Raw genomic sequence first — 56475 nt, forward strand, 5'->3', positions numbered from 1 at the left:
CCTTGGGCGGCGCGGCCGAAGCGCTGGGCTTGGCGGCACCAGCGGCCTTCACGTCCTCGCCCTCGCCGGCGAGCACAGCGATCACGTCGTTGACCGGGACATCCTGCGTGCCCTCGGGCACGAGGATCTTGGCAATCGTGCCTTCGTCGATGGCCTCGACCTCCATCGTCGCCTTGTCGGTCTCGATCTCGGCGATGACATCGCCGGATTTGACCTTGTCGCCTTCCTTCTTCAGCCACTTGGCGAGGTTGCCCTTCTCCATCGTCGGCGAGAGAGCGGGCATCAGGATGTTGATGGGCATGCTGACCTCACGAAGAACTTCTCAAAACGTCGTCCCCGACAGTGAAGACGAACAGACCAGGTTTAGTTGCCGATGTCGCCCTGCCACAGGCGCTCATTGGCGGGATTGGAACGCCACGTCTTCATCATGGTGATGGAGCGGTCGTCGGCAAGATCGATCCAGGGGATGCCGAACTTGTCGAGGATGTCCTTGGAGCCCGGGAAAGTGACGGACTCCCCGATCACCACCAGCTGGACCTTGAACAAAGCGAGCGCGCCGGCGCACATCGAGCATGGCGACAGCGTGGTGTACATGACGGTGTCGTGGAAGGAGATCACGCCGGCTTCGCGCAGGCAGCTCATCTCGCCGTGCAGGATGACGTTCTTTTCCTGCACGCGGTTGTTGTGGCCGCGGGCGAGGATCTTGTTGTCGCGCGTCAGCACGGCGCCAATCGGCAGGCCGCCCTGCGCAATCGAAGCCTCCGCCTCGCGGATCGCCTCCAGCATGAAGTCGAAATGGTGGGATTCGATCGCCACGATCAGTGTCCCTTCCCGCGTGGCGTCGTGGTGCCGGTGTCGGTAGGACGCTCGATTTCCGCCTGGAACATCTCGAGGATCCGGCTCAGCGCATCCTCCTCGGTATATTCGCTCTCGCGCGCATAGGCGCGCGCGGCGTGGCGGGCGAGATCGACCAGCAGCAGACCCCACATGTCGGGTTCATCGAAGGCGCGCTGGAACGCCATCGACAGTCCGCCATCCAGCACGAACACGCGCAGGATCTCGACCGCATCGTCGCGGGTGATGACGTCGGGCGGCAGTGGCTGCTCCTTCGGGCCCGCCATGGTCTACCTGTAGCAGATGGCTTTGGCGGCCTCGACCACCTCAGCTGCCGAGGGCAGCGCGAGCTTCTCCAGGTTCGCGGCATACGGCATAGGCACGTCCTTGCCGGAGACGCGTGCGACCGGCGCATCGAGATAGTCGAAAGCGTTTTCCATGATGCGCGCGGCGATTTCGGCGCCGACGCCGCTCTGCGCCCAGCCCTCTTCAACCGTCACGGCACGGCCGGTCTTCTTGACCGAGTTGACGATGGTCTCGGTGTCCATCGGACGCAGCGTGCGCAGGTCGATCACCTCGGCCTCGATGCCGTCCTTGGCCAGCTCGTCGGCAGCCTTCAGCGCATAGGTCATGCCGTTCGACCACGAGATGATGGTGACATGGCTGCCGGAGCGGACGATGCGGGCCTTCCCGATCGGAATCACGTAGTCGTCGAGCTTCGGCACTTCGCCGGTGTGGCCGTAGAGCACCTCGTTTTCGAGGAAGATCACCGGATTGGGATCGCGGATCGCGGCCTTGAGCAGGCCCTTGGCATCGGCGGCCGAATACGGCGCGACGACCTTGAGGCCCGGAATGTGCGAGTACCAGGACGAGTAATCCTGGCTGTGCTGGGCGGCAACGCGCGCAGCCGCACCGTTCGGCCCGCGGAACACGATCGAGCACCCCATCTGGCCGCCAGACATGTAGAGCGTCTTGGCCGCGGAGTTGATGATCTGGTCGATCGCCTGCATGGCGAAGTTGAAGGTCATGAACTCGACGATCGGCTTCAGGCCGGTCATGGCGGCGCCGACGCCGACGCCGGCAAAGCCGTGCTCGGTGATCGGGGTATCGATCACGCGCTTGGCGCCGAATTCCTGCAGCAGGCCCTGGGTGACCTTGTAGGCGCCCTGATATTCGGCAACCTCTTCGCCCATCACGAAGACGTCCGCGTCGCGGCGCATCTCTTCGGCCATGGCATCACGCAGCGCTTCGCGGATGGTCTGCGTCACCATCTCGGTGCCCGCGGCACCTCGGGATCGGGTTCAGTGACGGCGTGCGGCGCGGGCGCAGCCTTGGGCGCGGGTGCAGCCTTGGGCGCGGGTGCCTCGGCCTTTGCGGCGGCAGGGGCTGCGGAGTCCACGGCCTTCTCCTGCGTGGCTGGCGCCGGCGCCTTGGCGAGATCGGCGGCGCTCTCGCCATCGGCGAGGATCGTCGCGATCGGCGTGTTCACCGCGACATCAGCGGTACCCTCGGGGATCAGGATCTGGCCGAGCGTACCCTCGTCGGTCGCCTCGACCTCCATGGTCGCCTTGTCGGTCTCGATCTCGGCGATCACGTCGCCCGACTTGATCTGCTCGCCCTCTTTCTTCAGCCACTTGGCGAGGTTGCCCTTCTCCATCGTGGGCGACAGCGCGGGCATCAGCACTTGAATTGGCATATCGACTCCAAAGGAAAGCTTGCGCGCGTTCAGCGGTAAACGTCGGTCCAGAGCTCGGCGGCATCCGGCTCGGGATCATGCTGGGCAAAGTCGGCAGATGCGTTGACGATGTCGCGCACCTCGGCGTCGATCGCCTTCAGATCCTGCTCGCTGACCTTGGCCGCCAGCAGGCGGTTGCGCACCTGCTCGATCGGGTCCTGGTCGTGACGGACCTTCTCGACTTCCTCGCGCGTGCGATATTTTGCAGGGTCCGACATCGAGTGGCCGCGATAGCGGTAGGTCTGCATCTCAAGGATGAAGGGGCCCTTGCCGGCGCGGCACCAAGCCGCAGCCTCCTCGGCCGCGGCCTTCACGGCGCGGACGTCCATGCCGTCGACCTGCTTGCCGGGGATGTTGAAGGACGCGCCGCGCTTGGAGAAGTCCTGCTGGGCCGAGGCGCGCGAGACCGCGGTGCCCATGGCGTAGCGGTTGTTCTCGATGACGTAGATCACCGGCAGCTTCCAGAGCTCCGCCATGTTGAAGCTCTCATAGACCTGGCCCTGATTGGCCGCGCCGTCGCCGAAATAGCTGACGCTGACATTGTCGTTACCACGATAGTGGTTGGCGAAGGCCAGACCGGTGCCGAGCGAGACCTGGGCGCCGACGATGCCGTGGCCACCATAGAAGTGCTTCTCCTTGCTGAACATGTGCATGGAGCCGCCCTTGCCCTTGGAATAGCCGCCGCGGCGGCCCGTGAGCTCGGCCATGACGCCGTTGGCATCCATGCCGGTGGCAAGCATATGGCCGTGATCGCGATAGCCGGTGATGACCTGATCGCCCTGCTTCAGGGCCATCTGCATGCCGACCACCACGGCCTCCTGGCCGATATAGAGATGGCAGAAGCCGCCGATCGCGCCCATGCCGTAGAGCTGGCCGGCCTTTTCCTCGAACCGCCGGATCAGAAGCATGTCGCGGAGCGCCTTGAGTTCCTGTTCCCTCGTGAATTCCGGGGGCGAACCGCCGTTGGTCTTGTCCTGTGCAGCGCCTGCGGCGGCTTTCTTGGGTGCGGCCATGGGAATTCCGGGTCAGAGAAAACTTCTGTCCTCTCTAACCCAACTCAAACGCCCTTGGAAAGCACCGCGGCGGCATGGCTCGACTTTCATTATGCCGCACTGCAACGTGGCCGAAACTTTGCAAAACCTTCGGCGCTGATCAGGCAACAAATCGATCGTGGCCGGCGCGCGCCGCAGATTCGTGACGACGTCAAGAAACGTTGCGACAACCATGTCCCGACATTCAGAGAGGGCGGCACCGAAACGGCCCCGCCCTCTCCGCTTGCTCGATCAGAAGAAGCCGAGCTTCTTCGGGCTGTAGCTGACCAGGAGATTCTTGGTCTGCTGGTAGTGATCGAGCATCATCTTGTGGGTCTCGCGCCCAACGCCCGACTGCTTGTAGCCGCCGAACGCGGCATGCGCGGGATAGGCATGGTAGCAGTTGGTCCAGACCCGACCGGCCTGGATGGCTCGGCCGAAGCGGTAGCAACGGTTGGCGTCGCGGCTCCAGACACCGGCCCCTAAGCCATAGAGCGTATCGTTGGCGATCGCGAGCGCCTCGTCGTCGGTCTTGAAGGTCGTGACCGAGACGACGGGGCCAAAGATCTCCTCCTGGAAGATTCGCATCTTGTTGTGGCCCTCGAACACCGTCGGCTGTACGTAGAAGCCGCCGGCGAGGTCGCCTGCGAGCTCGGCGCGTCCGCCGCCCGCGAGTACTTTCGCGCCTTCCTGCTTGCCGATGTCGATGTAGGAGAGGATCTTCTCCAGCTGCTCGCCAGAGGCCTGCGCGCCGATCATGGTGTCGGCCGCGCGCGGATCCCCCTGCTTGATCGCGGCGACGCGCTTGAGCGCCCGTTCCATGAAGCGGTCATAGATGTCGGCGTGGACCAGCGCCCGGCTCGGGCAGGTGCAGACCTCGCCCTGGTTGAGCGCGAACATGACGAATCCTTCGATCGCCTTGTCGAAGAAATCGTCGTCCTCGGCGGTGACGTCGTTGAAGAAGATGTTCGGCGATTTGCCGCCAAGTTCCAGCGTGACGGGAATGAGGTTCTGGCTTGCATATTGCATGATCAGCCGGCCCGTCGTGGTCTCGCCGGTGAAGGCGATCTTGGCGATGCGCGGGCTGGATGCGAGCGGCTTGCCGGCCTCAAGGCCAAAGCCGTTGACGATGTTGAAGACACCGGGCGGCAAGAGATCGGCGATGATCTCGGCCCAGACCATGATCGAGGCCGGCGTCTGCTCGGCCGGCTTGAGCACCACGCAATTGCCGGCGGCGAGAGCGGGCGCGAGCTTCCAGCAGGCCATCAGCAGCGGGAAGTTCCAGGGGATGATCTGGCCGACCACGCCGAGCGGCTCGTGGAAATGATAGGCGATGGTGTCGTGGTCGATCTCGCCGATCGATCCCTCCTGCGCGCGCACCACGCCGGCGAAATAGCGGAAGTGATCGATCGCGAGCGGCAGGTCGGCGGCGCGGGTCTCACGGATCGGCTTGCCATTGTCCCAGGTCTCGGCAATCGCAAGGCGCTCAAGATTCTCTTCCATGCGGTCGGCGATCCGGTTCAGGATCGCGGCACGCTCGGCGACGCTGGTGCGCCCCCACGCGGCCTTGGCTGCATGCGCTGCGTCGAGGGCGGTCTCGACGTCGTGATGATCGGAGCGCGCGATCTTGCAGACGATCTGGCCGTTCACCGGCGAGGCGTTGTCGAAATACTTGCCGGAGATCGGCGCAACAAACTTGCCGCCGATGAAATTGTCATAGCGTTCGGCGAAGGGAACCTGGGTGACGCCGAGGAATTCCACCTTGTTCATTTGATCACTCCCGATGTTGATGTTGCGCGATCCATCGTGTGTTCACGACTTGCGCTGACGATCTCGCGGGAAGTGTTTGCTGTCAGCCCGGGCGGGAGCGATGGCCGGGCCAACCTGTCGCAGTTCTGCGACAGGTGATGCGGCTGCCTCCACCTACTCAGCCCTCATCCTGAGGAGCGCGCCCTTGCGCGCGTCTCGAAGGATGGCCGCGGACACCAGCCGGGCCTGCATGGTTCGAGACGGCGCTTGCGCGCCTCCTCACCATGAGGGGACAGATCTAGTGAAATCGAAGCTCAGTGCTTCAGCTCGAACCGCTTGAGCTTTCTGTGCAGCGTGGCACGGCTGACGCCGAGGGCCTTGGCGGCCGCCGAAACATTTCCGCCTGCGCGGAGCAGCGCCCGCTGCAACACGGCGCGCTGACCGCCAGCCAGATGGTCTCGCGCGGTATCGCCGCCGAGCAAATCGGCCGCGGGCACCGGCTGCAACGCCCGGCCCGGCGCGAGTCCGAGGGCCACCCGGGCAGACCGGGTCGCGCCGATCACGAGATCGTCCGCATCGACCGCGACGAGACCGCAGGACTGGCCGTCCCCGCCTTGCGTCAGCACGATGCGGGCATGGGCGAAGGCGCGGCGGAACAGGTCGGCCTCGATGCGCCTGGCCGCCTCGCCTGCCGCAAGCGCGATCAGGCTGGAGAACGCGTCGGTGCGGTCGGCGCGGCAGGAGGAGACGTCGAGCACGCCCGCGAGCGCGGCCTCGTGGTCATAGATCGGAACGGCCGTGCAGCTTAGAAGCGTGTTGCGGGTGAAGAAGTGTTGGTCGCGGTCGATCGTCAGCGGCCGCTGCTCGACGAGGCAGGTACCGATGCCGTTGGTGCCCTCGTGCTCCTCGCTCCAGAGCGCGCCGGTCCACAGGCCCCATGATTGAAACGTGGCGTCGTCCGCCGGCGTGCCGCGCCGGTCGACCGGCACGCCCTCGCCATCGGCAAGCAGCACGCAGCAGCCGCTCGCGCCGACCGCATGATAGAGCCTGTCCATGGCGCCTTGCGCGGCGGCGAGCAGCGGGGCGATGCGCTCGCGCGCCTGGTGCAGCTCGGCTTCGGTCAGCCGCATCGGCGCGCTGCGGCCGGCGGGATCGAGATGATGCAATCGGGACGAACGGCGCCATGAAGCCACGAGCGCGGAGCGCGCGGCCTGGCCTGACGCAATGGCGGCCTCGACACGGGCCGCGTGATGCCGGGACATTGGCCCATTCATCACTGTTTCCTCCGGTTGACAGCCTAGGCTGTGCCGGCACGGCCCGGTTGATCTGCGTCAACCTGGGGCGACAGCGACAGAAGCCATGAGCCCGTTGTGGCGCCGCGGTCAAGGCGGCAGTCCGGTTCCAGGGCTACGACTTTCGGTAGGATTGAGATGCGCCCGTCGGTTTTAGGCAACAGCTTTCGCAGCCGGTTTCGAAAGCTGCGGAAAGCGCTAGTTCGCCGGGATCATCCGAACGAGATCATGCGGATTGACGTAGTCGAGCTGGAAGCGTGCCCGCTCGTCCAGCATGTCGGGGTCGATCTTGTTGGTGCGCAGCAGCGACACGCGCTGCTCGCTCCTGGCACGCTCGCGCTTGAGCTGCGCCAGCTCGCTCGTCAGCGCGATGATCTCCTGGTCGAGCTCCTGGCGGGCGTTGAGGCCATATTTGCCGGTGTACGCGTTGACGCCGAAATAGCCGACGATGGCCGCCGCCATCGCATAGAGGGCGAGACCGGTCAGGATCGATTTCAGACGTGCGCGGGAGACCATTTTGGGAAGATGGGACAGGTTGGTTAAGGGAATGCTAAAGGCCGTCCTGTCCTGCGATCCGTAGTCCGCTCAACCCTCATGGTGAGGAGGCGCGCAAGCGCCGTCTCGAACCATGCAGGCCCGCTGTACCCGCGGCCATCCTTCGAGACGACCGCTGCGCGGTCTCCTCAGGATGAGGACTTTCTGTGCGGCCGCAGGCAAAGGACGTGGATGGCCGGGACATCCAGCGCGAAGACGCGCTTCGCGCTTTTGCCCGGCCATGACGGAGAGTTGGGTAGCCTTGGGCGGAGAGCCTCAGCCGTGGTGCTTCGCCACGTGGGCTGCAAAGGCGTCGATATAGGCCTGGAGCACGGGCTTCAGCGATTCCTTGACCAGCTTACCCTCTGCATCGAAGGCGTCGCCGACGGCGGTCAGGTAGATTTCCGGCTGCTGCATGATCGGGCCGGCAATGCCCGGCAGGATGTTCTGCAGGTTCTTGGCGGCGTTGACGCCGCCGAGCGGGCCCGGCGAGTTCGAGACGATGCCGACCGGCTTGCCGTTAAAGGAGCTCTTGCCATAGGGCCGCGAGGCGACGTCGATGGCGTTCTTCAGCACGCCCGGGATGCCGCGATTGTATTCGGGGGTGACGAAGATAATGCCGTCCGATTTCTGGAGCTTTTCGCGGAAGGCCAGCCAGTCCGCAGGCGGCGCGCCCTCGAGGTCCTGGTTGAAGAACGAGATGCCCGCCGGCGTGATGACCTCGAGCTTGAGCGAGGCCGGCGCGAGTTTTGCGAGCGCGTTGGCAATCTTCAGCGAGAAGCCGTCCTTGCGCAGGCTGCCGGCGATCGTGACGATGTTGTAGGCCATGGGTTGTCCTTGAAGGCATGAGCGAGAGTGGCAGGGCGACACTTAAGCGATCCGGATCGATGGATGCAAGTGCATGAACCGGCTCGATTTGGAAACGCTGAGTTTCTCGAATTCGAACTGTCAGGCCCGTACCCCTGATGGAGCGCAGCGCAATCCGGGGTTCTTGCCACAGGCTAGAACCGCCCCGAATTACGCTTCGCTCCATCCGAGCTACGCCGCTGAGTTTCCCGGAATCGTCTTCCAAAACAATCGGGCCGCCAAGCGGCGGCCCGATTTTCCGTGCAAATCTGCAAATCGGCTCAGATCGTCGGATTCCAGGCCGTCGGGATCAGGCGATTTTGGCGCCGTCCTTCTCGACATGGCCGACCGAGGGGAAGGTGAAGTGGAAGCCAACCACGGTCGCCTTCTCTGCCGCCGCCATGTCGTAGAACTTGTGGCGCGTCTCCTGCGCCATCGCGGCATCGTTGTCATAAGCCACATGCCAATCCGGATTGCGCAGGAAGAATTCCGGAATGTTGGTGACGTCCGACTGGATCAGGACCTTTGCATCGCCCGACGCTACCGCGAACGAAGTGTGACCCGGCGTGTGGCCAGGCGTCGCGATCGAGGTGATGCCCGGCGCGACCTACTTGCCCCAATCGTACCTCGTCACCTTGGACTCGAGGCCGGCAAAGGTCTTCTTCACGTTGGCGAAGTAGTTCTTCATCATCGCGCTGGACTCGGCCTTCGCCGCGTTGTCCTCGCTGGTCCAGAACTCCCAGTCCTTGCTCGGCACCATGATCTCGGCGTTGGGAAATGCCATCGAACCGTCGGCCAAGCGGATGCCGTTGGTGTGGTCGGGATGCAGATGCGAGAGCAGCACGATGTCGATGCTCTTCGGATCGACGCCGGCGGCCTGGAGGTTTTGCAACGTGCGGCCGACGGCGCCCTTGCTCGCTTTCAATGGCGGCGGAATAATCTCCCGCTTAGCTCAGAAGGCAAGACGTCTTTTGGCTGACCTGCCGTCGCGCATCACGACAATTTATTTGGGTTGGTGAGGAATTTTTCGCCGGTGGCACGTTTGGCGTACATTCCGATGTTAGCGGGATCGGTCTTGGTGCAGAGGCCGACAAAGGATGAGTTCGTCGCCTGACGGCCCCAGACCGACACCGTCCGACACGTTAGAAGTCGGCAATTTCACGCCAGTATCGCTTCGGCGCATGGCCATAGACTCGTTTGAAGGCATGTCCGAAAGCGCTCTCCGACGAATATCCCACCTGAGAGGCTGTCGCCGAAATGGTCGCTCCACGTCGCAGCTGATCGCATGCGAGTCGCATGCGCCATCGAAGCAGGTAGTCGAGCGGTGGTAGGCCCACCAGCGACTTGAACCGCCTAGAAAACGCGGATCGCGACATGGCGACCGCGTTGGCCAATGCCTCCAAAGTCCAGGGGCGAGCGACATCGTTGTGCATCAGCCTGATTGCCTTGCCGATCCTGGTATCGACCAACGCGCTGATCCAGCCGAATCCCTCGCCGGCGCTCTGGTCCAGTGCCGCGCGGAGCACCTGGACGAGCAGGACGTCGGCGAGCCTGTCGGTGAGAACAGCCGCGCCGATTTGTGTTCCCCTGATCTCAAGGTCGAGAATCTGCAGCGTGGAATGAATGACGGATGCCGAAGGACTGCGCGACGGTATGAGCAGAAAACGAGGCAGCGCATCGAGCAACAATGCGGCGTCTGAAGCATCGAAGGCAAAACTACCGGCAAGCAGAACGGTATCGTTTCCCCCGTGGCGCGCAACATCCGACCGCGTCCAATCGAACGTCGTTATCCCGTCTTCGGGCACGAGGCCTTCATCATTGGCCAAAACATATGCCGGTGCATTAGCAAGAAGAAAACAATCGCCGGTGGCGAGCCGGTGGTGTGCTTCGTCGCTAAAGTCGATCCAACAATCACCCCGGATGACCGCACCGAACTTCAGGGCAGGTTTTGCCGGGAACCGATACGACCAATTGCCGCTTGCCTCGAACCTGGTGCAACGCGCGGCGCGAACGTCAAGGAGAGCGAAGACTTGAGAAAGTGGGTCCAGGGCTGGGTCCAACGCTTGGTCCAAGGGCTAATTGGAGGACTGATCGGAGGCTTGATCCGATCTCGACGATTTTCAAGCACTTCGAGCATAGATCATCCTCGCCCCCGATGCGAAGTTCATCTCGCAATGAGCTGGATGGAGCACCCATGACAGGTATCGCAGGCAAGGTCATCGCCATTACCGGAGCCAGCAGTGGAATCGGCGAAGCCACCGCCAGACATCTTGCAGAACGCGGCGCTGTCGTGGTCCTCGGCGCAAGGCGCTTCGACAGGCTCGAAATGGCGGTCGCGAGCATCGCGTCACAGGGCGGAAAGGCGTTGTGCCTCGTTACCGACGTCAGGCGGCGCGAGGATGTCGCCAGGCTCGTCGAATTCGCAATGGACCGCTACGGAAAGCTGGACGTCCTAATCAACAACGCAGGGATCGCCCCGATTTCCCGTCTGGACGATCTGAGGGTCGACGACTGGGAAGACATGATCGACGTGAACGTGAAGGGCGTGCTTTACGGAATCGCGGCGGCCTTGCCCGTGTTCCGCCGCCAGGGCTTCGGCCATTTCGTCAACACGCTGTCGACCGCCGGCATCAAGATCGTTCCGACGATGGCAGTCTACGCGGGATCGAAGAATGCCGTCAGGGCGATCTCCGAAGGGCTTCGTCAGGAAGCCGGCCCGTCGCTGCGGGTGACGACCATTTCGCCCGGTTATGTCGACACTGAGCTACCGTCATCCATGACGGATTCCTCCTTGCGCGACCAAGGGGAACTGAACATGAAGGCGATGGCAATTCCGGCGAGCGCCATCGCAGAAGCAATCGCTTTCGCAATCGGTCAGCCGGACAACGTGGACGTCGGCGAGATTGTCGTTCGGCCGACCGCCCAGGCATAATATCGATCAAGCCCGGATCGGACGGCGCGAACACCCCTCGCTTCGCTCAGAACTCTTCCTGGCGGCCTGCGGTCGCACATCACGACGATTTATTCGGGTTGATGAGGAATTTTTCGCCGGTGGCTCGTTTGGCGTACACCGCGATGTTGGCGGGATCGAGCGCCTCCTGGAGCGACACCACCTTGGTGTAGTGGCTCGCAAAGGTGGTCTTCAATTCGTCGACCACGCGCTGACGCAGCTTTGCCCCGTCTGCCGGCCCGATCTTCATCAGGAACGGAAACAGCAACCAGCCGCCGACGCCCCAGGCCATGCCGAAGCCGCGCGGCAGTTCGATCGGGCGAACATCGAGTGCGCCGTAGACGTAGACCTGCTTGTGCACGCTGGAGCCGTAACGGCTGTATTCCTTGGCGGTCTTGTTGATCGCGGCTTCCATGCAGTTGAGAATGTCGCCGGCAAGCTTGCCACCGCCGATGGCGTCGAAGGCGATGGTGGCACCGGTTTCGACCAACGCATTGGTGAGGTCGCCGAGGAAGCTCGGCGCCGTGGAATCGACGACGTATTTTGCGCCGATCTTGTGCAGGATGTCGGCCTGCTCCTTGCTGCGCACGATGTTGACCAGCGGGATGCCGTCCTTGATGCAGATCTTGTTCAGCATCTGGCCGAGATTGGAGGCGGCGGCGGTGTGCACCAGCGCCTTGTGGCCCTCGCGCCGCATGGTCTCGGTCATGCCGAGCGCGGTGAGCGGATTGACGAAGCAGGATGCGCCTTCCGCCGGCGTGGTGCCTGATGGCAGCGGCAGGCACTCGCGCACTTTCAGAGTGCGGTACTGCGCATACATCGCGCCGCCGATCATGGCGACGGTCTTGCCCATCAGCGCCTTCGCGGCGTCCGACGAGCCGGTCTTGATGACGACGCCCGCCCCTTCGTTGCCCACCGGCATGGACTCATCGAGCCGGCCTGCCATCGCCCGCATCGCGCCCTCCGGCACCTTCGCGGTGATGACCGGGGCATCCTTGCCGCCCGATGCCTTCGCCGTGCTCATATCGGCTGCGCCGATCAGGAGCCCGAGGTCGGACGGGTTGATCGGTGCCGCCTCGACGCGAACGACCACCTCGTCCGCGGCAGGCTCGGGGGTCGGCACGTCCAGAAGCGAGATTTCCAGCTCTCCGCTCTTCTTGATCAGCGAACGCAGTTGCAGGCCAGTCTTGCCGTCGCTCATGTCGATCCTCCCCTTGTCCGTTTGCGCGCGAGGCGCTGGCTTATGCCAGCGCCTTCAGTGCCGCCGTGCCGCCATAGAGCGCCTGCTTGCCGAGCTGCTGCTCGATGCGCAGGAGCTGGTTGTATTTGGCGGTGCGATCGGAACGCGCAAGGGAGCCGGTCTTGATCTGACCGCAATTGGTGGCGACCGCGAGGTCCGCGATGGTGGAATCCTCGGTCTCGCCGGAGCGGTGCGACATCACGGAGGTGTAGCCGGCCTTGTGCGCCATCTCGACGGCGGCGAGCGTCTCGGTCAGCGTTCCGATCTGGTTGACCTTGATCAGGATCGAGTTGGCCCGGCCCGCCTTGATGCCTTCGGCGAGGCGCTTGACGTTGGTAACGAAGAGATCGTCGCCGACGAGCTGGCACTTCTTGCCGATCAGGTCGGTGAGCTCCTTCCAGCCGTCCATGTCGTCTTCCGACATGCCGTCCTCGATGGTCACGATCGGATAGCGCGAGACGAGGTCGGCAAGGTACTTGGCCTGCTCGGAGATCGAGCGGGTCTTGCCCTCGCCTTCATAGACGTACTTGCCGTCCTTGAAGAACTCGGTCGAGGCGCAATCGAGGCCGATCACGATGTCGCTGCCCGCCTTGTAGCCGGCCTTGCCGATTGCGTTCATGACGAACTCGAGCGCGGCGTCGGCCGACGGCAGATTCGGCGCAAAGCCGCCCTCGTCGCCGACATTGGTGTTGTGGCCGGCCTTCTTCAATTCGGACTTCAACGTGTGGAACACCTCCGCGCCGTAGCGCAGGCCCTCGGCGAAGGAGGACGCGCCGACCGGCAGGATCATGAACTCCTGGAAGTCGATCGGATTGTCGGCGTGCACGCCGCCATTGATGATGTTCATCATCGGCACCGGCAGCAGCCGCGCCGAGGTGCCGCCGACGTAACGGTAGAGCGGCATGTCGAGCGAGTTCGCGGCCGCCTTGGCGCAAGCGAGCGACACGCCGAGAATGGCGTTGGCGCCAAGCCGGCTCTTGTTCGGCGTGCCGTCGAGATCGATCATGATCTGGTCGATCTGGGCCTGCTGCTCGACATCGAGGCCGCTCAGGGCCTCGAAGATCTCGCCGTTGACGGCGCCAACCGCCTTGATGACGCCCTTGCCGAGGTAGCGGGCTTTGTCGCCATCGCGCAGTTCCACCGCCTCATGGGCGCCGGTGGAGGCGCCGGAGGGCACGGCGGCGCGGCCCAGCGCGCCATCTTCCAGCACGACGTCGACCTCGACGGTGGGATTGCCACGGCTATCGAGAATTTCGCGGCCGATGATGTCGATGATGGCGGTCATGATATGCACTTCCGTTCGTTAGGGCTGATCGGTGCCGCGGGTCTTACACGGAGCGCAAGCAAATGTGAACGCTTGGACGGCCTCCTTCGACTGACGCATGAAGTGCCCGGGACTAAGCTTGACGGCATCTGATCTGCGCGTCCAACCTCAATCTGAAACAGTCGGGGTAACGCCATGAATCGCCGCCAGTTTCTTGCCTCGAGCACCGCCCTCCTCGCCGTCCGCCCAAGTTTTGCGCAGGAAGGCCCATTCCGGACAAAATATTACCCGATCAGCGCCGGCATCGGCCTGCACGACCTTGCCCCCGCTCCGGACGGCACGGTCTGGTTCACGGCCCAGGGCAAGGGCATGCTCGGCAGGCTGGATCCCCGGGATGGCACTTTCAAGACGGCCAGCCTCGGCCAGGGCGCCGCCCCGCACGGCGTGACGATCGGCCCCGACGGCGCGCCCTGGATCACCGAAGGCGGCCAGAACGCGATCGCGCGGGTCGATCCTTCCGACCTCAAGGTCACGCTGTTCCGCCTGCCCGAGAAATTCGCCTACGCCAATCTCAACACCGGCGTGTTCGACAAGGAAGGCACCTACTGGTTCACCGGCCAGTCCGGCTATTACGGCCGACTCACACCGAGATCGGGCGAGATGGACGTGTTCAAAGCGCCCAAGGGCGTCGGCCCCTATGGCATCACCGTCACGCCCAAGGGCGATGTCTGGTACGCCTCACTCGCCGGCAACTACATCGCCAAGATTGATCTCGCCACCGGCAATGCTGCCGTGCTCGAGCCGCCGACGCCGAACCAGGGATCACGGCGCGTCTGGTCGGACTCGAAGAGCCGGATCTGGGTCAGCGAGTGGAACAGCGGCCATGTCTCGGTGCACGATCCCGCCGACGGCTCCTGGAAGACCTGGAAGCTGCCGGGCGAGCGTCCCCGGGCCTACGCCGTCTATGTCGACGACAAGGACAAGGTCTGGCTCACCGACTTCTCAGCCAACGCGATCGTCCGCTTCGATCCCGCCACCGAACGGTTCAACGTGTTCGCGAGCGACAAGGCCAATGCCAATGTGCGCCAGCTCGACGGGAGGCCGGGCGAGCTCTGGGGCTGCGAATCCGGCAACGACCGGGTGGTCATGATCCAGACGATCGCCTAAAGAAGCGTCCCCAACAGGACGCGAAACACGATGGCGAAAAAATCCCTGCAGCTCGGCCGTGCGGTCGAATGGCCGCACACACCGGAAGAGGCCCAGCTCGACCGCGTACCCAACCCGCAGGCGGGCACGGACTATCTGGTGCGCTTCACCGTGCCGGAGTTCACATCGCTCTGCCCCGTCACCGGTCAGCCAGATTTCGCGCATCTGATGATCGACTACGCGCCCGGCCAATGGCTACTGGAGTCGAAGTCGCTAAAACTCTACATCGCAAGCTTCCGCAACCACGGCGCCTTCCACGAGGACTGCACGGTGATGATCGGCAAGCGGATCGCATCCGAGATCAAGCCGAAATGGCTGCGCATCGGCGGCTACTGGTATCCGCGTGGCGGCATCCCGATCGACGTGTTCTGGCAGACCGGAAGGGTGCCGAAGGGCCTGTGGGTGCCGGAGCAAGGCGTCGCGCCCTATCGCGGGCGGGGGTAGATTCTCGCGCGTCCTGGACGCGATGCAGCGCGAAGCGATGCGCCCAGAGCGGGACCTAGCGCAGATGTACTTAGGCACTCCGTCAGATCCGCGCGTCCGACGGTGCCCGCGGCTTGAGCAGGCGGGCGCAGACGAGACCCAGCGCGACCATGATCGCGGCGCTCGCGACCAGTGTCGGCATCTTGCCCGCGTGCTGCAGTCCGAGGCCATAAGCGAGCGGCCCCACCGTCTGCCCCATGAAGAAAAAGAACGAATGCAGCGACAGCGCGGTGGCGCGCGCCTCAACCGAGAGCTCGCTGGCAAACACCTGGAGGCAGCCATGGGCCATGTAGAAGCCCCAACCCATCACGATGAGGTTCAGCGCCTGGACCTCCCAGCGCGGGCCGAAGGCGACGGCGACGAGTTGCGAGGCGACCAGCGTCATGCCCGCGATCATCATGCCCTTGACGCCGAGCCAGGGCAGCAGGCGCGATACCGTCAGCGTGTAGAACAGGCCGCCGACCGCGAATCCTGCGATGACGATGCCGGCGATCGAGAGTGAGGTCTGCCCGAGCTCGAACAGGAACGAGGCGATATAGGGAAACAGGCCGAGCACACAGCAGCCTTCGACGAACACGGCCGAAAAACAGACATAGGCGTTCGGATTGGTGAAGATGGTGCGATAGCCGGCCTTCAGCGCGGACAGGCTCGTCTTCGGCGGATGCTTGACCTTGGCGCCGTGAAAACCGGCAGCCACTGCGATCGAGGCGGCGATGACGAGCCCGCCGAGCACCGCCAGCACGCCGCGCCAGCCGAGAAAGTCGCCGATCAGGCCGGAAGCCGACGCGCCGAGCAGATTGCCGGTCATCGCGCCTGCAAGCGTGCGGCTGATCGCAACCTGTCGCTTCTCCGGCCCGACGAGATCGCTGGTCAGGCTGAGCGCCACCGGAAACACGCCGCCGGAGCCGATACCGGCAAGAATACGGGTGGCGAACAGGACCGAGAACGAGGTCGAGAGCGCGCCCAGGATGTTGGCAAGGCCGAGCAGCGCGAGGCAGCCGATCATCAGCCGCGTCTTGCCGAAGAGATCGGCGGCGGCGCCGACAATCGGCTGGATGATCGAGAAGGTGAAGGCGAACACCGCGGCAATGCCTGCGGCGGTCGCGATGCTCACGCCAAAATCCTCGGCGACGTGCGGCAGCACCGGATCGAGCGCGCGCGCCGACAGCGCGGCGGCAAAGCTCGCACCGGAGATGACGTAGAGCGCTGTTGGCAAGCCGTGATCGTGCGGCCGAGCCTCGCCTTGCTGCATCAGCGCGGGTTCTTTGCGAGCGCGTCGAACGCCATCAGCGTGCGGATCAGCCCCTCGAACTCGCGCAGCGGCACCATGTTGGGGCCGTCCGATGGTGCGCTATCAGGGTCGGGATGGGTCTCGATGAAGACGCCGGCGACGCCGACCGCCACGGCCGCGCGCGCCAGCACCGGCACGAACTCGCGCTCGCCGCCCGAGGAGGTCCCCTTCCCGCCGGGCTGCTGCACCGAGTGGGTGGCATCGAAGATCACCGGCGCCCCGGTGGTGCGCGCCAGGATCGGCAGCGCGCGCATGTCAGAGACCAGCGTGTTGTAGCCGAACGAGGCGCCGCGCTCGGTGACGAGCACCTTGGGATTGTTCGCGCTCGTGATCTTGGTCACGACATTCGCCATATCCCAGGGCGCGAGAAACTGCCCCTTCTTGACGTTGACCACCTTCCCCGTCGCTGCGGCCGCAAGCAACAGATCGGTCTGCCGGCACAGGAAGGCCGGGATCTGCAGGATGTCCACCGCTTGCGCCACCTCGGCGCATTGCGTGGCCTCGTGCACATCGGTCAGCACCGGCAGCCCAAGCGAGGAGCGAATCTCGGCGAAGATCGGCAGCGACTGCGCGAGCCCGAGGCCGCGCGCCGCCGACGCGCTGGTGCGGTTGGCTTTGTCGAACGAGGTCTTGTAGACGAGGCCGACCTTCAGCCGCGCGGCGATCTCCTTCAGCGCGGAGGCCACCTCCAGCGCATGCTGGCGGCTTTCAAGTTGGCACGGCCCGGCAATGATCGAGATCGGCAGATCATTGCCGAATTTGACCGTGCCAATGGCGACGACCGGCGCCGCTGACGTCGAAGAGCTCAAAGCGAATTTCCCTCGTTTCGCCGCGACCATAGCGGCGACGAGGGGCGGATCAACCCCATTCGCCCCGGGGCGTTCGAATATCAGGGTTGCGCCGGGGTTCCCCGCAGCGGCCCGTGCCGGGAGGTGCTACTTCACCGACGAGAAGGCCGTCGGCGTCAGCAGCTGGCTGACGATATTACCGACGATTTGGCCGTCGGCCTCCGACTTTGCCCGCGCCTCCATCCAGTCCGGATCGATCACGAACGCGCCCCACTTCTTCTCGCGCTCGGCGAGCGACTCCCAGGCCAGGAAATAGGTCAGCTCCTGGTTGGATTCACCGATCAGCGTGGTGAAGAATCCGGCCTGACGGATGCCGTGCTTCTCAAACAGCTTCAGCGTGACCGTCTCGAACCGCTTCAACAGCGCCGGCAAGCGGCCGGGCACGCAGCGATAGACGCGCATTTCGTAGATCATTCTTGTTTCCTCCCTGTTCAGGTCCGGCGGTTATAATAGCTGGCCATGGCGGTGTCTTGAGCCCCGCCCCGGTCGCCCCTGTGGCGTTTCGCGCATGACAAGACGGGCTGTGGGGCCAGTTCGCACAGTTGGTTCCCGCAATGCTGCCGCAATGATCGTGCCGCTAGATGTGCTCAATGCGGTTCAGGTGCCGGATCATGCGGATTTTGCTTGTCGAGGATGAGGCGGAGATGGCGGGCGCACTGGCGTCGGCGCTGAAACGCTACGACATGGTGGTGGATCACGCCCCCACGCTTGCCGAAGCGGAAGAGGCCATTTCCGCCGAGGTCCATACCGCCGTCCTGCTCGACCGCCAGCTTCCCGACGGCGACGGCCTCACCCTGATCCCAAAGCTTCGCGCCCGCGCCGACGGCGTGCCGATCATCGTCCTGACCGCCCGCGGCGAGCTCGCCGACCGCATCGCCGGGCTCGACAGCGGCGCCGACGACTATCTGGCAAAGCCGTTCGCGGTCGAGGAGCTGCTGGCGCGCCTGCGCGCCGTGCTGCGGCGGCCCACCGGCCTCACACCGGACGTCATCCGCATCGGCCGCCTCGCCTTCGACGTCGGCCATCGCGAGGCCAGCATCGACGGCCAGCCGTTCGAGCTGCCGCGGCGCGAGCTCCTCGTGCTCGAAGCCCTGATGCGCCGCATGGGCCGGACCGTGCTGCGCTCGGCGCTGGAAGAGGCCGTCTACAATTTCGACGACGAGATCCAGTCGAATGCGCTGGATACGCATGTCTCGCGGCTACGGCGCAAGCTTGCCGAGTCTGATGCCGGCGTGGAGATCCACAGCATACGTGGCGTCGGCTATCTCCTGAAGAAGCTGCTATGAGCAAGCACGACGATCCCTATAGCCTGCGTTCGCGCTTGAGCTGGCGCCTACTCTCGCTCCAGGCCGCGCTTCTGGTTGCGCTGGTTGCCGTCGTCCTCGCAGCGCTGTCTGCGTCAGGCTTCGTGCTGGCCGGGCGGGATGAGGATCGCGTGATCGACGTCGTGCAGCGCGCGCTCGCGCGTGACGCGCAAGATGGCCTGATCCTGCGCCAGACCCCCGAGCTGAAACAGTTGCGTGACGAGACGCCCGATCTCTGGTTCCTGGTCCGCGACAAGCAGGGGCATTCGCTGAGTGAAGGCGCCGTGCCCTCCGAATTCGCCGCGATCGGCAGCGGCCTCGACCAGATCAGCCAGGCACGGCTCGGCTGGCAGCTCTTCGAGGATGATCCGCGCAAGCCGGCGGCGCGGTTGAAACGGGTCGACACCGACGCCGGCAATGTGCAGGTCATTACAGCGACGCAAGGACGGCTGACCGGCGCCAAGGCGCTGTTCATGACATCGATTGCGCTTCTTGGCATCGCCCTGCCCGGCCTGCTCCTGATGGGAACGGCGACCTTCATCGCGACGCCGATGATCGTGCGGCGTGCCTTCAGGGGCCTCAACACGACGGCGGACCAGGCCCGCCGCATCGACATCCATCAGCGCGGCGCGCGGCTGTCTCTGGACAAAATCCCGCTGGAGGTCGTGCCGCTCGTAACCGCGGTCAATGACGCGCTGGCGCGGCTCGACCAGGGCTACGCTCGCCACAAGCGCTTCGTCGCGGACGCCGCGCACGAGCTGCGCACGCCGATCGCGATCCTGAACACGCGGCTGGAATCGCTCCCGTCAGGTCCGGACAAGACCCGGCTCCTGGAGGATTCTGCACGGCTGGCAACACTTGCCGAGCAATTGCTGGACATCCAGCGGCTCGACCGCTGCGGCCATCCATTCACGCGCGTCAATGTCGTCTCCATCGCGCAAAGCGTGGCTGCCGACCTCGCACCACTGGCGATCGCCGCCGGCTACGAATTGGCGCTCGATGCGCCCGCGACGCCGATCGAGACGACCGGCGATGCGGCCGCGCTGGAGCGCGCGCTGACCAATCTCGTGCAGAATGCGATCCAGCACGGCCCGCGCCGCGGCACGATCGGCATTCGCGTCAGCAGACCCGCGTGCATCGAAGTCACCGACGAGGGCGCCGGTATTCCGGCCGATCAGCGCGAGATGATCTTCGAGCCGTTCTATCGGGTCACCCCGCTCGATCGGGGCGCCGGCCTCGGTCTCAACATGGTCCGCGAGATCGTGCTCCTGCACGGCGGCCAGGTCTCGGTCACCGACGAACCGGACGGCGGCACCTGCTTCAGAATGACACTGCCGCCAAGCCGGTAGAGTTGATTCAATCCGCATCCGCCACTCATAGCGCAATGTTGTCGCAATGCACTCCCGCGACACTGGATTCGCCTCACCTTTCGTCTGCGAGGCATAACCTTGATGCCGGAGTGCGCATGCCCAACGATTTCCTCTCGTTCTTCCTGTCCTGGATGTCGGCCCCGCGTCGGGTCGGCGCAATCGCACCGTCAGGCGCGGCGCTTGCCGATCTCATCACGCGCGAGATCACCGCAGCGACCGGTCCAATCATCGAGCTCGGTCCCGGCACGGGCGCGTTCACCTACAGCCTGCTCAAGCGCGGCGTGCGCCAGGAAGACCTCACGCTCATCGAATACGGCTCGGACTTCATGAAGCTCCTGCAACTGCGCTTTCCCGGCGCGCGCGTTCTGTGGATGGATGCTGCGCGGCTGGCGGCGGAGCGTCTCTATGACGGTGCGCCCGTCGGCGCGGTGATCAGCGGGCTGCCGCTGCTCAACATGTCGACGCGCAAGGTCGTCTCCATCGTCGGCGGTGCGTTCACCCATATCCGACCGGGCGGCGCCTTCTACCAATTCACCTATGGTGTGAGCTGCCCGATTCCGCGGCCTGTGCTCGACCGGCTCGGCTTGCGTGCAAAACTCGTCGATCGCGCCATGTTGAACGTGCCGCCCGCCGCCGTCTACAAGCTGACGCGACGGCCGCAGATGAAGCTCGTCGCGGGATCGTTTGCGCCCGACGTTTCAACGCCAGTCACGCCGCGGCGCTTGCAGCTGGAACCCGACTGCACCGCCGCGCCCTAAGAGCGATGACTGGAGCTAAGCGATCAAACCAATCGGCTCTGCACCATCGCCGCCTGAATGAACGACGCAAACAGCGGGTGCGGCTCGAAGGGGCGCGACTTCAGCTCGGGGTGGAACTGGACGCCGATGAACCAGGGATGGTCCTCGTACTCGACGATCTCCGGCAGAACGCCGTCAGGCGAGAGGCCGGAGAATTTCAGCCCGTGCTGCTCGAGGCGATCCTTGTAGGCGGTGTTGACCTCGTAGCGATGCCGGTGACGCTCGGAAATCTCGGTCGCGCCGCCATAGACTTGCGAGACGCGGCTGCCGCGATTGAGGGTCGCGGGATAAGCACCCAGGCGCATCGTGCCACCGAGATCGCCAGCCTGCGAGCGCTTCTCGAGCTCGTTGCCGCGCAGCCATTCCGTCATGAGGCCGACCAGCGGCTCCTTGGTCGGGCCGAATTCAGTGGAGTTGGCGTCCTCGATGCCGACGAGGTTTCGGGCGGCCTCGATCACCGCCATCTGCATGCCGAAGCAGATGCCGAAATACGGCACGTCACGCTCGCGCGCGAACTGCGCCGCCTTGATCTTGCCCTCCGCGCCGCGTTGGCCGAAGCCGCCGGGCACGAGGATGCCGTTGACGTGCTCGAGGAATGGCGCGGGATCTTCCTTCTCGAAGATCTCGCTCTCGATCCAGTCGAGATTGACCTTCACCTTGTTGGCGATGCCGCCATGCGAGAGCGCCTCGATCAGCGATTTATACGCATCCTTCATGCCGGTGTATTTGCCGACGATGGCGATGGTGACGTTGCCCTCGGGATTGCGAACGCGCTCGTTGATCTGTTGCCAGCTTTGCAGCTCCGGCGAAATCCGCGAGCCGATGCCGAAGGCGGCGAGCACTTCGTCGTCGAGGCCAGCGGCATGATAGGCCTCGGGCACAGCGTAGATGTTGTCGACATCACGCGCCTCGATCACGGCGCTTTCGCGGACGTTACAGAACAGGCCGAGCTTGCGCCGCTCTTCCTTCGGGATCTCTCGGTCGGTGCGGCAGAGCAGGATGTCGGGCTGAATGCCGATCGAGCGCAGCTCCTTCACCGAGTGCTGCGTCGGCTTGGTCTTCAATTCGCCGGCGCTCGGAATGTACGGCAACAGCGTCAAATGGATATAGACGGCATGATCGCGCGGCAGCTCGTTCTTGAGCTGGCGGATCGCTTCAAAGAACGGCAGGCCCTCGATATCGCCGACGGTGCCGCCGATCTCGACCAGCACGAAGTCGTAGTCGTCGTTGCCGGAGAGGACGAATTCCTTGATGGCGTTGGTGACATGCGGAACCACCTGGATGGTCGCGCCGAGATAATCGCCGCGGCGTTCCTTGGTGATGATGTCCTGGTAGATGCGCCCCGTGGTGATGTTGTCGGCCTTGGTCGCAGGCCGGCCCGTGAAGCGCTCGTAGTGACCGAGATCGAGATCGGTTTCCGCGCCGTCATCGGTCACGAACACTTCGCCGTGCTGATACGGCGACATCGTTCCGGGATCGAGGTTGAGATAGGGGTCGAGCTTGCGGAGGCGGACCTTGTAGCCCCGGGCCTGCAGCAGGGCACCGAGTGCCGCTGAAGCCAGACCCTTGCCGAGCGAGGAAACCACGCCGCCGGTGATGAATATGTACCGCGCCATGGGACTTAACCTCTAATCCCTCGAATTCGATTCGCCAAAGCGATTCGTATTCCGCCCCAAAGATTTTGCGGGCCTGTGAGTGAGCCAAAACTAAGAGTAGTGACAGAGCCTTGATGGGGATTCCTGATGCAGGACGGTAGAAGCCGCCCTGCATGGCCCCCCCTGCTTTATTGCGAGCGAGGCACCTGCGGGCCGCTCGGTGCCGGGGCCTGCTGCTGCTCATCGGCCTTCTTCAGCGTATCCAGGATGCCGCCCGAGGTCGGCGGTGCGATCGGCGATCCGCCGGCCGGCTGGGTCTGCGACGCCGGCTGGCCGATGATCGACGAAGGCTTGCGGTCGTAGCCCGCATACCAGGACAGGAACAGGCTGGTCAGGAAGAAGCCGGCGGCGAGAATTGCGGTGGTTCGCGACAACAGATTCGCGGTGCCACGGCTCGACATGAAGCCCGCGCCTCCACCCATCCCGAGGCCGCCGCCTTCCGACTTCTGGAGCAGGACGGCGCCGATCATGACAGCGACGATCATGAGGTGGATGACGATGACAACAGTCTGCATAGTATCCTTCCGTCACAAGCCGACAGCGCCGAGACGGCGGCCGATCGCGCTTCGCGGGTTTTCCTGAAGTTGCGCGGTGTTACACGATCGGGAGGGGCATTGCCACCCCCGATCGGCCGGGACCTGCGCTTTACACCTAGCTAGGGGCAGCCCTTGGCGATCGCAAGGAAATCGGCCGCTTTCAGGCTGGCCCCGCCGACCAGCGCGCCGTTGACGTTTTTCACCGCCATCAGCTCGGCCGCGTTCGAGGGCTTGACCGAACCGCCATAGAGGATCCGCATCCTGGCCCCGTCGGCCTTGAACCGGGAGGTCAGGAATTCCCGGATAAACCCATGAATCTGCTCGACATCCTTGGCCGTGGGGGTCAGGCCGGTGCCGATCGCCCAGACCGGTTCATAGGCCACGACCAGATTGGCGGCGTGGGAGCCGTCCGGCAGCGATCCGTTGAGCTGGCCGCGCAGGATGTCCAGGGTCTGGCCGGCATCGCGCTGACCTTGCGTCTCGCCGATGCAGACGATCGCTGTCACACCGGCACGCCAGGCGGCCTCGGCCTTCTGCCGGATCAGGGCATCGCCCTCGCCGTGGTCGGCGCGGCGTTCGGAATGGCCGACGATGATGGCGGTCGCGCCCGCATCCGCCAGCATTTCGCCAGCAATATCGCCGGTATGGGCGCCGGAAGCCTTGGGATGACAATCCTGTGCTCCCACCGCGACCTTCTGGCCCCGCGCTTTCTCGGCGAAGGCCGCGATCAGGGTTGCCGGCGGGCAAACCAGCAGGTCGGCCTTGGCGCTCACGTCTGCCCCACCCTTGAGCATGGCGTCGAATTCGGCAGTCGCGGCCTTCAGGCCGTTCATTTTCCAGTTGCCGGCGATCAGCGGTCGGATGGCGTCGGTCATGTCAATTCCCAGCAAAATGAGGTTTGTGCATGCGCTAGCAGAGGAGCCGCGGCAGTTCCAGAGACCAGGGGCTTTTAACCGCAGCCGCGAACGAGCGCGTGGCCTGAGGTTGCGGGGGGGAAAGCCGCCACTTTATGATGATCTATCAATTCGGTGACGCGCTTTTGCGGAATCTGCATTAAGACGCGCTCCCGTTCCCCTCCTGCCAAACAAGTTGGACCAAATGCTTCGAGGAATGCGCAAGGCCTCATCAAACTGGCTCGGCAAAACCATTATGGCCGTGGTGATGGGCGTATTGATCATCAGTTTCGGCATTTGGGGCATCGCCGACATCTTCCGCGGCTTCGGACAGTCCACGGTCGCCAAGATCGGCAGCACCGAGATTTCGCTGAACGAGTTCCGCCAGATCTATACCGACCGCCTGCAGCAGATCAGCCGCCAGTTCGGCCGCCCGCTGACGCCCGACCAGGCGCGCGCCTTCGGCCTCGACCGCCAGGTCCTGCAGCAGACGATCGCGGAAGCCGCGCTCGACGAAGAGGCGCGCCGGATCGGCCTCGGCCAGTCCGACGAACAGATCCGCCAGCTCATCATGAACGACCCCAACTTCAAGGGCGTCAACGGCAACTTCGATCCGAACCGTTTCCAGGGCATGATCCGCAATTTCGGCTACACCGAGCAGCGCTATGTCGCCGAGCAGCGCAAGGTGTCGCTGCGCCGGCAGCTCACCGGCACGATCGGCGCCGGCCTCGAGCCGTCGAAGACCTTGATCGACGTGCTGACGCGCTTCCAGAACGAGCAGCGCGCCATCGAATTCGTCAAGCTCGACGCAGCCCAGGCTGGCACCATTGACGCCCCCTCGCCCGAGGCGCTCGCCGCCTATTTCGAGGATCACAAGGTCCAGTTCCGCGCGCCTGAATATCGCAAGATCGCCTTCGTCGTGATCTCGCCGGAAGAGATCGGCAAGTGGAGCGACGTCTCCGACGAGGACGCCAAGAAGATGTTCGAGCAGCGCAAGGACCGGCTCGGCACGCCGGAGAAGCGCCAGATCCATCAGATCGTATTCCCCAACGCTGCAGACGCGCAGGCCGCCCGCGAGCGACTCGTCGGCGGTGCGACGTTCGAGGATCTCGGCAAGGAGCGCGGGCTCACCGCGTCCGACGTCGATCTTGGCCTCGTGACCAAGTCTTCGCTCGACCCCGCGGTCGGCGATGTCGCCTTCTCGCTCCCCGCAGGTGAGATCAGCCAGCCGATCCAGGGCCGCCTCGGCACGTCCATCGTCAAGGTCGACAAGATCGAGCCGGGCGTCGAGGCGAACTACGCAAGCCTCGCCGGTGACATCAAGCGCGAGATCGCGACCGAGCGGGCGCGCGTCAAGGTCGCCGATCTCCGCGACAAGATGGAAGATGAGCGCGGAGGCGGCTCCAGCGTGATCGACGCGGCGCAGAAGCTCGGCCTCACCGCCGTGACCATCGACGCCGTCGACCGCTCCGGCCGCGGCCCGAACGGCCAGCCGGTCGCCAACATCCCGCAGGGCCTCGACGTGGTGTCGCAGGCTTTCAACACCGACGTCGGCGTCGACAACGACTCGATCTCGTTCAAGGGCGGCTATGTCTGGTACGACGTGCTTGCCATCACACCCTCGCGCGATCGCAACCTCGACGAGGTCCGCGACCAGGTCGAGGCGCGCTGGCGCCAGGACCAGATCGCCGCCAGGCTGAAGACCAAGGCGACCGAGATGGTGCAGAAGCTCGAACAGGGCGGCAAGCTCGCCGACGAGGCCGCGGCGATCGGCCTCAAGGTCGAGACCGCGACCGGCTTCAAGCGCGACGACACGCCCGCCGGCGTGCCCGCAGCCGTCGTTGCGGCCGCCTTCCGCACCGGCAAGGATGGTGTCGGGCAGACGGCCGTGAACGGTGGCAGCGAAGTGATCGTCTTCCGCGTCACCGACATCGTCGATCCCGCACTCGATACGACCTCCGACGCGGCCAAGAAGCTGAAGGACAGCCTCGACCGCGCACTGACCGAGGAGCAGGTCGCGTCCTACGTCAACAAGCTTGAAACCGACATCGGGACCACCATTAATCAGGCCGCCTTCGCGCAGGTGACCGGCGCGAACCAGTGAGTTGAAAGCACGCGATGGACGACCTGAAATCGATCATTGGAAAAGTCGCGACCGGCGCCAGCCTGTCGCGTGACGAAGCCGCCTCCGCCTTCGACGCCATGATGTCCGGCGAGGCCACGCCCTCGCAGATGGGCGGCCTCCTGATGGCGCTGCGGGTGCGCGGCGAAACCGTGGACGAGATCACTGGCGCGGTCTCGGCAATGCGCTCAAAGATGCTCACTGTCGACGCGCCCGCGGACGCTGTCGACATCGTCGGCACCGGCGGCGACGGCTCCGGCTCGGTCAACGTCTCGACCTGCGCCTCCTTCATCGTCTCGGGCACCGGCTTGCCCGTGGCCAAGCACGGCAACCGCGCATTGTCGTCGCGCTCGGGCGCCGCCGACGTGCTGGCCTCGCTGGGGGTGAAGATCGACCTCAGGCCCGAGCAGGTCGGCCGCTGCGTGCATGAGTGCGGTATCGGCTTCATGTTCGCCCCCGCCCACCATCCCGCCATGAAGAACGTCGGCCCGACCCGGGTCGAGCTCGCGACGCGCACGATCTTCAACCTGCTCGGCCCGTTATCCAACCCGGCCGGCGTGAAGCGGCAGATGGTCGGTGTGTTCTCGCGGCAATGGGTGCAGCCGCTGGCGCAGGTGCTGAAGAACCTCGGCTCCGAATCCGCCTGGGTGGTGCACGGCTCCGATGGCCTCGACGAAATCACCCTCACCGGCCCGACCTTCGTCTCCGCGCTCCATAATGGCGAAATCCGGAATTTCGAGGTGACGCCGGAGGACGCCGGCCTGTCGCGCTGCGAGCCCGGCGCACTCAAGGGCGGAGATGCTGAGGCCAATGCGATCGCTTTGCAGAACGTGCTCGACGGCAAGCCGAGCCCCTACCGCGACGTGGCGCTGATGAATGCCGCCGCCGCGCTGGTCGTGGCGGGCCGCGCCAGGGACCTCAAGGAGGGCGTCGCGATCGGCGCGAAGTCGCTCGACAGCGGCGCGGCGAGCGCCCGGCTGAAGCATCTGATCGCGGTCTCGAACGGCTGAGCCTGTCATGTCCGACATCCTGACCAAGATCGAAGCGTACAAGCGCGAGGAGATCGCCGCGGCCAAGCGCGCGCTGTCGCTGTCGGCGGTGGAGGCCAAGGCCAAGGCGCAACCGGCGCCGCGGGACTTCGTACACGCGATCAGGGCCAAGCATAGCAATGGCGAGTACGCGCTGATCGCCGAGGTGAAGAAGGCCTCGCCGTCCAAGGGGCTGATCCGCGCCGATTTCGATCCGCCACAGCTCGCCAAGGCCTATGAGGCCGGCGGTGCCGCCTGCCTCTCGGTGCTGACGGACACGCCCTCGTTCCAGGGCCATCTCGACTTCATGGTGGCAGCGCGCGCGGCGACCTCGCTGCCGGTGCTGCGCAAGGATTTCATGTTCGACACCTATCAGGTGACTGAGGCCCGCGCGCATGGCGCCGACTGCATCCTGATCATCATGGCGGCCCTCGACGATGCGGCCGCCTGGGATCTCGAGGACGCCGCTCTCGCCTACGGTATGGACGTGCTGATCGAGATCCACGACCGCGCCGAGCTCGACCGCGCGCTGAAGCTCCGCTCGCCGATGATCGGCGTCAACAACCGCAACTTACGCACTTTCGAGACCACGCTCGCGACCAGCGAAGCGCTGGCGCCGCTGATCCCTGGCGACCGGCTGATGGTCGGCGAGAGCGGCATCTTCACGCCCACCGATCTTGCCCGGCTCGAGCGCGTCGGCATGTCGACCTTCCTGGTCGGCGAGAGCCTGATGCGGCAGGCCGACGTGACTGCCGCCACGCGCACGCTGCTTGCGCGCGAGAATGCAGCGCGCGCGACGGGTGCGCGCTGACATGGCGCGCAAGCCGTCCAAAACAAAGCCAGCCAAGACGAAGCCAGCCAAGACCAAGGCCGGCCCTGCCCTCACCCATATCGGCGCCTCCGGCGAGGCGCGGATGGTCGACGTCTCGGACAAGCCCGCGACCGAACGGATCGCGGTCGCCGAAGGACGCGTTGTCATGACCAGGGCGACGCTTGATCTCATCGTGTCCGGCAACGCCAAGAAGGGCGATGTGCTCGGCACCGCGCGCATCGCCGGGATCATGGCGGCCAAGCGCACCTCCGAGCTGATCCCGCTCTGTCATCCGCTGGCGCTCTCGAAAGTGACAGTCGACATCGAGCCCGACGCGAAGCTGCCCGGCTGCCTCGTCCGCGCCAGCGTGAAGGTCACGGGTCCGACCGGGGTCGAGATGGAGGCGCTCACCGCGGTGTCGGTCGCCTGCCTCACCATCTACGACATGATCAAGGCGGTGGAACGCGGCGTGCGCATCGAGGGCGTCCATCTCGTCGAGAAGCTGGGCGGCAAGTCCGGCCATTACCGCGTCTGAGCGCAATCTATTTAGCTTCGCGCTGCCGCTCGCGATAGGCGCGCGTCTTCATCCGATTGCCGCACAGCGTCGACATACACCATCGCCGCGTCGATGGTTTCGACCGGTCGAAGAACACCCGGCGGCATTCCTCCGACGCGCACATCTTCAACCGGTCCAGCGTTCCCACAAGCGTTGCGTCATGAAGCTCGATCGCAATAGTCGACAGGCCAGCGAGCGCGTCCTCGCGCGCTGCCGACAATATCGCGCCGCGCCCGGTGCGCGCCTCCACTCGCAACGGAAACGGCGCCAGCGCTTCGCCAAGCGCGCCTAGGACATCCTTGTTCCGGCGCCGCTCGGCCGGGTCACATTGCAGATAGGCACGTAACGCCTCGCGCAGCCGCAGCGCGGTCTCGAACATCGCGGGCGTGACACGTCCCCCCTCAGCGCCAAGGCCACGTTCCTGCATCCAGTCCGCAAGTTGTCTCGCCCCGGCGATTTCGTCGCCCTGCGGGTGCTCCACGCCGAAATGCGTGAAATGGCGAACATCGAGCGTATTGGCGAAGTCGTAGACATTCGCCAGCGCGTCGGGAACTTTGAATTTGCGCGACTCTTTCGACATCGAAACACCGAATATTTGAACACCAGTAAAACATATTTACTGGTTGACAGCAAGAGACACCTGTATCTTAGTTATACTGGTGTCGAATCTCTTCGGGATCGAACGTCATTGCGACAACAAGAATGGAGCCGCGAGCCATGGCCGACGCACTGCACTTTCTCGAGCTCACAGAGCTCGCCGCACGTCTTAAGGCGCGCGACATCTCCGCGCTGGACGTGACACGCGCCCAACTCGACCGTATCGACGCCCTGGATCGTGAACTCGGTAGCTACGTTCGCGTGATGGCGGACACAGCCATTGCCGAGGCGAAAGCCGCGGACGCCGAAATCGCACATGGCCGGTATCGGGGCCCGCTGCATGGCGTGCCGATTGCGCTGAAGGATCTTTTCTGGACCAAGGGCATTCCGACGGCAGCCGGCACCGTTCTTCATCGCGATTTTCGTCCCGGTGAAGACGCAACGGTCGTGCGTCGGCTCAAGGACGCAGGCGCCGTGGTGCTTGGCAAGGTGCAGCTCAGCGAGGGCGCCTATTCCGATCACCATCCATTGGTGACGCCGCCGAAGAATCCGTGGAATGCGGCTTACTGGCCGGGCATTTCATCCAGCGGCTCGGCGGTTGCGACGGCTGCCGGACTTTGCTTCGGCTCGCTCGGTTCCGACACCGGGGGCTCGATCCGCTGGCCGTCCGCCGCCAACGGCCTGACCGGGCTGAAGCCGAGCTGGGGCCGCGTCAGCCGCCATGGCACGTTCGAGCTGGCCGCGACGCTCGACCATGTCGGACCGATCGGCCGCAGCGCGGTCGATGCCGGCGCGCTGCTTGGCGTCATCGCCGGACATGATCCGAACGATCCGACGTCGCTGCTCGATCCGGTGCCCGACTATCTGGCCGCGGCTGCACAGGACGTGCGGGGTTTGCGGATCGGCGTCGACGCCGCCTGGAACAACGACGACGTGGACGTCGCGACGCAGCGCGTATTGGCGGACGCAATCGATGCTTTCCGCGCGCTTGGCGTCGATATCGTCAATGTCAGATTTCCTGACGTGATGCAGGCGATCGCCGACTGGACGCCGAATTGTGCGGTGGAAGCTGCGGTCGCGCACGAGGCGACCTATCCTGCCCGCAAGGATGAGTATGGTCCTATCCTCGCCTCGGTGATCGAGGCCGGTCGTGCGTTCTCCGCCCTCGATTATCAGAAGATCCTGCTGCGCCGGCTGGCGCTGCGCGGCCGGGTGGCGGCGTTATTCGAGACCATCGACCTGCTCCTGATTCCGGTGCACCCGTTCCCGCCCGTGACGCTCACCATGATCCGGACGCTCGGTGAGCAGCCGGGCCTGATCGCGAAGCTGCAGCGCTACACTTGCCCGTTCGACATGACCGGTCATCCCACGATCACACTGCCGGGCGGAGCATCCGCGGACGGACTGCCGATCGCGTTCCAGCTCGTCGCCGCCCATCTCGGCGAGGCCATGCTCGTGCGTGCCGGCGCGGCGTTCCAGCGCACCACGTCCTGGCATCGCCGCCATCCTTCCCTCACCTCGCGGAGGCAACATTGACCCTTCAATCAACGCTGCCTCATCGAAGCATTTTCCACGGCTGGTTCGTTGTTGCGGCGGCATTCGCCGTGATGTTCGTGGGTTTCGGCTCCGCCTACACATTCAGTGCCTTTCTCGAGCCGCTGCAGCGCGACTTCGGCGCCTCGCGCGGCTCGATCTCGCTGGTGTTTTCGATCGCTGGCTTTCTCTACTTCGCGCTCGGTCTCGTCAGTGGTCCCCTCGCCGACCGGGTCGGCTCGCGTCCGCTTGCAGTTATCGGCATGATCCTGGTCGCTGTCGGGCTCTCGGCCGCGAGCACAGCGCGCTCGCTTGTCGAGGTTTATCTCGCCTACGGGCTGGGCGTCGGCCTCGGGGTCGGCTGCGCCTATGTTCCCGCCATCGGCGCGGTGCAACGCTGGTTCGTGAGGCGCCGTGGCTTTGCCTCCGGCCTCGCGGTCAGCGGCATCGGGCTCGGCACGCTGGCCATGCCGCCGCTCGCCTCACTGCTGATCGCCTCGGTCGGTTGGCGCGGCGCCTATCTGGTGCTCGGCGCGATCGCCTTGGTGATAGGCGGAGGGCTTTCGCTGTTGATCGAGAACGATCCGAAGGACCGGGGCCTCGGCCCCGATGGTGATCCACCTCGCGAAACCTCCGGTGCCACCAATGCCGGCGGCGCTTCGGTGCGCGAGGCCGTCCGCTCACCCCAGTTTGTCGGCCTCTATGTGTCCTGCCTCGTCTGTTCCTTTGGCGCCTTCGTCCCGTTCGTACACCTCGTGCCCTATGCGCGCGACAACGGAGTTACGGTGTCCTCTGCCGTGCTGCTGCTCGGGATGATCGGCGCCGGCAGCACCGCAGGCCGGTTCTTCCTCGGCGCGCTCGCCGACCGGATGGGCCGCGACCGCTCGCTGATCATGGTGCTGATCGGAATGGCATTCGCGATGGCGATCTGGGCTGTTGCGGCGAATGTCTGGGCCCTCGCCGCCTTCGCCTTCGTCTACGGCGTGTTCTACGGCGGCTGGGTCGCGGTCCTGCCGGCCGTTGTGATGGACTATTTTGGCGGCCGCAACGTCAGCGGCATCATCGGCATTCTCTACACCAGCGTCGCCTTCGGCACGCTGGTCGGCCCGAGCGCCGCAGGCTTCGTCTACGACGTCAATCACAGCTACACGCTGCCGATCCTCCTCAGCGCCGCCGCGAACATCGTCGCGGCGCTGATCGTGGTGGCGATCCTGGCGCGCAGCAGCACGCGGGCGATCAGCGCAGCGAAGAGCTGATCGATCCGAACTTGGTGTTGAGCTTGGAGCCCAGGCCATTCACCACGGTGATGATGGCAAGCGCGATACCGGCCGCGATCAGCCCGTATTCGATCGCGGTCGCACCGGATTCGTCAGCCAGAAAGTCCTTCAGCGAGTTTGTCATGATCGTCTCCGCATTGTGTCGTCGGCAGACAAATCCTGCACGGCCTTTCGTCCCGCGCATCGATCGCATTTGCGCGCGGCCATTCATGTCGCATTAACCGCGCTTCCTAACGCTGCCTCCACACCGTTCCCGTAAACCGACGGATGTTTTGGGGATCTGAAATCGATCCTGACGTGTGTCGGCAACGATCGAATGATGACGAAATACGGCAGCCGCCTTTTTGACCAGGCCTTCGTGCGCAGCGGACCGATCCGCTGGCTGGTGGTGGGCGGCACGCTCCTGATCGCGGCAATCGCCGTCGGCTCGGTCCTGATGGCGCAGAACTTCCGCGAGCGCGCGCTGCGCAACAGCTCACGCGAGCTGGAAAACACCGTGCTGCTGCTCGCGCATCATTTCGACCAGCAATTGCAGGATTTCGCGGTCATCCAGAAGGACTTCGTCGACCACGTTCGCGCGACCGGCATCACCACCGCGGAGGACTATCGCAAGCGACTCTCGGGCCAGGACACCCACCGGATGCTGCGCTCGAAGATCGAGGCGCTCCCCTACATGGGCGGCGTCAACGTCATCGATGCCGAAGGCAACGTGATCAACTCGTCGACGGCATGGCCGGCCCCGAAGGTCAACGTTGCCGACCGCGCCTATTTCCGGACCTTCCGGTACAATCCCTACGCGCCCGACGTCCTGATCGAGCCGGTGCACAGCCGCGTCTCCGGCGCCTGGACCATCCTGATCGTCCGCAAGATCGTGGGACCGAACGGCGAGTTCATGGGCGTCGTCGCGCGCGGCATCGAGCCGGCCAATTTCGAGAAATTCTTCGAGTCCGTCGTGCTTGGTGAAGGCGCCAGCATCTCGATGCTGCATCGCGACGGCACGCTGCTCGCCCGCTATCCCCATTCCAGCGAGTTGATGGGGCGCAATTTCAGGAATGGCTCGTTCGAGCAGCAGCGGATCTTCGGGCTCGATCACTTCGCCGGCCGATTCATAAGCCCCGTCGACGGCGAGGACCGGCTGATCTCCGGGCACGCCCTGCCCCACTTCCCGATCCTGATGATGGCTACCACGACGCGCGCGGCGGCCCTGACGGACTGGCGCGAGCAGATCGGCATCCTGATCTCGGTCGCCGGCGCGTCCGCTCTCGCCATCGCCGGCGTGCTGATCGCGATCGTGCGCAAGCTGCTGGAGCAGCACCGCGCTTCCCGTGAGCGGCTGACGCTGGAGAAGCTGCGCCTCGACCGCGCCGTCAACAACATGACCCAGGGCCTGTTGCTGTTCAATGCCGAGCAGCGGCTCGTGGTGTGCAACCAGCGCTACATCGAGATGTACGGCCTGTCGGCCGACGTGGTGAAGCCCGGCTCCAGCTTCCAAGACATCGTCGCGCACCGCAAGGCGACCGGCTCCTTCACAGGCGATATCGACGGCTATGTCGATCGCGTGCTGCGCGACATCCACCGGCGCAACTCCATGGTGGTCGACACCTCCGACGGACGCTCGATCCACATCCTCAACGAACCTCTCGTAGACGGGGGCTGGGTGGCGACGCACGAGGATATCACCGAGCGGCGCCGCATCGAGGAGCGCATCACGCACCTCGCCCATTACGATGCGTTGACCGACCTGCCCAACCGCGCCATGTTCCACGAGCACCTGCGCGCGGAGCTGGCTGCGATCGCCCACGGCGAAGAGATCGCGGTGCACTACATCGACATCGACGAGTTCAAGGGCGTCAACGACGCCCTCGGCCATCTCGTCGGCGACGAGCTGTTGAAATCGATCGCCGCGAGCCTCAGCCGCTGCGCAGGCCCGGCGGACTTCGTGGCGCGGCTCGGCGGCGACGAATTTGCCATCGTACAGAGCGCGGTGACGTCGCTGGATCGGGTCAACGATCTCGTCGCGCGAGTTTTCGATGCCATCCGCACCCCCGTCGACTGCAAGGGCCATCACCTCACCACCGACGCCAGCATCGGCATCGCGCTGTCGCCCGGACACGGCACGGCGCTGGACCAGATCCTGAAGAACGCGGACATGGCGATGTACGCCGCCAAAGCCGCAGGACGTCACACCTATCGCTTCTTCGAGCCGGAGATGGACGCCAAGGTCCGCGAGCGGCGGCAGCTCGAGATCGACCTGCGCCACGCCATCGCCCATGGCGGCCTCGAGGTCTATTACCAGCCCTGCCTCGGCCTGAAGGACGACCGCATCACGGGCTGCGAGGCGCTGGTGCGCTGGCGCCATCCCGAGCGCGGCATGGTCTCGCCGGCCGAGTTCATCCCGATCGCCGAAGATACCGGGCTGATCAACGAGATCGGCGAATGGGTGCTGGCTACCGCCTGCGGGGACGCTGCGAACTGGCCCGACGACATCCGTCTCGCCGTCAACGTCTCGCCGGTGCAGTTCAAGAGCGGCACGCTGGCGCTGAAGATCATGGCAGCGCTCGCTGCGTCGAACCTGCCGGCGAGCCGGCTCGAGCTCGAGATCACCGAGGCGGTGCTGATCCGCGACGACGACACCGCGCTTGCGATCCTGCATCAGCTGCGGGCCATCGGCGTGCGCATCGCGCTCGACGATTTCGGCACGGGCTACTCCTCGTTGAGCTACCTGCACCGCTTCCCGTTCGACAAGATCAAGATCGACCGCTGCTTCGTCGACGACATCGCCGGCCCAGACGGCTCCGCCAGCATCGTTCAGGCCGTCGTCAACCTCGCGGCTGCCCGCCGCATGACCACCACGGCCGAAGGCGTCGAGACCGAGGAGCAACAGCGCCTGTTGCGCGCGCTCGGCTGCTCCGAGATGCAGGGCTACCTGTTCAGCGCAGCAAGACCGGCCGACAAGGTGCTGGAGCTGTTCGCGCTGCATCGCAGCCGCCCCGCCCAGCGCGGCGGCAACGAGAGCCGCCGCCGCGAGGCAAGCTAGGTCTCCGGCCGAGAAGCCGCGACGAGGCGACCTTTTGCAGCGATGAACCCGAGCTGAGACAGCGTCCCAAAACAAATTCGCCCGGGAGCGGTCATCCACTCCCGGGCGATGTCTGGAGGTCGCAAACGTTTAGTTCGGCACCGCAGCCTTCGGCGCGGGCTTGGCGGCCACGGCGTTCGCGGTGACGCCGTGCAGGAAGTCGAAGGCCGCGTGCAGGGCCTTGTCGTCCTTCTCTTCCGGCGGAACGTAGGACTGCGATCCGGTCTGCTCGGTGCCGTCGGCGGCCGAGAGATGGCCGCGCATCTGGGACTCCGCCATTGTGTCGATCCGGCCCTTCAGCTCCGCCGGCACGTCCTGCAGGATCTCGATGTCAGGCGCGATGCCCTGAGCCTGGATCGAGCGGCCCGACGGCGTGTAGTAGCGCGCCGTTGTCAGCGCCAGCGCGCCATTGCCGGCGCCGAGCGGAATGATGGTCTGCACCGAGCCCTTGCCGAACGAGCGCGTGCCGATCAGCGTTGCGCGCTTGTGGTCGTGCAGCGCGCCGGACACGATCTCCGAAGCCGAGGCCGAGCCGCCGTTGATCAGCACGACCAGCGGCTTGCCCTTGGTGAGGTCGCCGCCATGCGCGGTGAAGCGCTGGGTCTCTTCCGGATTGCGGCCGCGCGTCGAGACGACCTCGCCACGCGGCAGGAACGCGCTCGACACCGACACGGCCTGATCCAGCAATCCGCCCGGATTGTTGCGCAGGTCCATCACGTAGCCCACGAGCTTCTCCGGCGGGACCTCCTTGGAGATCGACGCGATCGCCTTCTTCAGGCCATCAGTGGTCTGCTCGTTGAACGAGGTGACGCGGATATAGCCGACGTCGCCGTTCTCGACGTGGAAGCGCACCGGACGCACATGGATGATCTCGCGCGTGATCGCGACGTCGAGCGGAGCGTCCGCGCCCTTGCGCACGATGGTCAGCCTGGTCTTCGTGTCGACCGGGCCCTTCATCTTGTTGACGGCCTGTTCGAGCGTCATGCCCTGCACGGCCTCGCCGTCGATCTTGCTGATGAGGTCGCCGGACATGATGCCGGCCTTCGAGGCCGGCGTGTCGTCGATCGGCGAGACGACCTTGACGAGGCCCTCCTCCATCGTGACCTCAATACCGAGCCCGCCGAACTCGCCGGAGGTGGTCTCCTGCATCTCGGTCCAGGCCTTGGCGTTCATGTAGCGCGAATGCGGATCGAGCGAGGTCACCATGCCCGTGATCGCGCCTTCGATCAGCTTGGCATTATCAGGCTTCTCGACATAGCTCGCCTTCACCCGCTCGAACACTTCGCCGAACAGGTTGAGCTGCGAATAGGCATCATCCGCGCTCGCCGCCGCCCGTGCCGCCCATACTCCGCCGTGCGGGCTGGCTACCAGAAGGGTCAGACACGCTCCGGTGAGCGCGCCCAGTGGGAACAGCAGGGTTTTCCGCATGGATAGGCTGGCCTTTTTGCTTGGGGCTCGGGCGCCATGCACATGGCGATCCAGCTCGTTTCACACAATACCATTCTGGTTTCTTCAAGGCCGGAATGCCACGCCGACGGGTACACCGTAAAAATCTCTTCGTCCGGACCTAAACTTTTGGCAACGTTCCGAGACCGGTTCACGCGGACAGCGGGAATCGGGCGCCGGCGACGCCTCGCAGCTATGCGATTTTAGGATGGTTTTGGAGGCCCGAACGCGATAGGCGATGACAATAAGACTTCAAATTCTCGGGAGGACAACAATGAACGACGCGCCCCGCATCCGGCCGGAAAGGAACGTCGAACTCGGCGCCAGCAACGAGCCGTTCCAGAACCTGCACGAATTCATCCGGAAGGCGCGCGCCAACCTCAACCAGAATGCCTGGGACTATATCGTCGGCGCCGCCGAGACCGAGACCACGATGCGGCGTAACCGCATGGCGCTGGATGAGATCGCCTTTCGCCCGCGCGTGCTGCGCGACGTCCGCAAGGTCGATGGCTCCGTCGAGCGGTTCGGCCGCAAGATGCGCCTGCCGGTGGTGCTGGCTCCGGTCGGCGCGCTCGAAATCTTCGATCCCGATGGCGCCGCGAGCGTTGCGCGCGCGGCCGGTACCTTCGGTGCGGCGCACATGCTGAGCTCGGTGTCCGAGCCTGGCCTGGAAAAGACCGCCGCGGCCGCCCCCGATGCGCTGCGGCTCTACCAGCTCTATGTGCGCGGCGACGACGCCTTCGTCGCCGACGTCGTCAGCCGGACCGAGAAGAACGCCTACGCCGCGTTCTGCCTGACGGTCGACACCGCCCATTACAGCCGTCGCGAGCGTGACATCGCCAAGCGCTACGTTCGCGAGAGCCGTTTGCGCGCCACCGGCGGCGATTACCAGAAGGGCCTGGAGTGGCGGACCGTCAAGATGATCAAGGACAAGTTCAAGATCCCGCTGATCCTCAAGGGCATCGCCACCGCCGAGGACGCGCTGATCGCGATCGATCATGGCGTCGAATGGATCTATGTCTCCAACCATGGCGGCCGCCAGCTTGATCACGGCCGCGGCGCCATGCACGTGCTCCCTGAGATCGTCGATGCCGTGAAGGGCCGCGCAAAGATCATGGTCGATGGCGGCTTCGGCCGCGGCACCGACATCGTCAAGGCCATCGCGGCGGGCGCCGACCTCGTCGGCATCGGCCGGCTGCAATGCTGGGCTCTGGCGGCGGCCGGCGAAGCCGGCGTCACGCGGATGCTGGAGCTCCTGGAGGACGAGGTGCTGCGCTGCCTCGGCCTGCTGGGCGCCACCTCGTTCGCCGAGGTCAGCAAGTCCTGCCTGCATCCGGCGACCGCCACCAACGCGCCGGGCGTGTTCAGCGCATTCCCGCTGTTCGACCACGAACCTTACCGGTACTGAAGTGAAAAGGACGCAATGACATCGCTCTCTCCCGGCAGCGCGGATGCGCTTTTGTTCGATCTCGGGCGCGTCGTGCTCGACATCGATTTCTCCAAGGCGATCGCCTGCTGGGCGGGACATGCCGGGTGCGAGCCCGAAGCCATCGTCGCGCGCTATGTGCGCGACAGCGAGGCCTACCGGCTGCACGAAGTCGGCAAGATCAGCGACGAGGACTATTTCGCCTCACTACGTGCCTCGCTCGGGATCGGCATCTCGGACGCGCAATTCCTGGAGGGCTGGAACGCGATCTTCGCGGGCGAGATGCCTGACATCGCGGACCTGTTGCCTCGTGCGGCAAGGCAGATGCCGGTCTACGCCTTCTCCAACACCAACCGGCCGCATGTTGACTATTTCTCGAAGGAGTATGCCGGCCTGCTCGGCCATTTCCGCGAGCTGTACCTGTCGTCCAGCATCGGGCTGCGCAAACCGGATGCGGAGGCCTTCGACCATGTCGTGGCGGCGATGGGCGTCCCGGCAAACCGAATCGTGTTCTTCGATGACCTTGCTGAGAATATCGAAGGCGCGCGCGCACGCGGATTGACCGCGGTGCACGTGACATCACCGTCGGACGTCGGGAACGCGTTGAAGGCGCTCGGAATTTAAAAACCAGTGCCGGACCGTCCGCCAACTCGGTCCCGCCTGATGGAACTGATTTTGCGCGGAATCTGCGCGGAATGAGGAACTAAATCACTTTGCGCAATTTTGTACGAAGTTCCGGGAACGAATGCCCGCTTCCGGACTCGTGAGTCCCGTTGGGGATTCTACATCGGATTTATCGTCGTGTTGGGCAAAACCTACCTCACCAAGCAGGCCTCGCTTCTGCTGAAATTCGCCAGAACCACGTCGGACCCTAACCTCTCCGCAAAGCTGATCAGCAAGGCTGCCGACCTGAAATCGCAGGCCGATCCTCTACCCGACAAGGACCAGGGCCCCGTAGCGCCGGACGTCAGTCCGGACAAGCAGCCGGGGACCTGAGCGATGCTGGCCATGGCTCTCGTCTTTCTCGTCCTCGCCATGGCCATCCTCGTGCCGGTCCGCCTTGCCTTTCGGATCATGCCGCGGCGGACCTGAGTCTCTCTTGCTTATTGCCAGCCTATTGCCAGGCGAATGATGCAAGATGAATCATCCTGCCGCGACGCTCTTTTGCCTCCGCGCCCGCACTCGGCTAGAACTTTCGCCGCCGATTTACCCGAACGTGCCCAGCAGGAGTTTTGCCCGTGGCCTTGATGCCGGTTTCTGACGCGCTTGCAGCGGTGCTGGCCGGCGTGGAGCCGCTGCCTGAAGACATGGTCGCGCTCGACGAAGCCTTCCATCGCGTGCTTGCGCGCGACGTCGCGGCGCGGCGCACGCAGCCGCCGCAGGCGATGTCAGCGATGGACGGCTACGCCGTGCGCGCGGCCGATGCGGCGAAGATCGATGCCGTGCTCACCGTGACCGGCGAGATCGCAGCGGGCCGGCCGTTTGCGGGGTCGGTCGGCGCCGGCGAGGCCGTGCGGATCTTCACCGGCGGCGTCATTCCCGAAGGCGCGGACGCGGTCGTGATCCAGGAAGACACGGCTTCTGACGGCAAGCGCATCACGATCAAGGAAGCCGCCGTAACGGGGCGACACATCCGTCCCGCCGGCGTCGACTTCTCAGAGGGCGACGTGCTGCTGCGCAAGGGAGCCCGGCTCACCGAGCGGGACCTGGCGCTCGCCGCCGGGATGAACCACCCGCACCTCCCCGTCCGCCGCCGTCCGAAAGTCGCGATCCTCGCCACCGGAGATGAACTGGTGATGCCGGGCACCACGCCCGGTCACGGCCAGATCGTCTATTCCAATGGCTACGCCCTGCACGCGCTCGCCCGCAGCGAGGGAGCCGATACCGTCGACCTCGGTGTTGCCGCCGATACGCTGGAAGCCACCAGCGCCGGCATCCGCCGCGCACGTGAGAGTGGCGCCGACATCCTGATCACGACCGGCGGCGCGTCGGTCGGCGACCACGATCTGGTCCAGCAGGCGCTCAAGGCTGAAGGCATCTCGATGGCGTTCTGGAAGATCGCGATGCGGCCAGGCAAGCCGATGATGAACGGACGGCTGGGCGCGATGCGCGTGATCGGCCTGCCCGGCAATCCCGTGTCATCCTATGTGTGCGGTTTCCTGTTCATGGTGCCGCTGATTCGCGCGTTGTCGGGCCGACAGGTGATTCACCATCGCCGCGAGCGCGCCGTGCTCGGCCGCGACGTCGGCGCAAACGATGTGCGCGAGGATTATCTTCGCGCGCGCCTGGAGGAGCGCGACGACGGCACGCTCGTCGCCCTTCCCGTCAACCATCAGGATTCCTCGCTGCTTGCGAATCTCGCTGCGGCACAGGCACTTCTTGTGCGCGCACCATTCGCGCCCAAGGCCGAAGCCGGCACTGCTTGCGAGGTGCTGCGACTGCCCGTCTGAACGCATCGAGCACACGCGTTCCGCGAAGTTTGTCGCGTTCACCATAAATTAAGCAGTTGCGGAACACATATCGAACATATAGTGTCCGTTCATGATTTGTTTCGAGCATGTAGCGGCTCAACGCTGAATTCAGCGTCTCGGAATCGAACGACATCAACCGGGGGATTTTGGTCGAGATGTTAACGCGCAAACAATACGAGCTTCTGCGGTTCATCAGCGAGCGTCTGAAGGAAAGCGGCGTGCCGCCCTCCTTCGACGAGATGAAGGACGCGCTCGACCTGCGCTCGAAGTCCGGCATCCATCGCCTGATCACCGCGCTCGAGGAGCGTGGCTTCATTCGCCGCCTGCCGAACCGCGCCCGCGCCATCGAAGTCATCAAGCTGCCTGAGCTGCAGGCGGCCGCCGGCAGCCGGCGTGGCTTCACGCCGAGCGTCATCGAAGGCAATCTTGGCAAGGTGCGGACAACCTCCAGCCCGCCCGCGGAAGAGGGCGAGCGCCCCGTTGCGGTGCCGGTGATGGGCCGTATCGCGGCCGGTACGCCGATCGAGGCGTTGCAGACCCGCAGCCACACTATCAGCGTACCGCCGGACATGCTCGGCTCGGGCGAGCACTACGCGCTTGAAGTGCGCGGCGATTCGATGGTCGAGGCCGGCATCCTCGACGGCGACATGGCGCTGATCCAGCGCAACGAGAGCGCCGATACCGGCGACATCGTGGTGGCGCTGATCGACGACGAGGAAGCCACCCTCAAGCGCTTCCGCCGCCGCGGCGCCTCGATCGCGCTCGAGCCGGCCAATGCGGCCTATGAAGTGCGCATCCTGCCGCCGAACCGGGTGAAGATCCAGGGCAAGCTGATCGGCCTGTACCGGAAGTACTGAGCGCCCGCTCTCGAGCGATCGACGATGGCCATCAACGATTGGAGCGGATGATTGTCCGCTCCGGCTGGATAGTCTTTCTGGTTTCGCACAGATTATCCGGCCCCCCTCCAGCGCTACATCCTCGGCACGTCGCGCGAAGCAGCCCTGCTTCGCGGCCTTGACATCGAGGAGCCCATCATGCGCAAGACCGTTCTGAGTATGCTCGCAACCGTCTTGATCGCTGCTTCGGCGTCGCAGGCGCTCGCCGCACAATCGCGACATCACATCCGAAGGGAGACGGCCGCCAGGGAGCAATCCCGCAACGCCGTCGAACAGCCCTCGCAGCCGAGCTGGCCATATTCCGGCTCCTCGGCGCCTGCAGGCCGCTGACACGCGTGCCCGCATAATGCACTGGAGCCGGCTTTGTTCCCATTGAAGCCGGGAAAGATAATTTGATCGCAGCCCGCAAAAGCGAGCCGCAGATTTGCCCACAAGCGGCATATGCTTCGAGTCTTCCACTCTGATAGAGGCCTGCGCCTCGAAAGAGGCCCGGGTTGCTATCTTTGCATGAGGAGCACCCGATGTGTGACTACAGCCTGCATGCCGTCGCGACGCGCCCCGCAGAAGTCGGCGAGACGATTGTCACGACAACCTTCCGCGGCACCTCGACGCGCGGCTTCGCCTCCGAGGCCGATCTCTCCGTCGCGGTTTGCCTGCTGCCGGGAACGGAACTCGCTTTCGCCGACAACGTCCGCTACGACAATCGCTGGATCTGGACGCGCACCGTCAACTCACGCGTCGGCAAGTTCGGCAAGGTCGATCCGCACATTCCCGATCGCCATCATGACGCGATCGAATTCCCCGACGGCAAATACGTGCTGGTGACGCAGCTCGTCGAAGGCCAGCGCGCAACTGTGCTGCAATTGCCCGTGACCCAGCCGCTCGGTGAGCGCGAGCAGAAGCCGCAGATCATCGCCGACAGGCAGCCGACCGTGCCGCGCCTGCCAATCGATTGACCGGTCGGCCTCAGTCCTCTGCCTGAAGGTCGGCCTCCGACGGCGTTGCGTCCCCGGAGCGCGGAGCCGCCGACCGTGGCATGAGGGAAAGTTCAGAATCTCCATCGCCGGCAGCCGCCGGCGACCAGGGTCGGTTGGTGCCCCTCGCCTTCACAGCCTGTACTGCAAATCCGTCGCCGCGCTGCGTCAGCGCCAGCGTGCCTTGCCTAGCAAGGCGCTGCCGGTCGACCATCATCGCCGCGCAGTCCGGCGACGCCGGCCTTGCCGTCACCACCAGCGCGGCGCGGCTGCAATCATCCGCAAGCGCATCGATGCGCAGGGTCAGCGCGACCAGGCGCCCATCGGCAAGCGGCGTCACGCAGCCGGACTCGTCGCACGATACGCCGTTGACCAGCGCGGCGCTGCCGGCATCGCGCGGATCTGCATCGGCCGCGAGCCACTCCTTGAGCAGAAAGCCGTCCTTGCTCGCCCGGATCATGTGCAGGTGCCCATCCCTGCCCCGCACCGCGACGCTCTGGCCGTCACCGGCAATGAGGATATCCGGCTGCCGTACCGATAGTCCCCAGAGGACCGCGGCCAGCACCAACAGGGCACCGGACCAGCGCAAGGGCGTGCGCAAGAGGCCCATCAGGATGATCCCGAGGCTGGCCGCGATCAGCGGCCCGATGCCGAAGGCCGGAATGCGGCCGACCGCCCCCGGCAGCGCCGCCACCCAGCGCGAGACCGCAACCATCCAGTCGATGCCAATCCCCATCGCCCACCAGCACACGCCATCGAGCCCGAACGGCGCCAGGAGCAATCCGAACAGCCCGGCCGGCATCACCAGCGCCGAGACCACGGGCATCGCGCCGAGGTTGGCGAGCACGCCGAATGGTGTCACCCGGTGGAAATGGAAGGCGGCATAGGGTGTGGTCGCAAGCCCCGCGATCAGCGAGGCCAGGAACAACATCGAGATCTCGCGGCCGCCCCATAGCGCGATCCGCGCGGTCGCCGAATGATCGGGCGATGCGAACAGGTTCGGCATGCCGATCTGCACCAGCGCCACCAGCCCGAGGGTCGCCGCGAACGACATCTGGAAGCTGGGATGTCTTCTCCCAGATTGCTCGCAACATCAACGACTTAGCTGGCCTTGCGAGTCCTCATCCGGGACTTTTTCTGGGACTTTGCGAGCTGCTCAACCGCGGCGGCGACATCCTCATCCAGCACATGGGCGTAGCGCATCGTCGACTTGATATCGCGATGGTTCATGGCCTTCTGGACCAGCTTCAGATTGCCGCTGTCGCGCAGCAACTTGGTCCCGAAGTCATGGCGGAAATCGTGAAAACGGAAGTCATTCACCTTGGCCCGCCTGCGCAGCGTCTGCCAAGCGGACTTGGCGCCGGTGTAAGTGATGCGATAGCGCTGGCCACGGACGATGCCCAGCTTCTTATTGCCGTAGACCGCCACGTAGGTGAACACGAAATCCGGGTGCTGGCCCTGCAGCGGCCAGAGGATATTGCGAACCGCGTCGGTGATCGGAAACACCACGCGCCTGCCACCCTTGCCGAGCCTGACGATCTGCTTGGTGCCGAAGTTGACCTGAGCCCAGCGAAGCGTCACACATTCCTTCATCCGCATGCCGCTGGCTCGGACGAGGTCGAAGAACGGCTCGTAATCGGCGCGCATCGCACCATCAAACGCCTCGCCCTCGTGGTCCTGCAGCTCTCGTACCCGCTCCACCGGCTCGTCCAGCAATAGCTTGTCCCATTCGGGTTCATTCTCGAATGAAACCTTCTCGGTCTTGGCGAAGGTGAAGAGCCGCTGCAGCACCTTGGTCGCCGACCGGTTGACGGTGGCGTTCGATACCAGCGGCAAGGCCTGCTCTTGCTCCTTGGTACGCTTGCCTCGCCGCTTGACGCGCTGGCTTCGCCGCCACGCCACCATGTCCTTAGCGGCCTGGTGGTCGATCTCGGTTAATGGTTTCGATGGCCCGAAGTATTCGATCAGGCGCGCTAGATTGGTCTCGGTGGCTTTCGTATCCGAGTCGTACTGCGCGCTATGGTTCCAGAGCCGGTCGGCGACGTCATCGATAGCCAGCGATGCCTTGGCGCGCCGCGTCGCCTTCACCAGCGCCTTGGCCTTCTCGCGCTCTAGTGCCTCGAACTTCTTCGCGTCGCCTCGAGTCGTGCACTTCGTGCTGCCATGAAACCGATTGCCGCCGTGCCGGAAGTCATACGAGTAATAGGGCGATCGTGGGTCTTTGTAGACTGACATGGCGTGTCCCTCCCGCGGCGTCGCTCATGCGTTTAGCATTGTCCCAGCTTCGCCCGGTATGCCGTCATGGCCGGAAACGATTCGCCAAGATCGTCGTTGAGCCTCCTTCCCCCTCACGCCGCCCCCCCCCGCCTCACCCGCACCCCGCCTCGCGGCCATCCATCAACTCCCCATGAACTGCTTAACGCCATACTGCTTGGATAGAACGCGCCGGCCAGTACCGCTCGACATGGAATCGCCAACTGCCTGATCGACCATCTTACGAATAGAAATCATCGTCCCGCCATTTGGCGACTTCTGAGCGGTGACCTGGTTGTCGCCGTAGTTGTTGATCGTGACGTCGCCACCGACACCTCCACCAGACGCCACATCGGGGATCGACGGCATGCCGACAATGCCGCCATCTGCGTAGCCGCGTCGCAGCATTTCGACGACGTTAACGCCACCGAGGCGCTTGATGTCTTGCTGAGAGAAGACGATCTCGCCCTTGTGGACGATACCGGCTGGATCGTATTTACCGCCTGCTCCAGTATAGCCGCCGCCGTCGTCAAGAGCCCCGGTGGCGTTCTGTCGGCTTCCTGCGCGATGGCGGACGTAAGCTGGCGCTCAAGCTTGATTGGCAGTTGACCGACCTGTTTGCTGAAATCGTCGTTGGGCAATTTGCCTCCGTTGGGTGAGTACCAGCCAGCGGTGCTGTCCGTATTTCCCCCGCAGTGTCCTCAGTTGAATTTGGGAGTACCCTAATCCAACAACGCTGCGAAACTGGCTATTTCCAACCGCAAGGAAGGCTCATGGAACAGATCCTCATAAATCTTGTCGCGGGCGCACTCGGTGGAAACGCTGCCGGCAAGGCCTCGCCGTCATTTGACCTGGGCACATTGGGCAACACGATTGCAGGGCTCGTCGGTGGAGGAGTCCTTGGACAAATCATCACGCTCGCGTGGCCCGCTATCGCTACGTCCATTCAGAGCGGCAATTTCGACGTCGGATCAATCGTGGCTCAAGTCGTCGGCGGCGGCGCTGGTGGTGCAATCCTCACGGCGATCGTTGGAGCTATGAAGAATAGGTCCGCGGCTTAGCCACCTTCGCGCCAGTACTTCCGTGGTCGCCAGGCGGGCTAGAGATAATGGCGCAGGGTTGCGCACGATGCGCCATGTGCTACACCGCGCCCTCAAACGTTGAAGGAGCGCCCTTTTGGCTAAGAAGAAAAAACCGGTTCGCCGCGAGTGGACAAAGGAAGACATCAAAGAATTGAAGGCGCATTCCAAGGCACGCACGCCTGTCGCGAAGATCGTGAAAGAAACGAAGCGCACTGAGGGCGCGCTCCGTCAGAAAGCGCTGGTCCTGGGAGTCGGACTAGGGCATCAGCGGTAATTGAAGACTGCATCAAACACACTTGGCCGCCGGATTTCGATATTGATTTGACATCAATCTGACGCGATCGGATGCAGACTATCGGTCGTGCGATGAGGCCGTGGCGGCGGCCTCATGTTTGGGTTGAGGGCTCGCCATTGCCAGCCCCGGCGAGCCCTCACTCAGACAGTTATACTGACGCATTAAGTTTTATCGCGGGTGTGACATCGATGACATTGCGCCCCAGCGCCGTCGCGGTAGGCTTTGTTTCGCCGGGGCTGGATCCATATTTTACTTATTCATTTTGCCCGGCAGGCCGCAGTGGTCCGCCGCTGCGGCCTTTTCATTCACGGAGCAGCGAGTCATCTGATGTGCCTCCTCCTCAGTTGTGCCTGAAGCCCGAGCACGACCTCGGCCGGCTCGGTGTCGCAACCAATCAACGATCGCGGCTCACTATCCAAAGGGCACGCCGCGAACTTCGACCGGCCGAGCGCTGTGGCCAGCGCGATTTTCAGGTCGCGCAATTCGGCGGGGTCATGCCCCTGTTTGAGCATTTCCACGCCCTGCCGAAACAGCCCGACGGCCTCTGCGGTTATGTTCGTTGAGTGGCGCCGCTTATCTCGTTTCATCCGCGCAGGCATCAAGGCGGCCCGAACTCGGTCAAAGCCCACGGTGGCCCATAGCGGCCTGGGCCATTCGGGTGCCGGCTGGCATACTCTTCAAGAAACACGCGCCCAAACCGCTGCCATGCGGCGCGCGTCTCCTCGCGATCGGGGCGACCGTCGTCATCCAACGTAATTCCCGCCCATCGCAGATCGGAAAAGCCGTCGTATCCCGTCTCAAACACCTCATCCCAATCCTCGGGAGCGGCGACCGCGCGATGCTTATTCTTCTTGGGGCGCGGCGGCATCAGCGGCGCGTCCCATAGGTGGCATCCCTCGGCATTCGAGGCCCGTCGCCCTGCTGCACATCCAGTCCGAGTTCACGACACAGAATCCGGAATCTATTCTGGGCTTTGTGTTCGATCCCGCACCATGGCGACTCCTTCTGGCAGCCGAAACGATCGACGACGACGTGGCCCTCACTCGCCAAGGCTGCGCGTGCTTTCTCGGCTTCGTCCATGCTTTCACAGGCCAACCGCAAAAGATGGCGATGGTGCTCGTCAAGATCGTAACCGTCGTGGACTTGCCGCCACCATGTCTTGGCGGTGCGCGACAGGTGGCTAGGTGGTTTTGGTGTGGTCATAGATATCCAAAATTTTTAAAACTCCGGGGCAGCCCCCGCGCGCGTTGAGGTATGGCGCCGGTAGCCAAGAATGCTTCGGCCACACTTCGAGTCGCCCCCCTACCCCTGGCTGGCAATGTTGGTGGCGGGCGCCGCTGTTCCCTGAGACGCCCCGCCGGTCGTGCCGGCCCACAGGGGAACACAGGCGCGAACCTATTTCGACAACAGCGCGGCCCGGTTCATACGCGGCTTCTGCTTCGAGGCCTTCTTTGCGGCGGCCTTGCCCCTCGCAGGCTTCGTGTCGGTGTCCATGTCGTAATAAACTTCCCTCGGATCGCGCTTGGCGCTGGACTTCACTTCTGCCTCTGCCTGCCGCAGGCGTACGCTCCGGTTTTCGGGACGAGCCTTGTGCTTGGCGGCGTCGTCTTTCGTGCGCCGCTCCAGATCGGCAACTGCGAGCCTAGTGATTTTTCTCATCTCGGCGTCGGTCATCTTCGTCATGTTCAATATCCTTTAAATAGTTTTCAGCACAGCCAGCGACGCCGGCAGCTTCCAGGTGGGCAACTGCTTCGCGTCAACGTGACCAAGCTCAACCGCGTGCAGAATCACGGAATGCAACGGTGTTCCGGCTTCCAAATCGCCGAAGCTCTCGAGATTGATGGGTCGCAAGTGCTTTCTTTCGACTCCATCGAGGCGCAATTGGTTGCTGAATTCGTGGTGCTGCAGCAGCGCGTCGCCAAGCTTGCGCGCAGCGCCCACGACAGATTCCACAAGCGATCGGTATTCCTCGCCGTGCTGCGCGGCGACTAGCTTGCTGTATTCGGCACGCGCCTTCGCAATCTCGGGCGCTAGTAGATTCAGGGCTTCTGCGATCGCCTCCAACTCCTGGCCGACAGCCCTGTATCTTGGCTCATCAGGCCAATTCGGCGGCGGTGGTGGCGGATCGATCTCCTCTGGTGGTTGGGGGCTCAACAATTCTCCAACCAATTCGACCGCAGCGGCATGCCTAAGCTTCGGTTGCGGTTTCGGCCTCGGCAGTTGCGCTATCCAACCCAATGTCGCGCGCCTCGCCCGCTCAGCCAACGAGACCTTTCCTGGCGTAATGGTAATCCGCTCGCCGGATTCCGTCCGCGTCAGGTGAAATATCTGCGGCGATCCGTCATTGAGTTCGCGCTGAAGTTCATCCTGCCGCGCAAGTAGCTGCGCCTGCTTTTCGAGCAAGTTCGCATATTTCGGATGAACGTCGCGGATCTTGTCGATCTGCGATCTGGATTCGGATTTGATTTTGGCCAAGTGTTAATGCAGGCCGTTATCCACGACAGCAGCGATCAGGATGCGCGCCAGTTGACGGTGGCTTAGATCGTGGCGCCGGTACCCGGACGGAACAAGGCCAGCTTCGGTCAAGTTCTGCACCAACCGGACTACGCGGCGTTGATCGATACCGAGTCGCGCCGCGACAACCCGGCATGCGGGAGATTTCTTCACTGCGATTTTCCAAAATTGGATTTCGATGGGGAAATTAAAGCGGCACTGGCCGAATGGCTGGAGGCTGGCCCAAAATGGGCGACGCCGGGCGGTGGCCGGCGCGGGCCGAGATGTACGTCACGTTGAGGCGGATATTGCCCCCACGGGGGAAAAGGCGGAATGAGTGGCGAATTAGGGATTAGGTCCGTTTCGGTTACTGCGTTAGTTGCAGTATCCACGGCGCTTGATGTGTTCGCCCAAAAACTTGCCTGTTCGTCTCCGCAACTGTAGTCTGATGACTCCTGCTTAGGGGAGCATTAGATGAGACTCGTTTTATTGATTGGATTACTAATCGCGACGCCTTCGCTTGTAGCCGTCGCGCAAACTCAGAAAAGCCCGCCGCCAGCGGGGCATGTGCATTACGACCCGCCTCGGCCACCCGGTCAATTCGTTCCGACCCACGGCCTGGACGCCGTAAACAGCATCAACAATCCGTCTCGGTCCCCATCTCAGAGCGGCGCGATGATTGAATCGCACGTTCCACCAAAACACGAGCCGCCGCCCTCATCATCGGATGATTCTGACGATTGAATTTCGCGAATGGAGGCCGCCAACTAGGCGGCCTCTTTCATTCTCCACAACATCAGGCCGCCTCACGATCCGCGGCATCGCGTCGGGCGTACTCTGCCATCAGCCTGCCGATCGCACCATCAACCAGCTTTACGGCCATGCGTTCTCCTGCCTTGGACGACAGACCAAGCTCGTTGCCAATCTCCTCACTGGTGAGTGTGCCAAGAGCCAGTTCGAGGACGCGGCAAACCTCGCGACCGAGCCGGCGTTTCATGGAGGTGTGATCCATGCGCCGTGCGGCGTCTTCCTGGACGTCGGGCAATTCGTCGGGCACGCAGTAGCCGGAATCCATGGCGACTCTAGCCTTATCCTCCGCTGGCCCGCGCGGCTCTGAGAATGTCTCCTCCAATGTCCGGTACCTGCCACGGACCTTCACAGCGATAATCTTGCCGTGGTCGCCGTAAAGGATACGATTGGCCTTTTCCGGACGCCCCTCCCTTCGGTCTTTCTCGTCCTCGAACGCCGCGGTCGCAAGATCGTCACCGTCTGGCACCTCCTCGCTCAGCCGGCTGTCTACGCGGCTGATCTCGGTGCGGCCCGTGTCATCAACGGGGGCGTTGTCGTTGGCGGCATGTAGCGTCCCCTCAGGCAGTGACACGCCCTCATCTTCCGCGTAGCGCTCCAATGCCTGAATCTCGCGCCAAGCATCTGCTCGCTTGAGGCGGCCGAACGTCGGCCAGTGTTGGTTGCGAAAACGAACCTCTCGTGTGTCGTCCTGCGTGGCCCGGTGCTGGGCTAGGATACGTCGATGCTCTTCCGGGCTGCGAGGCTGGTTGTCGTTTGCGTGGTGCATTGCTTGTCTCTCGTGACGTAACGTGACGTTCTGGCCTTTTCGGCTCTTATTTCGTCCGACTGTCCCGCCGGATCGAATGTTGGACCGGTGACGCTTACGCCGCCTCGTCGTCGTCCTCATAGTCAGCATCCATCCAGGCCGGCCAGTCGCTGGGCTGAGGTGGTATGGAGGCTGGCTTATCCTCGAACAGCTCGGGATGCTGCGCGTCCCATTCCCTACGGCCGGCTTACCCTGGCGCGATGGCTGAGGGATGAGCGCTACGACGAGGACGCACCGCGCGGTTTCCAGAAGGTGGAGAAGGCCAGCAAGCCGGCCAAGCAGGCCACCGCAACCAAGCCCAAACCTGCGAGCCGCACCACCGTGCGCGTTACGTCTGCGGACGTCGTGACAATTGGAGACGTTACCGAGCTGCGGGTTTTGGCGACAGACGCTGAAGGACACGAGCACGAGCGTATTATCGAGCTTGAGCACCCCGACATGGAGACACAGTTCGCGGGCCAGCGCTTATTTGCGCAACTTGTCCACGCGGCTGGCCTGGAGCAAATCGCGGACGGTGAGGAATTGCACGGCCGCACCGTTGTCATAACGGAGGATGGCTTTACGGCACCGACAACCCGGCCGGACGATGAGCCACCGCTGCCGGTTAAACCCGAGCCGGTGGAGTATTCCAAACCGCAATCAACACCCGAGCCACGCCGCGAGCCAACCGAATGGGAGCGCAAGAAGGCAGCGCAATGGCGACGTGAAAGCGCGGAGCGTCGGGCTTGCCTTGTGCATCCCACGAGGCCTGCCAGGCCCCTGCTGCCTTGATCACAGCGGCCTTATCAACCTCGGGCGGTAGCGCGTTCCATGCCGCACGGGCCTCCTTCTTGCCCCTCGCATAGTCATAGGTGCGCCAGCAAAGCTCAAAAGTGGGCTTGGTATCGGCTGGGGTATCGGTGCGCTCTTCCACCGCCGTCCCGCCCGCAGCGGGGGCCGCAAGGCCACCCGCAAGCGGCGGCGCCGTAGGCGCGGCGGGGTCAATCTCTACCTTTCCTGAAGCCGGCTTGTAAGCCGGTTCAGGTAGGTAGGATTCGGTCCCCGTTTGGGCACCACTAGATGTCGCTAGTGGTGCCTGTTCAAGGACCACCCCGGTCCCCACTTTGGCACCACTAGTATCACTATCGTTAGTGGTCCCCGTTTTGGCACCACTAGCCGATGTCACCCAATTCGGCATGTATTCCGAAGGACGGGATCCGGTGCCAAGCGCGCGCGTGACATGGCCCCACTCGTCAAGCTCGCGGCACGCCTTGACGACGGTCGTCCGCTTCATTCCCGTGGCGTTCTCAATGTATCGGAGGCTGGCGCGGCCATTGCCGTGCTTTTTCCAATACGAATTGATGATAACCCAGCCAGCCTTCATGTGTCGCCCGCTGGTGCGCCGGTCAGTGGCTATCGCACCCAGCGTCCACCACTGGGATAGCAAGTCGCCGGGCTTTGCGGTGCGCTGCTTAGCGTCGCTCATGGCGGCACCCTCCGACCGCGACCGCGGCGCGCGCCAGGCTGTCGGCAACACTGCGGTCGAAGGTCAGCGAGTGACCAAAAACACGCAGCGAGCCGTCAGTCTTGCGGATGACGGAAACATCCATTGCCCGAACTCCGGGCGCAATCTCGACGTCGATCGAGGCAAAGCGCCTCCCGCCCGAACACGGGCGCAGATTAAGTATCTTCACTATTCACCCTATGAAATCGCTCGCGGCACTAGGAGGCCCGAGCAAGCGCTCCATCCACGGCTGCCTTCACCCCTGACAGCCACTCGCGCGGCATCTCGGAAAGATGCGCCGTGCGCCATTCAGCGTCGTCACGACCAATCAAGACCTTGACCGTCACTGAATCTCCGCCGGCATAGTAGAGGTCGTCGACGTAACTTCCGTCCCGCATGACCATCGAAATCTCCTAGAGGTAGGATCAATACTGACTAGTGCGGCTTTGGCGGCCCGGCACTAAAGGCCTGCTGATAACTATGGCCGGCGGCGACGAAAAACCGGGGGGGGCGGCGTCCGCTACTATTTTTTGAATGGCGCGGTGCACCGTGCTTCGGCGGCAAGGAACCGCGCTACGGGCCATACGGGGCTTCAGCGCGCTCGGCCCCTCTCGGTCCAACCGTTGGGCCACCGAGCGCGCTGGACACCGGTTCTAGGCCCTTGGCGCCCCCTCCGAACGCATACGGAACGCCAGCACCCATTCCGGGACTCTTTCCGGGACTTTACGTCGCCAATCCGAGGTTTTTGCCAAGTTTTGAGCGGTTTTTGTTCCGGGCGCGGCATCACCACAAGGTCGCCATGCAGTTGAAATTGCAAGAGATTTACACAGATCCGCCCCCATTGACGCAAGTCGCATAGAAGATCTGGAAGCTGGGATGCACCAACGCTTCGGGCGCGACCGCGAGCACGATCAGCGCGGCCACAGCCAGCGTGCGGAAGGTGATGGCGCGGCGATCGACCATCACCGCGATCAGCACCACCGCCGTCATGAAGAACGATCTTTGCGTTGCGACCTCCGCGCCGGACAGCAGCAGGTAGAACGCAGCCGCAACCAGCGCAGCGGCCGCCGACCATTTCTTGATTGGGAAGCCTGCCGCCAGTCCCGGGATCAGGGCGAGCAGCGCGCGCACCGCAAAGAAGACGACGCCGGCGACGACCGCCATGTGATAGCCGGAGATCGAGAGCACATGGCCGAGCCCCGAGATGAACATCGCGTCGTTGACCGGCGTCGTGATCGCATCGCGCCGGCCGGTGAGCAGCGCGGTCGCGATCGCGCGATTGTCGCCCTCGAGAGTCGCACGGATACGCGCATCGATCGCATCGCGCAGGCCCTGCATGGTCGCGGCATAGCGCAGTCGCAGGCCGCCGCCGTCGGGCGGAGTAGAGACCGCGATCGCGCCCATCACGAAGCCGGAGGCGCCGATCCCCTGAAAGAACATGTCGCGCGAAAAGTCGTAGCTGCCGGGACGGACCGGCGAGAGCGGCGGCATCAGCCGCGCCTTCAACTGCACGAAGCTGCCGACTTCGGGCGCTGTCCCCTTGCGCACCGAGAGCCGCACGCGATCGAGCTTGACGTCGCTGCGTTGCGCCTCCATTGCGGTGATGCGCAGCACGAAACGATCGGTGCGCTCGCGGATATCACGCGTCTCGACGAAGCCTGACAGCGAAACGGAATAAAGCGGCTTGGCCAGCACGGTGTGGGCGATGCGCGCTGTCTTCCAGGTCGCCACGGCAAATCCGGCCGCGACCGCCGCGATCATGATCGCCGGCGCGAACAGCCTATTCCCCCGCAGCAGGACCGCGCCGAGCATCAGCACGACCGCTGTCGCGGCAACGACCCACAGTACCGGCTCATGATCGGCGGCAAAGTAGAGCGCGATGCCGGCGCCAAAGGCGACGGGCACCCACGGCAGCAGCCGCCCGGAGCCGGCCTCCGCGCTGGCCCATTCGCGCAGCGTCCCGACGATCGCGGGCCAGGCACCAAAGCCCGCCGGCGCAAAGCCGCCGGCCGACGCGGTCCGGCCAGTCGGCCAGGTCCCGGCGATCGGAGTCCCGGCGATGCCTTGCGAGACGCGCTGCGGCCGGCCCGGCTCCGCCATTCCCCTGCACCTTACGATACGCGACAGGCACCGAAGCTACCGGAACGTGCAGGCACGCGAATAGTGTACGGATCAGGAACGGGCGGCCCTATTTTTCCTCTTCCATCGTCACGGCTACGTCCGCCTTGGCCGAGAGCCGGACCTTGTTGCCTTCGACGCCGGCGACGAGACCCTTGTCGATGAAGTGATGGTGGCCCCTGTGGCTGCCCTCACCGCTGTCCTTTTTGGTCAGCTTGATGCGGTTGCCTTCGACCTTGTCGACGGTGCCGATGTGGACGCCGTCGGCACCGATGACTTCCATATGCTCTGCGATGTTCTGCATGGTGGGATCCTTTTCTGGCCCCGTCACAACGCGTGAGACGCCTTTCCGTTCGTTGCTGACCAGAAGTGGCGGAGAAGTCGAGCCTTGCGGCCTCCTTCGCAAGACGCCATGTCTCAGATCGATTGAGCCGAAAGTCTCATAAGTTGCCAGCCCGTGCTGGGACTAAACTACGGTTCCCAGCCTCCCCGACAGATGGGTAAGGCAGTGGTGGCTCGCGGTTCTAACACCGCCGGAGCTCTTCTCAGGTGGCGGAAAACACGCCTGAGGTCAGACGTTGCCGACGCAACTCTTTGAACTGGCGCCTGCGACGCCGCGCATCACGCTCTCCGCGAGAAGATCGACCGCTGAAACAAGCGTGGAGACGTTTTGAAAACATAGGAGTCGCACATGCAGGTACAGAGCGATTTTCGCCGCGTGATCGTCGCTGCATCGGTGGGAAACATCATCGAATGGTATGATTTCTATATCTTTGGCAGCCTGGCCGCAGTTCTATCGGTCAAGTTCTTTGAGCAATCCCACCCGGTTGCAGCCCTCCTCAGCACGATCGCCCTCTTCACGGCAGGATTTCTCATCCGTCCGCTGGGGGCCTTCCTGTTCGGATGGATGGGTGACCGGGTCGGCCGCAAATACACCTTTCTCATCACGCTCAGCGGAATGGGATTGGGTACGGGGGCGATCGGGTTGATCCCGACTTACCAGTCGATCGGTCTAACGGCCGCGTTCGTTCTCTTCGGCCTGCGCATGATCCAGGGCCTGTGCCTGGGCGGCGAATATGGTGGCGCCATCACTTACGTTGCCGAACATGTGCCGGACGATCGACGCGGCTACTACACCGGCTGGCTGCAGACCTCGCCTACTCTTGGAATCGTGGTGTCGCTGGCCGTCATCGTCCTCACGCGGACATATGCCGGCAACCAGGCGTTCGACGAATGGGCGTGGCGCGTTCCGTTCCTGCTGTCCTTCCTGCTGGTGGCGATTGCTATCTACATCCGGCTCCAGCTCCAGGAAACCCCGATCTTCCAGGAGATCAGGTCCCGCGGCCAGATGACGAGGAACCCCTGGAAGGAGGCCTTCCTCAGCTCTAACATCAAATATATCGGGATCGCGATTGTGGTCCTGATTGGACAGGGCGTGGTCTGGTACAGCGGTCAATTCTGGGCGCTGTACTTCCTGCAGCAGGTCTCCAAGGTGGACCCGCTGACCTCCGCCTACATCGTGGGAGCCGCACTGCTCATTGCAACGCCGAGCCTGATCTTCTTTGGCTGGCTGTCGGATCTGATCGGCCGCAAGCCGGTGATCCTCGGCGGCATGCTGCTCGCCGCGATCACGTATTATCCGCTGTATCTGTGGCTGGGGACGGTCACGCAGCCCGGACACATCAACTATCCTGCCGCGACCTTCATCATCTTCATTCTCGTTTGCTATGTCGGAATGGTGTACGGACCGGTCGGCGCGTTTCTGGCGGAATTCTTCCCCGCCAGGATCAGGTACACGTCGGTTTCCGTGCCGTACCACATCGGCAATGGCTGGGGTGGCGGATTGGTACCGTTCATCACGTCGGCGGCATTCGCCGCGACCGGCAGCGTCGGCTACGCGCTGATCTACCCGATCGTGGTCCCCGCGGTGTGCTTCGTGCTTGCCGTCTTCCTGATGCCGGAGACTCGCAAGATCAGCATCTGGCAACCGATCGAGCCGAGAGCCGCAATGTAATGGGTTACTCCTGGTGCAGGACCGCAAGGCCCTGCACCGGAGTTCGTGTCGAAGCGCAAAGCGCCCGGCTAACACCTCTTCTCAGCCGGCCAGGCGATGCCAGCGATCGTGCCACCAGTTGCTGAAGTCGCGATCGGTCATCAACTCCCAGACAGCGAGCAGAATCACCACTATGCCGGACAGTACGCTGCTCACCGTGGCCGATACCGGCTCATAACCGATAGTCCAAGGTGCCAGCAGCAGAGCCAGGCCCAGCAGCATTTCTCCCCACTCCTCCAGGTAGGACGGGATGACAAATGCCTCGATGGCAAACAGCATGACGCCGAGCCCGAGTGCGATCGTGACCCAGACAGCCGCGCCGGATAAGCCCAGGATAAAGGACGAAAGGACCAGCCACAGGCCCACCAGGAGGCTGGCAGCGTCTTGCCAATGTTGGATGCGCATGATGCTCACCTCCTCTCTCCCAGTTAGATGGGGGCGCGGTTGTGAAAATGCATCCCTCCGACCTGCGCCGTGCTGTCGCTACCGAAGCCGCATCCCGTCCTCGCGGCCGATACCCGGAAAGGGCTCTTGCGAGTGCGCTGCACCAGGATGCAGACTGGCTGCGCTTGACAGGTGTCGACGTCTATCGTCCCCGGCCCCACCACCTGGTTCGCGTGGCGCCCGGGACAAGAGGGAGGTGACGCCATGCGAGAAATCGAAATCCACGACTATGCGCGCCAGTTGCTGGAAGCACATGGCCCCAAGGCCATTGCGGAAGCAGCCCAGAACGCCATCGAGCTCGAGTCAAAGGGCGAGCTCGAGCTCGCCAAGACCTGGCGGCATATCGAAGACGCCATGAAGCTGATGCGCGGGCCTCACCAAAGCTGAAGCCGCCGGCGCGTGCGTAGTCGCCTGACCGCAAATGCCGCCAAACCGGATTGAGGCTGGAGGGGCGGGCAACACAGAGTATGGACCACAATCCGTCGCGAGCCGTTCGGCTGCGGCTGAACGGCAACGCGACCCGCAAGACGCGCATCTCAATGATGCTGGGAGCGAGCCATGTTTCCAA

At 64.1% G+C, this 56475-nt stretch carries 58 protein-coding genes and 4 pseudogenes (1 of these 62 only partly in view); 25 read left to right on the forward strand and 37 right to left on the reverse strand.

From position 1 onward, the window contains the following. The 11 genes and pseudogenes from AC630_RS19185 to AC630_RS19235 form a co-directional block, all read right to left on the reverse strand. Positions 1–301 (reverse strand): biotin/lipoyl-containing protein (locus tag AC630_RS19185; protein ID WP_143198155.1); only part of this gene is annotated, 301 nt, incomplete at its 3' end. Between the two features lie 62 nt (positions 302–363). Further along, positions 364–816 carry a nucleoside deaminase gene (locus AC630_RS19190; protein ID WP_083636321.1) on the reverse strand — a complete coding sequence of 151 codons (453 nt, stop codon included), beginning with the start codon at positions 814–816 and terminating at the stop codon, positions 364–366. A 2-nt stretch (positions 817–818) separates the two neighbouring features. Then, positions 819–1121 carry a DUF5076 domain-containing protein gene (locus AC630_RS19195; RefSeq protein WP_074120045.1) on the reverse strand — a complete coding sequence of 101 codons (303 nt, stop codon included), beginning with the start codon at positions 1119–1121 and terminating at the stop codon, positions 819–821. 3 nt (positions 1122–1124) lie between these two features. Further along, a pseudogene (locus AC630_RS19200) lies at positions 1125–2530 on the reverse strand (pyruvate dehydrogenase complex E1 component subunit beta). Between the two features lie 29 nt (positions 2531–2559). Beyond that, positions 2560–3582, reverse strand: coding sequence for a pyruvate dehydrogenase (acetyl-transferring) E1 component subunit alpha (gene pdhA / locus AC630_RS19205; RefSeq protein ID WP_074120046.1), 1023 nt, complete (start codon positions 3580–3582; stop codon positions 2560–2562). A gap of 270 nt (positions 3583–3852) precedes the next feature. Further along, positions 3853–5370, reverse strand: coding sequence for an aldehyde dehydrogenase (adh, locus tag AC630_RS19210; protein WP_074120047.1), 1518 nt, complete (start codon positions 5368–5370; stop codon positions 3853–3855). Positions 5371–5663: 293 nt separating this feature from the next. Then, on the reverse strand, positions 5664–6623 hold the full coding sequence (locus AC630_RS19215) for a helix-turn-helix domain-containing protein (RefSeq protein WP_074120048.1): 960 nt from the start codon (positions 6621–6623) through the stop codon (positions 5664–5666). A 216-nt stretch (positions 6624–6839) separates the two neighbouring features. Next, complete coding sequence (locus tag AC630_RS19220) at positions 6840–7157, reverse strand: FtsB family cell division protein (RefSeq protein WP_074120049.1); 318 nt, start codon at positions 7155–7157, stop codon at positions 6840–6842. 294 nt (positions 7158–7451) lie between these two features. Further along, positions 7452–8003 (reverse strand): NADPH-dependent FMN reductase, encoded by a 552-nt coding sequence (locus AC630_RS19225; protein WP_074120050.1) that lies wholly within the window; start codon positions 8001–8003, stop codon positions 7452–7454. A gap of 299 nt (positions 8004–8302) precedes the next feature. Beyond that, a pseudogene (locus tag AC630_RS48080) lies at positions 8303–8946 on the reverse strand (MBL fold metallo-hydrolase); the annotation flags it as partial. A gap of 217 nt (positions 8947–9163) precedes the next feature. Further along, positions 9164–10081, reverse strand: coding sequence for an AraC family transcriptional regulator (locus AC630_RS19235; RefSeq protein WP_245330455.1), 918 nt, complete (start codon positions 10079–10081; stop codon positions 9164–9166). Positions 10082–10215: 134 nt separating this feature from the next. Here AC630_RS19235 and AC630_RS19240 point away from each other — a divergent pair, with 134 nt between their 5' ends. Then, positions 10216–10953, forward strand: coding sequence for an SDR family oxidoreductase (locus AC630_RS19240; RefSeq protein WP_074120052.1), 738 nt, complete (start codon positions 10216–10218; stop codon positions 10951–10953). Positions 10954–11032: 79 nt separating this feature from the next. Here AC630_RS19240 and AC630_RS19245 read toward each other — a convergent pair whose 3' ends face one another. Both AC630_RS19245 and eno read right to left on the reverse strand, forming a co-directional pair. Next, positions 11033–12172: a zinc-binding dehydrogenase gene (locus AC630_RS19245; protein WP_074120053.1), complete on the reverse strand. Its 1140-nt coding sequence runs from the start codon at positions 12170–12172 to the stop codon at positions 11033–11035. 40 nt (positions 12173–12212) lie between these two features. Continuing rightward, the gene (gene eno / locus AC630_RS19250) at positions 12213–13496 is read right to left on the reverse strand and encodes a phosphopyruvate hydratase (RefSeq protein WP_074120054.1); all 1284 of its coding nucleotides are present in this window, start codon (positions 13494–13496) and stop codon (positions 12213–12215) included. Between the two features lie 174 nt (positions 13497–13670). On the opposite strand from eno, the gene AC630_RS19255 reads away from it, so the two are divergent. Both AC630_RS19255 and queF read left to right on the forward strand, forming a co-directional pair. Beyond that, positions 13671–14642, forward strand: a complete 972-nt coding sequence (locus tag AC630_RS19255; RefSeq protein ID WP_074120055.1) for a Vgb family protein — start codon at positions 13671–13673, stop codon at positions 14640–14642. Positions 14643–14672: 30 nt separating this feature from the next. After that, entirely contained in the window at positions 14673–15125 is a 453-nt protein-coding gene (queF, locus tag AC630_RS19260; protein ID WP_074120056.1) for a preQ(1) synthase, read from the forward strand. An 82-nt stretch (positions 15126–15207) separates the two neighbouring features. On the opposite strand, the gene AC630_RS19265 is transcribed toward queF, so the two are convergent. From AC630_RS19265 to AC630_RS19275, 3 genes are all read right to left on the reverse strand, one after another. After that, positions 15208–16416: an MFS transporter gene (locus tag AC630_RS19265; RefSeq protein ID WP_074120057.1), complete on the reverse strand. Its 1209-nt coding sequence runs from the start codon at positions 16414–16416 to the stop codon at positions 15208–15210. Then, the gene (kdsA, locus tag AC630_RS19270) at positions 16416–17264 is read right to left on the reverse strand and encodes a 3-deoxy-8-phosphooctulonate synthase (RefSeq protein ID WP_074120129.1); all 849 of its coding nucleotides are present in this window, start codon (positions 17262–17264) and stop codon (positions 16416–16418) included. Before kdsA ends, AC630_RS19265 begins: the two co-directional genes overlap by 1 nt. A 126-nt stretch (positions 17265–17390) precedes the next feature. After that, positions 17391–17717: an NIPSNAP family protein gene (locus AC630_RS19275; protein ID WP_074120058.1), complete on the reverse strand. Its 327-nt coding sequence runs from the start codon at positions 17715–17717 to the stop codon at positions 17391–17393. A 197-nt stretch (positions 17718–17914) separates the two neighbouring features. Here AC630_RS19275 and AC630_RS19280 point away from each other — a divergent pair, with 197 nt between their 5' ends. The 3 genes from AC630_RS19280 (at position 17915) to AC630_RS19290 (ending at position 20735) form a co-directional block, all read left to right on the forward strand. Beyond that, a complete protein-coding gene (locus AC630_RS19280; protein WP_074120059.1) occupies positions 17915–18589 on the forward strand; it encodes a response regulator in 675 nt (224 codons plus the stop codon). Beyond that, the gene (locus AC630_RS19285) at positions 18586–19956 is read left to right on the forward strand and encodes a sensor histidine kinase (protein ID WP_074120060.1); all 1371 of its coding nucleotides are present in this window, start codon (positions 18586–18588) and stop codon (positions 19954–19956) included. The genes AC630_RS19280 and AC630_RS19285 overlap by 4 nt, the downstream gene beginning before the upstream one ends. Positions 19957–20072: 116 nt before the next feature. After that, entirely contained in the window at positions 20073–20735 is a 663-nt protein-coding gene (locus AC630_RS19290; protein ID WP_074120061.1) for a class I SAM-dependent methyltransferase, read from the forward strand. Between the two features lie 23 nt (positions 20736–20758). Here the strand turns inward: AC630_RS19290 and pyrG are convergent, their stop codons facing one another. The 3 genes from pyrG to tpiA all read right to left on the reverse strand — a co-directional run bounded on the left by pyrG (position 20759) and on the right by tpiA (position 23840). Beyond that, positions 20759–22390 (reverse strand): CTP synthase, encoded by a 1632-nt coding sequence (gene pyrG, locus AC630_RS19295; protein ID WP_074120062.1) that lies wholly within the window; start codon positions 22388–22390, stop codon positions 20759–20761. Positions 22391–22557: 167 nt separating this feature from the next. Then, positions 22558–22944, reverse strand: a complete 387-nt coding sequence (gene secG, locus AC630_RS19300) for a preprotein translocase subunit SecG (RefSeq protein WP_074120063.1) — start codon at positions 22942–22944, stop codon at positions 22558–22560. Positions 22945–23084: 140 nt separating this feature from the next. After that, positions 23085–23840 carry a triose-phosphate isomerase gene (gene tpiA / locus AC630_RS19305; RefSeq protein ID WP_074120064.1) on the reverse strand — a complete coding sequence of 252 codons (756 nt, stop codon included), beginning with the start codon at positions 23838–23840 and terminating at the stop codon, positions 23085–23087. A gap of 223 nt (positions 23841–24063) precedes the next feature. Here tpiA and AC630_RS19310 point away from each other — a divergent pair, with 223 nt between their 5' ends. From AC630_RS19310 to moaC, 4 genes are read left to right on the forward strand one after another with little or no spacing between them, the layout of a single operon-like run. Next, a complete protein-coding gene (locus AC630_RS19310) occupies positions 24064–25962 on the forward strand; it encodes a SurA N-terminal domain-containing protein (protein ID WP_074120065.1) in 1899 nt (632 codons plus the stop codon). A 14-nt stretch (positions 25963–25976) separates the two neighbouring features. Then, positions 25977–26990 (forward strand): anthranilate phosphoribosyltransferase, encoded by a 1014-nt coding sequence (gene trpD / locus AC630_RS19315; RefSeq protein WP_074120066.1) that lies wholly within the window; start codon positions 25977–25979, stop codon positions 26988–26990. A 7-nt stretch (positions 26991–26997) separates the two neighbouring features. Beyond that, on the forward strand, positions 26998–27819 hold the full coding sequence (gene trpC / locus AC630_RS19320; RefSeq protein ID WP_074120067.1) for an indole-3-glycerol phosphate synthase TrpC: 822 nt from the start codon (positions 26998–27000) through the stop codon (positions 27817–27819). A gap of 1 nt (position 27820) precedes the next feature. Next, positions 27821–28354: a cyclic pyranopterin monophosphate synthase MoaC gene (gene moaC / locus AC630_RS19325; protein ID WP_074120068.1), complete on the forward strand. Its 534-nt coding sequence runs from the start codon at positions 27821–27823 to the stop codon at positions 28352–28354. A gap of 7 nt (positions 28355–28361) precedes the next feature. On the opposite strand, the gene AC630_RS19330 is transcribed toward moaC, so the two are convergent. After that, positions 28362–28955: a CGNR zinc finger domain-containing protein gene (locus AC630_RS19330; RefSeq protein ID WP_074120069.1), complete on the reverse strand. Its 594-nt coding sequence runs from the start codon at positions 28953–28955 to the stop codon at positions 28362–28364. 137 nt (positions 28956–29092) lie between these two features. Here AC630_RS19330 and AC630_RS19335 point away from each other — a divergent pair, with 137 nt between their 5' ends. Together AC630_RS19335 and AC630_RS19340 are read left to right on the forward strand one after the other, a co-directional pair. Beyond that, on the forward strand, positions 29093–30508 hold the full coding sequence (locus tag AC630_RS19335) for an amidase (RefSeq protein ID WP_074120070.1): 1416 nt from the start codon (positions 29093–29095) through the stop codon (positions 30506–30508). After that, entirely contained in the window at positions 30505–31761 is a 1257-nt protein-coding gene (locus AC630_RS19340; RefSeq protein WP_074120071.1) for an MFS transporter, read from the forward strand. Before AC630_RS19335 ends, AC630_RS19340 begins: the two co-directional genes overlap by 4 nt. Here the strand turns inward: AC630_RS19340 and AC630_RS19345 are convergent. After that, entirely contained in the window at positions 31742–31906 is a 165-nt protein-coding gene (locus AC630_RS19345; RefSeq protein WP_074120072.1) for a Flp family type IVb pilin, read from the reverse strand. The genes AC630_RS19340 and AC630_RS19345 overlap by 20 nt on opposite strands. A 192-nt stretch (positions 31907–32098) precedes the next feature. On the opposite strand from AC630_RS19345, the gene AC630_RS19350 reads away from it, so the two are divergent. Next, positions 32099–34819 (forward strand): bifunctional diguanylate cyclase/phosphodiesterase, encoded by a 2721-nt coding sequence (locus tag AC630_RS19350; RefSeq protein ID WP_074120073.1) that lies wholly within the window; start codon positions 32099–32101, stop codon positions 34817–34819. A gap of 129 nt (positions 34820–34948) precedes the next feature. Here the strand turns inward: AC630_RS19350 and AC630_RS19355 are convergent, their stop codons facing one another. After that, a complete protein-coding gene (locus tag AC630_RS19355; RefSeq protein ID WP_074120074.1) occupies positions 34949–36286 on the reverse strand; it encodes a S41 family peptidase in 1338 nt (445 codons plus the stop codon). A gap of 292 nt (positions 36287–36578) precedes the next feature. Here AC630_RS19355 and AC630_RS19360 point away from each other — a divergent pair, with 292 nt between their 5' ends. The 7 genes from AC630_RS19360 (at position 36579) to AC630_RS45520 (ending at position 42053) form a co-directional block, all read left to right on the forward strand. Next, a complete protein-coding gene (locus AC630_RS19360) occupies positions 36579–37712 on the forward strand; it encodes an alpha-hydroxy acid oxidase (protein WP_074120075.1) in 1134 nt (377 codons plus the stop codon). 15 nt (positions 37713–37727) lie between these two features. Continuing rightward, entirely contained in the window at positions 37728–38354 is a 627-nt protein-coding gene (locus AC630_RS19365; RefSeq protein WP_074120076.1) for an HAD family hydrolase, read from the forward strand. Between the two features lie 177 nt (positions 38355–38531). Beyond that, positions 38532–38726, forward strand: coding sequence for a hypothetical protein (locus AC630_RS19370; RefSeq protein WP_074120077.1), 195 nt, complete (start codon positions 38532–38534; stop codon positions 38724–38726). A 242-nt stretch (positions 38727–38968) separates the two neighbouring features. Then, positions 38969–40180: a molybdopterin molybdotransferase MoeA gene (locus AC630_RS19375; protein ID WP_074120078.1), complete on the forward strand. Its 1212-nt coding sequence runs from the start codon at positions 38969–38971 to the stop codon at positions 40178–40180. 176 nt (positions 40181–40356) lie between these two features. Then, entirely contained in the window at positions 40357–41058 is a 702-nt protein-coding gene (lexA, locus tag AC630_RS19380; RefSeq protein ID WP_074120079.1) for a transcriptional repressor LexA, read from the forward strand. A gap of 177 nt (positions 41059–41235) precedes the next feature. Then, positions 41236–41427, forward strand: a complete 192-nt coding sequence (locus AC630_RS19385) for a hypothetical protein (protein WP_074120080.1) — start codon at positions 41236–41238, stop codon at positions 41425–41427. Between the two features lie 191 nt (positions 41428–41618). Further along, the gene (locus AC630_RS45520; RefSeq protein WP_074120081.1) at positions 41619–42053 is read left to right on the forward strand and encodes a hypothetical protein; all 435 of its coding nucleotides are present in this window, start codon (positions 41619–41621) and stop codon (positions 42051–42053) included. Between the two features lie 10 nt (positions 42054–42063). Here the strand turns inward: AC630_RS45520 and AC630_RS19395 are convergent. The 3 genes and pseudogenes from AC630_RS19395 to AC630_RS19405 form a co-directional block, all read right to left on the reverse strand. After that, positions 42064–43140 (reverse strand): annotated as a pseudogene (locus tag AC630_RS19395) (ComEC/Rec2 family competence protein); the annotation flags it as partial. 32 nt (positions 43141–43172) lie between these two features. Next, positions 43173–44159 (reverse strand): tyrosine-type recombinase/integrase, encoded by a 987-nt coding sequence (locus AC630_RS19400; protein WP_245330456.1) that lies wholly within the window; start codon positions 44157–44159, stop codon positions 43173–43175. Between the two features lie 309 nt (positions 44160–44468). Next, on the reverse strand, positions 44469–44732 hold the full coding sequence (locus AC630_RS19405; RefSeq protein WP_143198158.1) for a hypothetical protein: 264 nt from the start codon (positions 44730–44732) through the stop codon (positions 44469–44471). A 365-nt stretch (positions 44733–45097) separates the two neighbouring features. Between AC630_RS19405 and AC630_RS19410 the strand changes: the two genes are divergently transcribed. Then, positions 45098–45385 carry a hypothetical protein gene (locus tag AC630_RS19410; protein ID WP_074120084.1) on the forward strand — a complete coding sequence of 96 codons (288 nt, stop codon included), beginning with the start codon at positions 45098–45100 and terminating at the stop codon, positions 45383–45385. A 115-nt stretch (positions 45386–45500) separates the two neighbouring features. After that, entirely contained in the window at positions 45501–45680 is a 180-nt protein-coding gene (locus AC630_RS19415; protein WP_074120085.1) for a hypothetical protein, read from the forward strand. A gap of 341 nt (positions 45681–46021) precedes the next feature. Here AC630_RS19415 and AC630_RS19420 read toward each other — a convergent pair whose 3' ends face one another. The 11 genes and pseudogenes from AC630_RS19420 to AC630_RS19470 form a co-directional block, all read right to left on the reverse strand. Further along, entirely contained in the window at positions 46022–46288 is a 267-nt protein-coding gene (locus tag AC630_RS19420; protein ID WP_143198159.1) for a hypothetical protein, read from the reverse strand. 11 nt (positions 46289–46299) lie between these two features. Continuing rightward, positions 46300–46569, reverse strand: a complete 270-nt coding sequence (locus tag AC630_RS19425; RefSeq protein WP_074120087.1) for a hypothetical protein — start codon at positions 46567–46569, stop codon at positions 46300–46302. Then, the gene (locus tag AC630_RS19430; protein ID WP_074120088.1) at positions 46569–46904 is read right to left on the reverse strand and encodes a P27 family phage terminase small subunit; all 336 of its coding nucleotides are present in this window, start codon (positions 46902–46904) and stop codon (positions 46569–46571) included. Before AC630_RS19430 ends, AC630_RS19425 begins: the two co-directional genes overlap by 1 nt. Positions 46905–47096: 192 nt before the next feature. Continuing rightward, positions 47097–47384 carry a hypothetical protein gene (locus tag AC630_RS19435; protein ID WP_074120089.1) on the reverse strand — a complete coding sequence of 96 codons (288 nt, stop codon included), beginning with the start codon at positions 47382–47384 and terminating at the stop codon, positions 47097–47099. A gap of 12 nt (positions 47385–47396) precedes the next feature. Further along, complete coding sequence (locus AC630_RS19440; RefSeq protein WP_074120090.1) at positions 47397–48176, reverse strand: hypothetical protein; 780 nt, start codon at positions 48174–48176, stop codon at positions 47397–47399. Positions 48177–48990: 814 nt separating this feature from the next. After that, the gene (locus AC630_RS19445) at positions 48991–49770 is read right to left on the reverse strand and encodes a hypothetical protein (protein WP_074120091.1); all 780 of its coding nucleotides are present in this window, start codon (positions 49768–49770) and stop codon (positions 48991–48993) included. 643 nt (positions 49771–50413) lie between these two features. Next, positions 50414–51274: an LvrA C-terminal domain-related protein gene (locus tag AC630_RS43995; RefSeq protein WP_143198160.1), complete on the reverse strand. Its 861-nt coding sequence runs from the start codon at positions 51272–51274 to the stop codon at positions 50414–50416. After that, a complete protein-coding gene (locus tag AC630_RS47110; RefSeq protein WP_245330457.1) occupies positions 51261–51398 on the reverse strand; it encodes a hypothetical protein in 138 nt (45 codons plus the stop codon). Before AC630_RS47110 ends, AC630_RS43995 begins: the two co-directional genes overlap by 14 nt. 112 nt (positions 51399–51510) lie before the next feature. Further along, on the reverse strand, positions 51511–51696 hold the full coding sequence (locus tag AC630_RS19460; RefSeq protein WP_074120094.1) for a hypothetical protein: 186 nt from the start codon (positions 51694–51696) through the stop codon (positions 51511–51513). 448 nt (positions 51697–52144) lie between these two features. Continuing rightward, positions 52145–53392, reverse strand: a pseudogene (locus AC630_RS19465) (ComEC/Rec2 family competence protein); the annotation flags it as partial. 88 nt (positions 53393–53480) lie between these two features. Then, positions 53481–53714, reverse strand: a complete 234-nt coding sequence (locus tag AC630_RS19470; protein WP_074120095.1) for a DUF2171 domain-containing protein — start codon at positions 53712–53714, stop codon at positions 53481–53483. Positions 53715–54101: 387 nt separating this feature from the next. Here AC630_RS19470 and AC630_RS19475 point away from each other — a divergent pair, with 387 nt between their 5' ends. After that, positions 54102–55424: an MFS transporter gene (locus AC630_RS19475; protein ID WP_074120096.1), complete on the forward strand. Its 1323-nt coding sequence runs from the start codon at positions 54102–54104 to the stop codon at positions 55422–55424. 81 nt (positions 55425–55505) lie between these two features. Here the strand turns inward: AC630_RS19475 and AC630_RS19480 are convergent, their stop codons facing one another. Next, positions 55506–55868 carry an SPW repeat domain-containing protein gene (locus AC630_RS19480; protein ID WP_074120130.1) on the reverse strand — a complete coding sequence of 121 codons (363 nt, stop codon included), beginning with the start codon at positions 55866–55868 and terminating at the stop codon, positions 55506–55508. Between the two features lie 243 nt (positions 55869–56111). Between AC630_RS19480 and AC630_RS19485 the strand changes: the two genes are divergently transcribed. Both AC630_RS19485 and glnA read left to right on the forward strand, forming a co-directional pair. Further along, a complete protein-coding gene (locus AC630_RS19485) occupies positions 56112–56294 on the forward strand; it encodes a hypothetical protein (protein WP_074120097.1) in 183 nt (60 codons plus the stop codon). Positions 56295–56465: 171 nt separating this feature from the next. Next, on the forward strand, positions 56466–56475 hold the start of the coding sequence (gene glnA, locus AC630_RS19490) for a type I glutamate--ammonia ligase (protein WP_074120098.1). Its footprint extends 1421 nt past the window's final position; only the first 10 of its 1431 coding nucleotides appear in the window; the start codon lies at positions 56466–56468; its stop codon lies off the right edge, out of view.

The organism is Bradyrhizobium sp. AS23.2, assembly GCF_001908185.1.
In the GTDB taxonomy this organism is placed as follows: domain Bacteria; phylum Pseudomonadota; class Alphaproteobacteria; order Rhizobiales; family Xanthobacteraceae; genus Bradyrhizobium.

Coding starts and splice junctions, on each gene's coding strand:
- AC630_RS19195 (WP_074120045.1), bottom strand. CDS start 1,121: ATGGCGGGCCCGAAGGAGCAGCCACTGCCGCCCGACGTCATCACCCGC.
- pdhA (WP_074120046.1), bottom strand. CDS start 3,582: ATGGCCGCACCCAAGAAAGCCGCCGCAGGCGCTGCACAGGACAAGACC.
- adh (WP_074120047.1), bottom strand. CDS start 5,370: ATGAACAAGGTGGAATTCCTCGGCGTCACCCAGGTTCCCTTCGCCGAA.
- AC630_RS19215 (WP_074120048.1), bottom strand. CDS start 6,623: ATGAATGGGCCAATGTCCCGGCATCACGCGGCCCGTGTCGAGGCCGCC.
- AC630_RS19220 (WP_074120049.1), bottom strand. CDS start 7,157: ATGGTCTCCCGCGCACGTCTGAAATCGATCCTGACCGGTCTCGCCCTC.
- AC630_RS19225 (WP_074120050.1), bottom strand. CDS start 8,003: ATGGCCTACAACATCGTCACGATCGCCGGCAGCCTGCGCAAGGACGGC.
- AC630_RS19240 (WP_074120052.1), top strand. CDS start 10,216: ATGACAGGTATCGCAGGCAAGGTCATCGCCATTACCGGAGCCAGCAGT.
- AC630_RS19245 (WP_074120053.1), bottom strand. CDS start 12,172: ATGAGCGACGGCAAGACTGGCCTGCAACTGCGTTCGCTGATCAAGAAG.
- eno (WP_074120054.1), bottom strand. CDS start 13,496: ATGACCGCCATCATCGACATCATCGGCCGCGAAATTCTCGATAGCCGT.
- AC630_RS19255 (WP_074120055.1), top strand. CDS start 13,671: ATGAATCGCCGCCAGTTTCTTGCCTCGAGCACCGCCCTCCTCGCCGTC.
- queF (WP_074120056.1), top strand. CDS start 14,673: ATGGCGAAAAAATCCCTGCAGCTCGGCCGTGCGGTCGAATGGCCGCAC.
- AC630_RS19265 (WP_074120057.1), bottom strand. CDS start 16,416: ATGCAGCAAGGCGAGGCTCGGCCGCACGATCACGGCTTGCCAACAGCG.
- AC630_RS19275 (WP_074120058.1), bottom strand. CDS start 17,717: ATGATCTACGAAATGCGCGTCTATCGCTGCGTGCCCGGCCGCTTGCCG.
- AC630_RS19280 (WP_074120059.1), top strand. CDS start 17,915: ATGCGGATTTTGCTTGTCGAGGATGAGGCGGAGATGGCGGGCGCACTG.
- AC630_RS19285 (WP_074120060.1), top strand. CDS start 18,586: ATGAGCAAGCACGACGATCCCTATAGCCTGCGTTCGCGCTTGAGCTGG.
- AC630_RS19290 (WP_074120061.1), top strand. CDS start 20,073: ATGCCCAACGATTTCCTCTCGTTCTTCCTGTCCTGGATGTCGGCCCCG.
- pyrG (WP_074120062.1), bottom strand. CDS start 22,390: ATGGCGCGGTACATATTCATCACCGGCGGCGTGGTTTCCTCGCTCGGC.
- secG (WP_074120063.1), bottom strand. CDS start 22,944: ATGCAGACTGTTGTCATCGTCATCCACCTCATGATCGTCGCTGTCATG.
- tpiA (WP_074120064.1), bottom strand. CDS start 23,840: ATGACCGACGCCATCCGACCGCTGATCGCCGGCAACTGGAAAATGAAC.
- AC630_RS19310 (WP_074120065.1), top strand. CDS start 24,064: ATGCTTCGAGGAATGCGCAAGGCCTCATCAAACTGGCTCGGCAAAACC.
- trpD (WP_074120066.1), top strand. CDS start 25,977: ATGGACGACCTGAAATCGATCATTGGAAAAGTCGCGACCGGCGCCAGC.
- trpC (WP_074120067.1), top strand. CDS start 26,998: ATGTCCGACATCCTGACCAAGATCGAAGCGTACAAGCGCGAGGAGATC.
- moaC (WP_074120068.1), top strand. CDS start 27,821: ATGGCGCGCAAGCCGTCCAAAACAAAGCCAGCCAAGACGAAGCCAGCC.
- AC630_RS19330 (WP_074120069.1), bottom strand. CDS start 28,955: ATGTCGAAAGAGTCGCGCAAATTCAAAGTTCCCGACGCGCTGGCGAAT.
- AC630_RS19335 (WP_074120070.1), top strand. CDS start 29,093: ATGGCCGACGCACTGCACTTTCTCGAGCTCACAGAGCTCGCCGCACGT.
- AC630_RS19345 (WP_074120072.1), bottom strand. CDS start 31,906: ATGACAAACTCGCTGAAGGACTTTCTGGCTGACGAATCCGGTGCGACC.
- AC630_RS19350 (WP_074120073.1), top strand. CDS start 32,099: ATGATGACGAAATACGGCAGCCGCCTTTTTGACCAGGCCTTCGTGCGC.
- AC630_RS19355 (WP_074120074.1), bottom strand. CDS start 36,286: ATGCGGAAAACCCTGCTGTTCCCACTGGGCGCGCTCACCGGAGCGTGT.
- AC630_RS19360 (WP_074120075.1), top strand. CDS start 36,579: ATGAACGACGCGCCCCGCATCCGGCCGGAAAGGAACGTCGAACTCGGC.
- AC630_RS19365 (WP_074120076.1), top strand. CDS start 37,728: ATGACATCGCTCTCTCCCGGCAGCGCGGATGCGCTTTTGTTCGATCTC.
- lexA (WP_074120079.1), top strand. CDS start 40,357: ATGTTAACGCGCAAACAATACGAGCTTCTGCGGTTCATCAGCGAGCGT.
- AC630_RS19385 (WP_074120080.1), top strand. CDS start 41,236: ATGCGCAAGACCGTTCTGAGTATGCTCGCAACCGTCTTGATCGCTGCT.
- AC630_RS45520 (WP_074120081.1), top strand. CDS start 41,619: ATGTGTGACTACAGCCTGCATGCCGTCGCGACGCGCCCCGCAGAAGTC.
- AC630_RS19405 (WP_143198158.1), bottom strand. CDS start 44,732: ATGCTGCGACGCGGCTACGCAGATGGCGGCATTGTCGGCATGCCGTCG.
- AC630_RS19410 (WP_074120084.1), top strand. CDS start 45,098: ATGGAACAGATCCTCATAAATCTTGTCGCGGGCGCACTCGGTGGAAAC.
- AC630_RS19420 (WP_143198159.1), bottom strand. CDS start 46,288: ATGAAACGAGATAAGCGGCGCCACTCAACGAACATAACCGCAGAGGCC.
- AC630_RS19425 (WP_074120087.1), bottom strand. CDS start 46,569: ATGCCGCCGCGCCCCAAGAAGAATAAGCATCGCGCGGTCGCCGCTCCC.
- AC630_RS19430 (WP_074120088.1), bottom strand. CDS start 46,904: ATGACCACACCAAAACCACCTAGCCACCTGTCGCGCACCGCCAAGACA.
- AC630_RS19435 (WP_074120089.1), bottom strand. CDS start 47,384: ATGACGAAGATGACCGACGCCGAGATGAGAAAAATCACTAGGCTCGCA.
- AC630_RS19445 (WP_074120091.1), bottom strand. CDS start 49,770: ATGCACCACGCAAACGACAACCAGCCTCGCAGCCCGGAAGAGCATCGA.
- AC630_RS43995 (WP_143198160.1), bottom strand. CDS start 51,274: ATGAGCGACGCTAAGCAGCGCACCGCAAAGCCCGGCGACTTGCTATCC.
- AC630_RS47110 (WP_245330457.1), bottom strand. CDS start 51,398: ATGGATGTTTCCGTCATCCGCAAGACTGACGGCTCGCTGCGTGTTTTT.
- AC630_RS19460 (WP_074120094.1), bottom strand. CDS start 51,696: ATGGTCATGCGGGACGGAAGTTACGTCGACGACCTCTACTATGCCGGC.
- AC630_RS19470 (WP_074120095.1), bottom strand. CDS start 53,714: ATGCAGAACATCGCAGAGCATATGGAAGTCATCGGTGCCGACGGCGTC.
- AC630_RS19475 (WP_074120096.1), top strand. CDS start 54,102: ATGCAGGTACAGAGCGATTTTCGCCGCGTGATCGTCGCTGCATCGGTG.
- AC630_RS19480 (WP_074120130.1), bottom strand. CDS start 55,868: ATGCGCATCCAACATTGGCAAGACGCTGCCAGCCTCCTGGTGGGCCTG.
- AC630_RS19485 (WP_074120097.1), top strand. CDS start 56,112: ATGCGAGAAATCGAAATCCACGACTATGCGCGCCAGTTGCTGGAAGCA.